The sequence below is a fragment of the Mesorhizobium sp. SARCC-RB16n genome (assembly GCF_008520305.1).
Lineage (GTDB): Bacteria > Pseudomonadota > Alphaproteobacteria > Rhizobiales > Rhizobiaceae > Mesorhizobium.
This window is the reverse complement of sequence record NZ_ML703256.1, coordinates 1-57,671: the sequence shown is the minus strand read 5'-3', so window position 1 is coordinate 57,671 and position 57,671 is coordinate 1. Positions and strand designations below refer to the sequence as shown.

Genomic DNA, 57,671 nt, shown 5'->3' with positions numbered 1-57,671 from the left:
TGACGATGGCGGTTTTTTGCTCGGTCATGGCTGATGTCCTCCGGCAGCGCCGCCCGACTGATTTTCAGGATTTCGCTCGGGAGAAGGCATCGCAAATGATGGCAGCGATGGCAAGCGGGGCGCGCGATTCCGAAAGGCCACGGGGCTGACAAAAAGGGCGGTCATTGGCGACCGCCCTGATCTGAACCGGGCTTGGGAGGAGGAAAAGCCGATCCGACTGTGTAGAATGATGCGCTTCCTGAGTTAACGAATGGTTAACGCCTCCAGGCCCGCCTGTGCCAATCCGGCTACCACTGCGGATTGGGTGACGTACCCCTGGCGGCGGGAACTTTCGCCGCCGAGACCGTCGCCTCGACGTGGTCGACTAGCGCATCCGGCAGGCCAAGCCGCCCGGCAAGCAGGTCGAGATAACCGCGTTCGGCGCGCGTGTCGGGGTCGATGGTGAGACGTGACGCCGTATAGAGCTCGAGCTTCTGCGCGTCGGTCCTGGCGCCGGTCACCAGCGTTTCGAGGTCGAGTGGGCGCTCCAGCTCCGCCATCAGGAATTTTTCGGCGTTGCCGCCGATCCCGGCGAGACTGAGCTTTCCGGCGATCTTCTGGCGTTCCTCGTCGTCGACATGCCCGTCGGCCTTGGCCGCCGAGATCATCGCCCGCACCAGGGTCAGCGTGAACTCATCCTCGCCTTGCGGCGCCTGCGACGGATGGAAGGCGGTGTCCTTCGGTGGCGGCAGCAACTCCGGCTCGCCGGCGGCAGGCGCCTGTTCCGGTGCGTTGCCGGCCTTGTAGTTCTGATAGGCCTTGTAGGCGAGGCCACCGATGGCGGCCAACCCTCCGAGCTTCACCGCGGCACCCGTCACCTGCCGGCCAGCACCGGTCCCAAGCAGTACGGCGGCCAGCGCACCGGCGGCCAGCGGATTGTCCTTGGCCATCTGCACCGCTTGCCCGGCCTTGTCGCGGACCGTGCCGCTGGTGCCGGGAACTTGCGAGCCGAGCAGATCGTCGAGAAGCTTCTTGGGATCGAACATCAATGCCTCCAGGATTTGCCCGGCCGAACGGGCAGGTTTCCAACGCCGAAGACGTAGGTCCCGAAGCCTGACATTGCAATGACAGGCCGCCGCCGCTTTGCCCGGCGGTTCGATCAGGATCCGATGTGCGGTCCTCTGCCCCTGGCTTGCGCGAGCTCGACCTGCCGCTGACGCTCTGCGTAGCGCTTGCGGTCTTCATCGGAGCGGGCGTCGAAGCAGTGCGGGCACGAAACCCCGGCGGCATATTTCGGCGACACCAAGTCGCTCTCCGTCAGCGGATGGCGGCACGCGCGGCACAATTCCGCCTCGCCCTCTGCGAGGCCGTGCGACACCGAAACCCGCTCGTCGAAGACGAAGCACTCGCCCTGCCAGAGGCTCCGCTCCGCGGGAACCTCTTCGAGGTATTTGAGGATACCGCCCCTGAGGTGGAACACGTCCTCGAAGCCGAGCGACTTCACATAGGCGGTCGCCTTTTCGCAGCGGATGCCGCCGGTGCAGAACATCGCCACCTTGCGGCCTTCGAGCTCCGCCCGATGCGCTTCCACCCAGGCCGGAAATTCGCGGAAGCTCGCCGTCGCCGGATCGACCGCGCCTTTGAAGGTGCCGATCGAGACTTCATAAGTGTTGCGCGTATCGATGACGATCGTATCGGGTTGTGAGATCAGCGCATTCCAGTCGGCAGGCTCCACATAGGTGCCCGCGCTTGTCGCCGGATCGATAGTCTCGACGCCCATGGTGACGATCTCGCGCTTCAGCCGCACCTTCATGCGGTGAAACGGCATGGTCGCGGCACTGCTGTACTTGACCTCGAGACCCGACAGGCCGTCGACCGTTTCGATGTGTTCTATCAGCGCGGCGATCGCTTCCTCGCTGCCGGCGACGGTGCCGTTGATGCCCTCATGCGCCAGGAGCAGCGTGCCCTTGATGCCGTGCCCGCAGCAGAAGGCCGCAAGCGGCGCGCGCAACGCCCCGAAAGCGTCGAGTCGGGCAAAACGGTAGAGCGCGGCGACGCGGACTGGCTGGGATGGCGCGGGCAGTGTTGTCATTGCCAGAGTAACTAGACGCTCGCAGAAGCCGATTCAAGCGAAACGGGTTCGGGCCGCCTGTCATGGCCTTGTCGGGAAAGAACCTCTAAGCTTGGCGGCAACGCGTGACATCGCGCCGCGACCGGTTTCGTGGACAGGGTAATACCCGTCTGCTAATCGGTTGAATTCCCTTCGATGCAGCCCGACAAGGAGAGACAGATGCCCAGCAAGACCGAGAAACTCCTGTCGCTGCTCAACGGCCAGCCAGTCATTCCGGTGTTGAAGATCGCCAACGTCGCCGATGCGGTGCCGCTGGCCCGTGCTCTGGCGCGCGGCGGTTTGCCGGCGATCGAGATTACGCTCAGGACAGCGGATGCGCTCGAAGCGATCCGTCGCGTAGCGGGCGAGGTCGAGGAGGCCATCGTCGGCGCTGGCACCATTCTGGATGCCAGCCAGTTCGACGAGGCAGCCGATGCCGGCTCGCGCTTCATCGTCAGCCCCGGCATCACCCGCGAGCTTCTGGCTGCCGCCGCCGACAGCCAGGTTCCGTTGCTGCCCGGTGCCATCACGCCTGGCGAGATCATGGCCGCGCGCGAAGCCGGCCTGCGCTTCCTGAAATTCTTCCCGGCCGAACAGTCCGGCGGCATCGCGTCGCTCAAGGCTTTTGCCTCGCCGCTGGCGGACGTCAAGTTCTGCCCGACCGGCGGCATCACCGGCAAGAACGCGGCCGATTATCTCAGCCTGTCCAATGTCGTCTGCGTCGGCGGCTCGTGGGTGGCGCCCGACGACATGGTCAAGGCTGGCAAATGGGACGAGATTGAAGCTCTCGCACGCGCGGCGAGCAAACTCGCGAAATAACGCCCTTCCGGACGACACGAAAAAACCGGCCGACTCACGTCGACCGGGCCTCTTTGACTGGCTAATGCATGTCGCCCGGAAGTGTCCCTGGTTCAGGGATAACGACATGCATAAAATCAGAAGCTTACAGGAGGTCGGGCGAATCCTATTCGCCGCGACATGCTATAGAGTAGTTCCAGGAAAAGTGCGTAGCGGTTTTCCGTCCGGAATTGCGTGAAAACAAAGAGTTAGAGCGGTTCAGCGATTCTATCAAACGCTAAACCGCTCCAGGGTACGCTCAGTTGCAGACCTTGACCGTCTCCGTCGCCTTGCGATGGTGTCGCCAGTGCGTCACTACCCTTGTCCGGCAGTGCTTCTTCATGTGCATATGATTGTCTTTCTTGACGACAACGGTCTCTGCCTGTGTGGGAGCAATGGCCGCCGCAGCGGTTGCAAGTGCAATGACCGATGCCAGTAGAATGTTCTTCATGGATATCCCCGGGTTTGAACGTACCCCCCACTAACCCGGGAATCAGCAAGCCGTTCCGCATTCACGAGAAGTTCAGCCGCGCGTGATCCCGCAGAGTCAAGGCGCCGCGCGCGCCCTGCCTTGGACGGCAAAAAGCCGCGCCGGCCGCCCGGCGCGGCTTCAGCAATATTCCGGCCTGTTCGTTACTTCGTCTGGAAGCGTGCAACCGACAGAAACTTGACGGCATTGCCGGTAAAGCGATTGGCGTCGGCCACCTGATTGTCCTGCTGGAAGCCGGCCGTATAGACCTCGCTCGGCGGGGTATGCACGATGTTGTAGGCGTAGCCCGGTGCGGTCGTCGCGCTCGAAACGGCAGCGACGTTCTCGCCGCCGGTCAGCGCCCAGCGGGCGGCCTGCGGCGCCGCTGCAACCACCACGGCCCTGGGGCCGGGCTTCTGATCGCGGGCGGTGGCTCTCGCTTCCTTGCGGGTCGTCTTCACGCCGGCCCCGATCGCGGCGGCCGGATCGGTACCGGCAGGGCGGGCGGCAACAGCCTGGCGCGGCGACGCCGCATCGACACCAGACGGATCGTTGAAGGCCGAACGCCGCTCTTCGGACAACGAGGCCAGCTGATATTCGTCGGCGGTGCCGACCTTGGCATTGGCTTCGTCGAGCACGGCCTTGATGGCGTCCGGCTTGGCTGGCTCGGGACGCGCTGTTGGCAGCACGGAGAACGCATCCGTCGCGGTCTTGCCCTGGTCAGCCGTTTCGGCCAGCGCCATCAGCACATCCTTGTTGGGCGGCGGTGCGAGATCCGCCGGCAGCGTCCGCTCGGGGCGCCATGTCGGCAGGGGGATGTTGTTGACGGCAACCTGCGCCGGATCGGCCGCAGCGGCTTCCGCGATGGCTGCCGGATCGGCCTTGCCGAAAGGCATGTTCGCCGGCGCCTGCGCGGTCGCCACTGCCTTTTCGGTGGTGGCCGTCGCATCCGCCATGGCGAACGGAACATGCTCAGGCTGTGCGCCGATGTCGGCCTTCGGCCGCGGCGCGAAATCGGGCAGCGGGATTTCCTTGGCCGGCAGCGCCGCGATAATCGTCTCCGGCGTGTTCTTCTCCGGTTCCGGAGCCTGCTCGTCGGCAACTTGCGGAATGTCGGCGCGCTGGGCATTCTCGGGGGCCACGATGGCGATGCCAGGCAGGTTGCTGCTCTTGGCGGCCGCGGCCGGCTTCAGATTTCTAGCCTTGGGAGCAGGTGCGGCCGAAGCGGTCTCCACGTCGGCGCTGTCGTCGGCCTCGTCAGCGCCACCGCCGCCGAACAAGGCAGAGAGGAACCCGCCCGATTTCTTGCCGCTGCCACCGGCGCTGGCCATTTCGATATTCGGCGTGCCGGAACCCTTGCGCGACTGGTAGGAGGCCAGCGCCTGTTCATAGCCGGGCAGTGGCCGGCCATCGCTCGGCACATGCAGCGTCTTGCCATTGGGGAACAGGCTGACCAGTTCCTGGCGGCTGATGCCCGGCCAGTGGCGCACATTGCCGACATCCATGTGGACGAATGGCGAACCGGAGGTCGGGTAATAGCCGACGCCGCCGCCCTGCATCTTGAGGCCGATATTGCGCAGCTTCTTCAGCGGCACGCCGGGAATATAGAAATCCATAGCCTTGCCAAGCATATGCTGGCTCTTCTCGGCGACACCCCGGCTGCGGCTGCGCAGCATCGAATTGGTCGACGGCGAACGGTAGCCGCAGACGACCTGGATATAGTCGGTCGCGCCGCTTTCGCGATACGCCTCCCAGACGAGGTCCAGCAGACGCGGGTCCATCTTGGTCGGCTCGTTGCGGCGCCAGTCGCGCAGGATGATGTTGATCTTCCTCAGGCCCTCGGGAATATAGCGGCCATTGCGCTTGTAGACGATCTCCGCCTTCTCGTGCGTGTGGAGGTGGTAGAGCTTCAGCGAACGAACTTCGGCTTGGGCGCCCGTGGCGGCCGCGGCCACAAAACCAAATGCGACAATCACCGCCGCCAACCATCTCGGCCAGACGCTCAAATGATAGTGCCGCCCGTTTGTGAGTCGTTCGATTCTGTTCAAATCAAAAGGCCTTGCAGGCTGCCGTTTGTCCCCGGATTTGCCCAAACGGACGTGTCGTTATCACATCCGAATATCGATCCTAATGGTTAATCATCGCTTATTGAAGCCAAAATGCGGTAACACCGTGGCGATATCCCGTCAAAAATCGTCCCCAAGGTTTCTTGGTAAACCGCTGGTTTAGATCAGGATTCCGGCTTTGGCCGAACACGATCTGTTACCGCCGGCCTCAATGCGTGAACGATACCTCGTCGAGCGCCGCCTCCGACCCGCCATAATCCGGGGAAGGCACTCTGTCGGCCCATATAATGACGAGGGAAACTGGTCCCGGCCTTGCGGTTCAGGAAGCAAGCCTGTCGACGCGGCCGGTTTCCGGGTCGATGCCGTATTCCTTGAGCTTGCGGTAAAGCGTCGAGCGGCCGATGCCGAGCCTGCGGGCGACCTCGCTCATCTGGCCATTGTAGTGATCGATGGCGAGCTTGATCATTTCGAGTTCGACGTCGGCCAGCGCACGCACATTGCCGCGCTCGTCGAGTGCCCGCAGCGTTCCAAAGCGGGGCTGGAGCTCGGCCGGCTGCACAGCCGCTGGAGCGGTCTCGTCGGGCACAAAGTCCTCATCGCGCGGCGCCAGCGGGGGCGCGGCGCCGCTTGCTTCGAACGTGTCGTCCGCCTCAAGATTGACAGTGCCTTCCACCTGCGCCCGGATCTGCGGAAAATCATCGGCGGTCAACACATCGCCTTCGCACAGCACCGAGGCGCGGAAGACGGCGTTTTCGAGCTGCCGGATATTCCCGGGCCAGTCATAGGCCTGCAGCACCGCAAGCGCCGCCGCCGAAATGCCCTTCAGCCGATGGCGCGGGTCGGCCGGCGCCACCTTTTCCATGAAGTGCGTGACCAGATGAGGGATGTCGTCGCGGCGGTCGCGCAGCGGCGGCACGAAGATCGGATAGACATTCAGCCGGTAGAACAGATCCTCGCGGAACTTGCCGTCCTTGACCTGCTGCAGGAGGTTGCGGTGCGTCGCCGAAATCAGCCGGATGTCGACCTTCACGGTCGAGCGGCCGCCAACCGGATCGACCTCGCCCTCCTGGACGGCGCGCAGCAGCTTGACCTGCACGTCGAGCGGCAGATCGCCGATCTCGTCGAGGAACAGCGTGCCGGAATGCGCCTCGACGAATTTGCCGGTGTGCTTGTCGGTGGCGCCGGTGAACGAGCCTTTCTCGTGGCCGAACAGGATGGATTCCACCAGATTGTCGGGGATGGCGCCGCAATTGACCGTGACGAACGGTTTCGAGCGGCGGTCGCCGCTGCCCTGGATGGCACGCGCCACCAACTCCTTGCCGACGCCGGACTCACCCTCGATCAGGATCGGGATGTGGGAGGCCGCCGCTTTCTGGCCGAGGCGTATCACCCTGTCCATGGCCGGACTGTGAGTAATCATGTCCCTGAAGGTCAGCAGCCCGCCGCGTTTGCGCGACGTGCGTTTGACCTCGCCTTCGACCGCCTCGACCTTGAGCGCATTGGAGATCGAGGCCTGCAGCCTGTCGGGCGAAGCCGGCTTGACGACGAAATCGAAGGCGCCGTGGCGCATCGCCGAAACCACGGTTTCGATGCCGCCCTGCGCGGTCTGCACGATGACCGGCACGCTGATGTCGCGCTCGCGCATCGCCTTCAGCACGCCGATACCGTCGAGACCGGGCATGACCAGGTCGAGAATCACAACCGAGACGTCACGGGCGCCAGGCCCGTCGAGAACTTCGAGACCGGCAGCACCGCCATCGGCGACGATTGCGGTATGGCCGAACCGCGTCACCGCCGCCTCGAGCAGCCGGCGCTGCACGGGATCGTCATCGACTATGAGTATGGAACCTGTCATGACTGTCTTGGCTTGCCCGCGCCCGAAATCCCCATGGATCATCTTGGCACAGGGTTCTAAATAAGGTTTCAAAAAACCCGGTGAACGAATTCCTTAGGATTTGACCGGCTTCTCCATTCCCGTTGATTCTGGCTCCCTGATTCCGGCTACTTGATTCAAAGCCGGTCACTTGATTCAAAAAGCTGGCCACTCGTTTCAAAGAAGGCCACTCGTTTCAAAGAAGGTATGTCGATGCGCATGATGTTTGATCGGCGGATTGCGGCGCCAGCGTCCGGTCAAGGCGCGGCCGGGCTTGGCGATCTGCCGGAATGGAATCTCGCCGACCTTTATGCCGGCATGGAGGCGCCGGAACTGAAGCGTGACATTGCCAAGGCGGCCGCCGATGCCATCGCATTCGAGTCCCGCTGGAAAGGCACGCTCGCCGCCGAGGCCGGGCGTGGCAGCGCCGGCAGGCTGGGCGAGGCGCTTGCCGCGTACGAGGCGCTCGAGGAACTGATCGGCCGCATCGTCTCCTATGCCGGCCTCGTCTACGCCGGCAACACCGCCGATCCGCAGCGCGCCAAACTCTATGGCGATATCCAGGAGAAGATGACCGACGCCAGCGCGCATCTGCTGTTCTTCGCGCTCGAGCTGAACCTTATCGACGATGCGGCGATCGAAGGCGCGCTGACCAGCGACCCCGCCTTTGAGCATTACCGCCCGTGGGTGCTCGATCTGCGCATGGACAAGCCCTATCAGCTCGAGGACCGCGTCGAGCAGCTTTTCCACGAGAAGTCGATCACCGGGCGCGGCGCCTGGAATCGCCTGTTCGACGAGACGATGACCGATCTTCGTTTCGATATCGACGGCGAGGAACTGACGCTGGAGCCGGCCCTCAACCGCCTGCAGGATGCCAATGGCGAGGTCCGCCGGCGCGCCTCAGAGGCGCTGGCCACGACCTTCCGCAAGAACCTGCGCACCTTCACGCTGATCACCAACACGCTTGCCAAGGACAAGGAAATTTCCGACCGCTGGCGCGGCTTCGAGGACATCGCCGATTCACGCCATCTCGCCAACCGCGTCGAGCGCGGCGTGGTCGATGCGCTCGCCACCGCCGTGCGCGAGGCCTATCCGCGCCTGTCGCACCGCTACTACCAGATGAAGGCGCGCTGGCTCGGCATGGAGGTGATGAACCACTGGGACCGCAACGCGCCGCTGCCGGAGACGCCGCAGGCGGTGATCGGCTGGGACGAGGCCAGGAACACCGTGCTGTCGGCCTATCACCGCTTCTCGCCCGAGATGGCCGACATCGCGCGCACCTTCTTCGACCGCAACTGGATCGACGCGCCGGTGCGCCCAGGCAAGTCGCCGGGTGCCTTCGCCCACCCGACCGTGCCATCGGCTCACCCCTATGTGCTGCTCAACTACATGGGCAAGCCGCGCGACGTGATGACGCTGGCGCATGAACTCGGGCACGGCGTGCATCAGGTGCTGGCCGCCGGCCAGGGCGCGCTGATGGCCTCGACGCCGCTGACGCTGGCGGAGACGGCATCCGTCTTCGGCGAGATGCTGACCTTCCGCTCGCTGCTCGAGCAGACCACCGACCGGCGCGAGCGCAAGGCCATGCTCGCCCAGAAGGTCGAGGATATGATCAACACGGTGGTGCGCCAGATCGCCTTCTACGAGTTCGAGCGCAAGGTACATGCCGAGCGCCGCAATGGCGAACTGACATCCGACAGGCTCGGGCAGTTCTGGCTGGAGGTTCAGGCCGAAAGCCTGGGTCCGGCGATCAAGTTGCGCGAGGGCTACGAGGTGTTCTGGACCTACATCCCTCATTTCATCCACTCGCCCTTCTACGTCTATGCCTATGCGTTCGGCGACTGCCTGGTGAACTCGCTCTATGCGGTCTACCAGAATGCCGAGCGCGGCTTTCAGGACAAATATTTCGAGATGCTGCGTGCCGGCGGCACCAAGCATCATTCGCAGCTTCTGGCGCCTTTCGGCCTCGACGCCACCGATCCCGCCTTCTGGCAGATCGGGCTCGGCGTGATCAGCGGCCTGATCGACGAACTGGAAACACTCGACGATTGAGACGCCTCTTGCCCGGCAAGAACAGTTTAGCCGGAATGCATCTGTCGGCTCGACTATTCTTGTCCTAAATATTTGTTCTTGAAGAACTCTCCACGGACTTTTTCCCATAGCTTTCCGTAAGCTCTATGGTAGCTTTCGCTTCAAGCTCAGCCGGAGCGCATGCGGATCGGCGAGGGAAATCTCTGCCGGCCGTGCGCTCAGGCGAACGCGACAACTGCCGTTGGCCATGGGCAAGCAAAGCCGATCGCCGACAGCTCGAACCGAAGCCGGCTGTTCTGCGAACCCGCGGGACCATCATCGAGTAGTCCGTCGCCGAAGGTCATGACCCACGGCAGACGGATCTGACTGGAGAGAGAGACAAATGGGCACTTTTTTCTACATGCTCCTGGCGTTCCTTGTGGGTGTGTTGGTTGGCTGGTTCATCTGGGGTCGCCTGCGCGGTGAGCTCGACAGCCTGCGCGGCGACCTCGATCGCACCCGCAGCGAGCGCGACCGGCTGCGCGCCGACAGCGACCGCCTGACGGGCGAACTGAACGCATGCGGCAAGACGCGCTCCGATCTCGAGCGCCAGCTGCGCGAGGCACAGGTTTCCACCGGAGCCGGCGCGGCAAAGACCAGCAGTCAACCACCGGCAGCCCTGATGTCGACGCCGGCAACGGCCAAATCCACTCCGGCAGCGGCCAAGGCTGCGCCTGCCAAACCAGCGGTGGCAAAGCCGCCGGCTGCAGCGAAACCCGCCGCGGCCAAGGCCACGGTTCCAGCCAAACCCGCGGCGAGCAAACCCGCAGTCGCCGGCTCGGCGACCAAGAGCGCGGCCGCTCCCAGGGCGGCAGCGACCAAGACAGCCGCACCGGCAGCAGCCAAGCCGGCGTCGGCCAAGCCCGACAATCTGCGCCGACTGATCGGCATCGGTCCGGTCAACGAAAAGCTTCTCAAGGGACAAGGTGTGACCAGCTTCGCCCAGATCGCCGCCTGGACGGCCGCCGACATCGAGCGGATCGAACACGCCCTGCAATTCGGCGGCCGGGTCGAACGCGAGCGCTGGGTCGAACAGGCCAAGCTGCTCGCCGCCGGCAACGAGGCGGAGTTCGCCAAGCAGTTTCCGACGGCTGGAACCTCCAGCAACACCTGATCTGCCGAGGAAAGGATCACAACCGGCGGCGTCACGGCGCCGCCGGTTTGTTTTGCCGGCAAGGTCGAACCCATAGGTCGGCTTTGAGGGACAGGGTGCCGTTCTCTCGATTGCACGCGCCCGGCCCCCCATATAGAGCGATCGTCGGCTACATCGATCCCGGTTCCCATGTCCCTGCCCGCCGCAATTTTCCGCAACGACGAAAGCGCGCGCCAGCTCGCCTTCAAGCGGCCGGCCGATGTTATCGTTGCGCATCAGGCCAAGGACTTCCCGGCTGCCCTGGAAGCAGCGCAGGCCGCGCACGACGCCGGCAAATGGCTGGCCGGCTATTTCTCCTACGAGGCCGGTTACCTGCTCGAGCCGAAACTTGTTCCCCTGCTGCCGGGCCGGCGCCGCGCCCCGCTGGTCTGCCTCGGGGTCTTCGATGCCCCGGATGAAGAGGCGGTGCTGCCGCGAGGCGCACCGACCAACGGCCCGATCTTCGACGCAAGGGCGGCCTGGTCGTTCGAGGACTACCAGAAGCGCTTCTCGCGGTTGCACCGGCACATCAGGCAGGGCGATTGCTATCAGGGCAACCTGACCTTTCCAGTGCACGCGCAATGGTCCGGCGACCCGCTCGCCGCCTTCGACGCGCTGACCGAACGCCAGCCGGTGAAATACGGCGCGCTGGTCTCGCTCGGCGACCCGATCGTTCTGTCGCGCTCGCCCGAACTGTTCTTCGAGATCGATGCAGCGGGGATGATCGAGACGCATCCGATGAAGGGTACCGCGCCGCGTGGCGCGACCAAGGACGAGGACGAGCGGCAGAAGAATTTCCTGCGCAACGACGAGAAGAACCAGGCCGAGAACCGGATGATCGTCGACCTCCTGCGCAACGACATATCGCTGATCAGCGAGGTCGGCACGCTGGAAGTGCCGGAACTGTTCCGCATCGAGACCTACCCGACCGTGCACCAGATGGTGAGCGACGTCCGGGCCAGGCTGCTGCCCGGCCTCTCGATACGCCAGGTCTTCGCGGCGCTGTTTCCCTGCGGCTCAATCACCGGCGCGCCGAAGATACGCGCCATGGAGATCCTGCACGATCTGGAGGGCACGCCGCGCGACGTCTATTGCGGCGCCATCGGCTGGATCGCCCCCGGTGGCACGATGCGCTTTTCGGTGGCGATCCGTACCATCTCGCTCTTCGCCAACGGCGAGGCCGTCTACAATGTCGGCGGCGGCATCGTCTTCGATTCGGTCGCGGAAGAGGAGTACCAGGAGTGTCTGCTCAAAGCCCGCTTCGCGACGGGGACACCGCCGGTTTCGAACTGATCGAGACCATGCGCTGGGAACCCGCCTCGGGCTTCCTGCGCCTCGATCGCCATCTTGCGCGCCTTTATGGCTCGGCGGTGGAACTGGGCTTCGTTTATGATCCGCAAAAGGTCGGCGAGGCGCTGAGCGGCGCGGTCGACCGATCGCCCATCGCCATGCGCACGCGGCTCGCTCTGTCGCGCAATGGTGAGGCCAATGCCTCGGCGCAGCCTTATGAACCGCTTGCCGCCGACAAGGTGTGGGCGCTGCGGCTGGCACGGACGAGGCTCGATTCGAGCAATATGCTGCTGCGCCACAAGACCAGCCGGCGGCAGCTCTACACCCATGCCCGCTCCGAATATCTCGTCACCCAGGCCGACGAGGTGCTGCTGGCCAATGAGCGCGGCGAGATCTGCGAAGGCACGATCACCAATGTCTTCGCCGATTTCGGCGACGGCATCCTGGCGACGCCTCGGCTCGATTGCGGCCTGCTGCCTGGCGTATTGCGCGGCGCGCTTCTGGATGAAGGCCGCGCCAGTGAAGCCATCTACAGCTTGGAGGACCTGAAATCCGCCAAGGCGCTGTTCGTCGGCAATTCGCTGCGCGGGCTGATCCCGGCAAGACTGATCTGAGGCATGACGTCCCTACCCGCCCATACACCCTATGACGGCTCCTCGAAACTCTTCACCATCGGGCTGAAGCCGCTCGATCCCGCGAACTGGATCGAGGTCGACAGTCACCTCCTGTCCTATCTCGCCGAGAAGCGCCGGCTCTATGCCGAGATTCCGGACAAGGTCTTCGTCGAGGAAGACAGCACACGCGAGGCCCAGCGCGAAGTGCTCGATCTGCTCGAAGCGCATCTGCCGGTGGCATTCCCCGAAGCCTATCGACGCACCAGTAACAGGGTCGAGGTAATTGGTGCCACCAGCGGCGGCGACTTTGCGAACGTGCCGCTTGTCAGAGCCTCGCTGCTTGTCCAGGAAGACCTGATCCTGATGCGCCGGGACGAAGACGGCTGGCGTCTGGCCGCGGGTTCGCTGTGCTTTCCTTCGTCCTGGTCGCTCACCGAAAAGTTCGGCAAGCCACTGCAGCAGATCCACGCGCCTGTGCCGGGCTTTGGTCCGGGCACAAGACCGGCCGATCTCATCAACCGGATGTTCGATGGCCTGCAGGGCCAGGCGGTCGAGCGTTACAACTGGTCGATCCAATCAGGCGATGCGCTCTATCACCCGCTGTCCAATGTCGAGCGCATCGACCGCGCCACCAGCCGGCCGACGCGTTTCCCCGACGGTGATGTCCAGGCGCACGCCTTCATCCGTGTCGAGCGTCAGACGCTACGCAAACTGCCCGCCTCGCGCGACATCCTGTTCACCATCCGCATCCATCTCGACCCACTCGCCGTGCTGGCGCGGCATCCGGACCGGGCGACACTGGCGGCGTCCTTCGCCGCCCAGCTCGACGCGCTCGATATCGCCCAGCTCGACTACAAGGGCCTGACATCGGATCGCGATCGCCTGATCGCTGTCCTTAACCACATGGCCAAGGACGCGTAGTCGCGGGTTGGCGCTTTTCGCTGGTTTATGACAATGATCTGTGATGTAGCGCATGGCCGTTGGGCGAAACTGCCCGGCTTTTGCTCGTAGTTGCCCGGCTTTTGCACGCAGTTGCCCGGCTTTTGCACGTAGTTGAAGGAGTGCTCGATAAAATGGCGAATGAAAACTGGCCCGTTTACGGTGAGATCACCGGCCCCGTGGTGATGATCGGCTTTGGCTCGATCGGACGCGGAACGCTGCCGCTCATCGAACGCCATTTCAAGTTCGACAAGTCGCGCATGACGGTCCTCGACCCGCGCGATACCGATCGCAAGCTGCTCGACGAGCGCGGCATCGCCTTCCTCCAGGAAGCGGTGACCGAGAAGAACTACAAGAAGCTTTTGACGCCGCTTCTGACCAATGGCGGCGGCCAGGGCTTCTGCGTCAACCTGTCGGTCGATACCGGCTCGGTGGACCTGATGCGGCTCTGCCGCAAGCTCGGCGTGCTCTACATCGACACCGTCGTCGAGCCGTGGCTTGGCTTCTATTTCGACGCCAAGGCCGACAATGCCAGCCGCACCAACTATGCGCTGCGCGAAGCGCTGATCAAGGAAAAGCACGACAAGCCGGGCGGCGCGACGGCGATCTCTACCTGCGGTGCCAATCCCGGCATGGTGTCGTGGTTCGTCAAGCAGGCGCTGGTCAATTTGGCCACCGATCTTGGCATGGAATTCTCCGAGCCCGCGCAGGACGACCGTGAGGGCTGGGGCAAACTCATGAAGAAGGCCGGCGTCAAGGGCATCCACATCGCCGAGCGCGACACCCAGCGCACCAAGAAGCCCAAGCCGATGGATGTGTTCTGGAACACCTGGTCGGTCGAGGGCTTCATCTCCGAGGGATTGCAGCCAGCCGAGCTCGGCTGGGGCACGCATGAGACCTGGATGCCCAAGAACGGCAAGAAGCACAAGCACGGTTCCAAGGCCGCGATCTACCTGGAGCAACCGGGCGCCAACACCCGCGTGCGCTCCTGGTGCCCGACGCCGGGCGCGCAGTACGGCCTGCTGGTGACGCACAACGAGGCGATCTCGATCGCCGATTTCTTCACCGTGCGCTCCAAGAAGGGCAAGGTTCAATACCGCCCCACATGCCACTACGCCTACCATCCCTGCAACGATGCGATGCTGTCGCTCGACGAGATGTTCGGGGCCGCCGGCAAGCCGCAGCCGGTGCACCACGTGCTCGACGAAAACGAGCTGGTCGACGGCGTCGACGAACTCGGCGTCCTGCTCTACGGCCACGACAAGAATGCCTACTGGTACGGTTCCCAGCTGTCGCTCGCCGAGGCGCGCAAACTGGCCCCCTATCAGAACGCCACCGGCATGCAGGTCACCTCGGCGGTTCTGGCCGGCATGGTATGGGCGCTGGAAAATCCGGCCGCCGGCATCGTCGAGGCCGACGAGATGGACTACAAGCGCTGCCTGGACGTGCAGTCGCCCTATCTCGGACCGGTCAAGGGCTACTATACCGACTGGACGCCGCTCGACAGACGCCCGGGTCTCTTCCCGGAGGACCTCGACCGCAGCGACCCGTGGCAATTCCGCAACATCCTCGTCCGATAGCGGCTCGCTGAACATACGCCATTGCCTTGCAATCGCCCGGAAATCGGGCGATTGAAGGGATGCGGCCTGGTGTGGCGATGTGCGTTCCCGTAGGGCGCATAAAGCATACCCCAGCACTTTGGACGTTCGCGTCGCGCTTTCCAGAAATCGGCCGATTTTTGGACCGACGCGTTTGGAGAGGATTTCATATGACTATTGCGCGCAAAGTTCTTTCGATGGGCATGGCGGGCGCGGTTGCCTCGATGCTCGCTGCCTGTGCCACCAGCGGTCCCGGAGAGCCGCCGATGGCAGCAGCGCCGAAAGGCGTCGAGGGCTCCTGGATCGATGCCAAGGGCACCGGCCTGTCGACCTTCAACGGCGGTAAGTTCACGACCGTTGCCACCGACACCGGCCAAAAGCTGGCTGATGGCAGCTACACGATGACCGGCGCCACTTCGGTGCAGATCAACGGCACCTCGCTGATCCGCCAGACCGGTGTCAGCTTCAACTGCCTGCTGGTGTCCACCAGCCAGCTCAACTGCACCAGTTCGGGCGGCCAGAACTTCGTCCTGACGCGGCGCGTCTGAGCCAGCGGACGTTCGCATTACAAAGGACGGCGGCCGCCCGGGCGCCGTCCTTTTTTACGCCGGCAAATACCCCGGGTTTGCGCCAGCAAATACCCCGGGTTTTGCTGCAGCAAATACCCCAGGTTTTGCCCGGCAAATACCCCCGGGTTTGTGCTCGGCATTTCCGCTTGCGTCAGCCGGAACGCGATGGGAACATGATCAAAACGCTGGCTGTTATATCCCAGTCAAGCAAGGGCGTTAGACGCCTCTGATCAGCCTATCGGGAGACGAAGATGAAGAAGCTTGCCGCCATTGCCGCCCTTTCCGCGTCGACGCTTGGCCTTTCGGCCGGTGCATCCTTTGCCGACTACACACTGAACATCCTGCACATCAATGACTGGCACAGCCGTATCGAAGGCAACAACAAATATGAGTCGACCTGCTCGGCCGAGGAGGAGACCAAGGGCGAATGCATTGGCGGCGCCGGCCGGTTGATCACCGCCATCGCCCAGGAGCGCAAGAAGCTGGAAGGGCAGAACGTGTTGCTGCTCAGCGCCGGCGACAATTTCCAGGGTTCGCTGTTCTACACGACATACAAGGGCAAGGTCGAAGGCGAGTTCCTCAACGACATGAAGTTCGACGCCATGGCGCTCGGCAACCATGAATTCGACGATGGCGAAGCCGCCCTTGCGCCATTCCTCGACATGATCAAATTCCCCGTGCTCGGCGCCAACGTCAAGGCCAACGCGCAGTCCAAGCTGGGCGACCGCGTCAAGCCGTCGATCGTGGTCGAGGTCGGCGGCCAGAAGATCGGTATCATCGGCGCCGTCACCAACGACACGCCCGAACTCGCCTCGCCCGGCCCCAACATCACCATCGAGGACGACGTCAAGTCGATCACGGCGGAGGTCGAGAAGTTGAAGGCGCAGGGGATCAACAAGATCATCGCCGTGACCCATATCGGCTATAACAGGGAACGCAACATCATTGCCAAGATTCCCGGCATCGATGTCGTGGTCGGCGGCCACAGCCACACGCTTCTGTCCAACACCGATCCGAAGGCGGCTGGCCCCTACCCAACGATGGTCGACAACCCCGGCGGCTACAAGGTGCCGGTGGTGCAGGCGGCGTCCTATTCGAAATATCTCGGCGAGTTCAAGGTGGTGTTCGACGACAATGGCGTCGTCAAATCGGCGAGCGGCGATCCGATCTATCTCGACAAGTCGATCACACCCGATCCCGCCGTGCTCGCCCGCATCAAGGAACTCGGCGGACCCATCGAGGCCCTAAAGAACAGGGAAGTGGCCGAGACCACCGACGTAATCGATGGGAGCCGCGAAAGCTGCCGTGCCAAGGAATGCGCGATGGGCAACCTCGTCTCCGACGCCATCCTCGACCGCGTCAAGGGACAGGGCGTCGAGATCGCCATCTCCAACGGCGGCGGCCTGCGCGCCTCGATCGACAAGGGCACCGTCACCATGGGCGAGGTGCTGACGGTGCTGCCGTTCCAGAACACGCTGGCGACCTTCCAGATTTCCGGCAAGGACCTGGTCGCCGGCCTCGAAGGCGGGCTCAGCCAGATTGAGGACGGCGCGGGACGTTTTCCGCAGGTCGCGGGCCTCAAATATTCCTTCGACAAATCGGTCGCGCCCAATGCCGGCCGCGTCAAGTCGGTGGAAGTGATGGAGAACGGCGCCTGGACGCCGATCAATCCCGACAAGGATTATCTGGTCGCCACCAACAACTATGTCCGCCAGGGCGGCGACGGCTACAAGGTCTTCGCCGAAAAGGCCAGGAACGCCTATGATTACGGCCCCGGCCTCGAACAGGTCGTCGCCGACTATCTCGGCGCTCACCGGCCCTATACGCCCAAGCTCGACGGCCGCATCACGGAGATCGCCGCGACGACAGCGGCAGCTTCCGCCGCCGAGCCAGCCAAGCCGGCTGAACCGGCAAAGCCCGCCGATGCTGCACCGGCGATGCCTGAACTGCCCGCCAACTCAGGCGATATCGCCAACACGCCGCCAGCCATTTCGACGGAAAACGCGCCACCACCACCGGCCTCGCCGAAACCCGCCGAACCGGCAAAGCCTGCCGAGACCGCCCCCGCGCCGGCCGCTCCCGCCCCGTCGGCACCCGCGCCCGCCGAGCCGGCAAAGCCCGCTGAAGCCGCACCGGCCACCGGCAGCCATGTCATCGTCACCGGCGATACTTACTGGGATCTGGCGAAGAAAGCCTATGGCGATGCGACCAAGTGGAAACTCATCTATGAGGCGAACAAGGGTCAAAGGCCGCATCGGCTTGTGCCGGGCGCGACATTGACCATCCCGGCGAAGTAATTCGTCCAGTTCCGCGACATGCCCGCCCGGGAAACCGGGCGGGTTCTGTATTATAGCCTAATGCATGTCGCCCGGAAGTGTCCTCGGTTCCGGGACAACGATATGCATAAAATCAAAAGCTTACAGCAGGTCGGGCGAATCCTATTCGCCGCGACATGCTGTAAGGTGCGGCCAGACGCGGCATTGAAAGCTCCTGCAGGATGGTTAGGTTCACATCTCCGGAGACCCATATGACGCTTCCCACCCTTGTCGATCCCAAAGCCGCGAAAGCCGCTGGCCCACGACCGGACGGCCATCCGTCGGTCAAGACCGGCAAGGTGGGCGTCATGCTGGTCAATCTTGGAACCCCGGACGGCACCGAGTTCAGGCCAATGTGGCGCTATCTCAGGGAGTTCCTGTCTGATCCGCGCGTCATCGAGCTCAACAAAGCCATCTGGTATCCCATCCTCTACGGCCTGGTGCTGACCAGGCGGCCGAAGAAATCGGGCGCCAACTACGCCAGGATATGGAACCGCGAAAAGAACGAGTCGCCCTTGCGCACCTACACCCGCGCCCAGGGCGAAAAGCTTGGCACTGCACTGGCTGACCTGCCCGATGTCGTCGTCGACTGGGCGATGCGTTACGGCAATCCCTCCACCGCCAGCGTCGCCGAAAGGCTGGTCGCGAAAGGCTGCGACCGCATTCTGAGCTTTCCGCTCTATCCGCAATATTCAGCGACCACCACGGCCACCGCCAACGACCAGCTATTTCGCGCCTTGATGAAGATGCGGGCGGCACCTGCCGTTCGCAGCGTGCCGCCCTATTACGATGAGCCTGTCTACATCGAGGCGCTGGCCAGTTCGATCGAACGGCATCTGGCGACCCTCGATTTCGAGCCCGAGGTGGTCATTGCCTCCTATCACGGCATCCCAAAACCCTATTTTGAGAAGGGCGATCCCTACCATTGCCATTGCCTGAAGACGACGCGGCTGCTGCGCGGCAGGCTCGGCTGGGGGCAGAACAAGCTGATCACCACCTTCCAGTCGCGCTTCGGGGCGCAGGAATGGCTGCAGCCCTACACAGACAAAACGGTGGAGAAACTGGCCAAGGACGGGGTCAAGTCCATCGCCATCGTCAATCCCGGCTTTTCCGTCGACTGCATCGAGACGCTGGACGAGATCGGCCGAGAAGCAGCCGAGACCTTCCATCATGCCGGTGGCGAGAACTTCGCCCATATCCCTTGCCTCAACGACAGCGCCGAAGGCATGGCGGTGATCGAGGCGATGGTGCGGCGCGAACTGTTGGGCTGGGCCTGACACCGGAACAACGCAAGCTCCGGGGCGTTGAGCAGCCTCCGGAGAACTCGATGCCCCGCAAACTCGACCTCAGGACCGGCCAGCCAGTCTGGTCCGCCTATCGCGCGCCTGCGGTGCCGACGGGCAGTCTGACCCGGGACGTCAGGACCGATGTGCTGATCGTCGGCATGGGCATCAGTGGCGCCATGATGGCGGAGGCGCTGACAGCGGACGGCCACTCCGTGATCTGCATCGACCGGCGCGGACCGCTGAGAGGATCGACAGCGGCAACCACCGCGCTGGTGCAGTTTGAAATCGACCAGCCGCTTTCGCTTCTGTCGGGGATGATCGGCACGGCCCAGGCACGGCAAGCCTGGCGACGCTCGCGGCTGGCCATTTCCAACCTTGCCGCCCGCATCGATGAACTCGGCATCAGCTGCGGCATGAGCCGCACCGCGTCGCTTTATCTGGCCGGCACCGTGCTCGGCCCGTCGGAATTGCGTGAGGAAGCCGAGGCGCGGCGCCAAGCTGGTATCGCCGCGACCTATCTAACCCCTCAGCCGCTCGCCGAGGCGTTCGGCATCGATCGCGGTGGCGCCATCCTAAGTCATGGCAACATCGCGCTCGACCCGCGCAAGCTGACGGCCGGATTGCTTCTCAAGGCCCTGGAGCGCAAGGCACGTCTCTACGCACCCGTCGAAGCGACTGCGATCAAGGACGGCGCCGACGACGTGATTGTGGCAACCAGGGAAGACCCCACCATCACGGCACGGCATGTTGTCCTGGCCACCGGTTACGAGCTGGTCGATATCGTGCCGGCGGCCGCTCACCAGATCATCTCGACCTGGGCAATCGCGACGCGCTCACAACCACGAAAGCTATGGCCGGGTGCGGCGTTCATCTGGGAGGCGTCGGATCCCTACCTCTATGTCAGGGCGACCGCCGACGGCCGGGTCATCTGCGGCGGCGAGGACGAGGACTTCGTCGACGAGACGCAGCGCGATGACCTTATCCCCGACAAGGCCAGGCGCATCGCGGAAAAACTGGGCCTGATATTTCCGCATCTCGACACCAGCCCCGAATTTGCTTGGACCGGCTCCTTCGGCACCACGACAACTGGCCTCCCCTACATCGGCGCCATTCCCAGGCATCCGCGCATCCATGCCGTGATGGGTTATGGCGGCAATGGCATCACCTTCTCGCGCACCGCTGCCGAGATCGTTCCGGCCTCGATCGCCGGGCTTGAAGACACGGATGCAAGCCTGTTTGCCTTTAACCGCTGAGTGTATACCCGCAAACAATCCCTCATCACCTGATTGTAACGTTGCTGAAACACACTTAAGTCTTTGGTGAAGTCGGCTGCGCGGGAATGGCTCGCGCGGCCTGCCTCTGAGGGAGAGCCAAATGGATTTCAGTGGTTTCGATATTGCGGTCGTTGTTCTGGTCGCGCTTGTCGTGCTGGTGCTGTTCAAGGGCATCAAGACAATTCCGCAGGGATACAACTATACCGTCGAACGCTTTGGTCGTTACACCAAGACACTGAGTCCCGGCCTCAACCTCATTACGCCGTTCGTAGACCGTATCGGCGCCAAGATGAACATGATGGAACAGGTGCTCGACGTTCCGAGCCAGGAGATCATCACCCGCGACAACGCCATCGTCGGTGTCGATGGCATCGCTTTCTACCAGATCCTCAATGCGGCACAGGCCGCCTACCAGGTTGCCGGCCTGCAGAATGCCATCCTCAACCTGACGATGACCAACATCCGTACCGTCATGGGTTCGATGGACCTCGATGAATTGCTGTCCAACCGCGACGCCATCAACGAGCGCCTGCTGCGTGTCGTCGACGAGGCGGCACACCCATGGGGCATCAAGATCACCCGCGTCGAGATCAAGGACATCAACCCGCCGGCCAACCTCATCGAATCGATGGGCCGCCAGATGACCGCCGAGCGCAACAAGCGCGCGCAGATCCTGGCCGCCGAGGGCCTCAAGCAGTCGCAGATCCTCGAAGCCGAGGGCCGCAAGGAAGCCGCCTTCCGCGACGCCGAGGCGCGCGAACGCTCCGCCGAAGCCGAAGCCCGCGCCACCCAGGTGGTGTCGGAAGCGATTTCCAAGGGCGACGTGCAGGCACTGAACTACTTCGTCGCCCAGAAATACACCGAGGCCCTGACCAGGATCGGTTCGGCCACCAACAGCAAGGTCGTGCTGATGCCGCTGGAAGCCTCGTCGCTGATCGGCACGCTTGGCGGCATCGGCGAAATCGCCAAGGAAGTCTTCCGCAGCGAAGGCACGACCGGCGCGCAGCGGCAGGCGGCCCGCCCGCCGGTGGTCCGCCCGAGCGAGAATTGAGATCGTAGGAGGGTTACTCCCATGCTCGATCGCATCGTTTCTGAACTAGGCCCGTGGAACTGGATGGTTCTGGGCTTCGTGCTGCTGGTGGTTGAGGTCATTGCGCCGGGTTTCTTCATGCTTTGGATCGGCATCGCCGCCCTGATCGTCGGCGCGGTATCGCTGCTGGTCTGGGATGCCTCCATCTGGACATGGCAGGTCCAGGTGCTCCTGTTCCTCGTGCTGTCGCTGGTTTCAGCCTTTGCCGGCAAGAAACTCATGGGCGGGCGCGACCAGCCGACCGACCAGCCGCTGCTCAATCGCCGTGGTGCGCAGATGATCGGCAGGATGGCGACGCTCGCCGAACCGATCCGTGACGGCCGTGGCCGCATCAAGCTCGGCGACACGCTATGGCGCGTCTCCGGTCCGGATCTGCCGGCAGGCACCCAGGTGCGCGTCACCGCCGCGGCGGACACCGATCTGGAATTGACGGTGGAGCAGGTTTGAATGGCGCCGACGCGCAGGTGTGCTGAGATTCAGGTCAGGCCGTGCCGAAAATGGTTGATACCGAGAACCGGAGCGGAGCGTACTTTTCGTACGTGAGCACCGGAAGCACAGGTATCAGCCATTTGCAGGGCGGCCTCACCTGAATCTCAGCACACCTCAGGCTGCGCCGATGCGCAGCAGGTCGTGGAAGTGCACCACGCCCAGAGGCCTGTTGTTCTTGGTTACCACCAGCGCACCAATATTGTGCTCGTTGAGCAGCGCGATTGCCGTGCCGGCAAGCGTCTGCGGGTCGACCGTCTTGGGCGTGCGGGTCATCACCTCGTCGACGATGACGTCGGCCAGGTGGCGGTCCAGGTTGCGCGCCACGTCACCATCGGTGATGATCCCGGCCAATTCGCCATTCCCGTCGACGATCAGGACGCAGCCGACCTTCTTCTGCGAAAGCGTCATCACCGCTTCCGGCATCTTGGTGCCGAGGAGCGCCAGCGGCATCTGGTCACCGACCCGCATGATCTCGGAGACCATGGTCAGGTTGGCGCCGAGCTGGCCGCCGGGATGGAAGGTGCGGAAATGGTCCGGCGTGAAGCCGCGCGCCTCGAGCAGCGCGATCGCCAGCGCGTCGCCGACGACCAGCTGCAGCAGCGTCGACGTCGTCGGCGCCAGGCCATGCGGGCAGGCCTCGGGCGTGCGCGGCAAAAGCAGCACGACGTCGGCCGCGCGCGCCAGCGCCGATGTCTCCCCAGCGGTTATGGCGATAAGCGGAATGGAGAAGCGCCTGGAATAGGCGATGATACCCTTAAGCTCGAGGCTTTCGCCCGACCACGACATGGCGATGATGGCATCGTCCTTGGCAATCATGCCGAGATCGCCGTGATTGGCCTCGACGGGATGGACGAAAAAGGCCGGAGTACCGGTCGAGGCCAGCGTCGCCGCGATCTTCGAACCGATATGGCCGCTTTTGCCGACACCGGTGACGATCAGCCGGCCTTCGATCTTCGAGATCATCTCGACGGCCTGGGCAAAGGGTACCGCCAGTCCGTTCTCAAGCGCCTCGGCAAGGGCCGCAATACCGGCCTGTTCGGTTACCACCGTTCTTAGCGCCGATTCGATCGACGCTTGCCTGTCCAAGGGCTTCTTTTCCAGGGATTTCGCACGCATGGATGATGCGATTAGCGCTTTGCCGCTCGCCTGTCCAACGGAAATGGCCCCGCACCCATTGCCCAAACCCCGTGCGATCGATTGGACAACGACAAGCGCACGAACAGGAAGCTCAACGACGGCCGTAAGATCCCCTTTGGAAATCGGCGTTCGGGGCCCATGGCGCGCGCCGCCTCAACCCTCCGTTAACCATCCCCATTTACGGTTCGGTAAGTATGGCGCTCGTGCGCCGCGCGAGCAGTGGTGGCGATGTCCGGGGTCCAGCCAGAAAAATTGAGAGGACGACGGGGCAAGGCGGTCTGCGCGTTGCTGCTGGCGACCAGCATCCTTGCCTTGCTGCGCGCTGCACAACTTCATGCCCAGGAAACGGAACTGCGCGGTGAAGTGTCCGAATCGGCGATCCTGTCCGACCAACAGCGCAAGGCGAGAAGCCTGGTTCTTGCCCAGCAAGCGGCTGCCAACGCTGCCGCGCAGGACAACGCGCCGGCACGCACCTATCTGCCGGCCAGCGCCGGCGCCGTGCCTGACGATACGGACGCCGCGAACTCGAGCACCAGCGTCTTCGACCCGCCCCAGGCCAGCGACGATGCCTCCGCCGACACGCCCGCGCCGCCCAAGCCGCGCCGAACTTCGACCGCCAGGCAGAACGCGGCCGACAAGGCAAAGGACAAGGCCGCCGACAAGTCGAAGAAAAAAAAGAGCACCACGGCGGCTACGGATCCAACCACCACCTCCACGACAGCAGCCACGGCGACGACGGACGACACCGACAGCACCGCGGCGGACCAGGAAGCCGCCAACCGCCGTGCACTTACCATCGACAGTGTGGACAGGCAGAAACTCGACGCCGGCGCCGAGCGCACCGCCGCGATCGAGGGCCAGAACAAGAAACCAGAGGACGATCCGTTCGCCGCTACCGGCGTCAAATGGGGCACCTTCGTCATCCGGCCGACGATCGAACAGGGGCTGACGGCCACCACGAATGGCGATTCGAGCAGTGCCGGCACATCGGCGTTGCTGTCCGAGACGGCGCTGCGCTTTACCGCCGCATCCGACTGGCGCGAAAACTCCGCGACCATCGACGGCTACGGCATTTTTCGCGAAACCGTATCGGGCTACCCGGTTCACGATGCGCAGGGCCGCATCGAAGGCCAGCTCAACGTCGATCTCGACAAGGAACTGCGCGCCATCGCCAAGCTCGGCTACGAAGCCGTGCCGGAATCCGCGTCTTCGCCGGATGCCATTGCCGGCGTAAGCACCCAGCCGCTGCGGCAGACGATCGACGGCAGCATCGGCGTCGAGAAGGCCATCGGCAAGATGCGATACACATTGACCGGCGCCGTCTCGCATGACTTCTACGGTGACGCCAAGCTCTCGGACGGCACCTCGCTGTCGCAGAAAGATCAAGACAACACGCTCTACACCGCAACCTTGCGCACCGGTTACGAGATCTCCCCGGCGCTCACGCCCTTCACCGAAATCGAGGTCGGCCGCCGGGCTTACGACCAGCGCATCGACAATGAAGGCTTCGAGCGCTCCTCGACGCGCCTCGGCGCCCGCGCCGGCCTTCAACTCGACATGGGTGAGAAGCTGTCGGGTGAATTCTCGGCCGGCTGGCTCAGGGAGGCGATCGACGACAAAAGCCTGGAAGCGATTTCGGGTGCCACCGTCAACGCCGACCTCAAATGGTCGCCGCAGCGCGGCACCACGATCGGCCTGACCGGCAAGACCACGGTCGAGACAACGACCACATCAGGTGAAAGCGGCGATATCCTCTACTCCGGACGCCTGACGGCCGAACGCCTGATCCGTGCCAATCTCACCGCGAATGCGGCTCTCGGCCTGGATTGGCGCGACTATGTCGGCATCGACGGCCATGACAGGATATTGAGCGCCGAGGCCGGCCTGACCTGGTGGCTGAACCGCTATGCGGGCCTCACCACCCGGGTCAGAACCGAAAAACTGACCAGCAACCTGCCCGGCCGCGACTACACCGCCAACAGCATCTATCTCGGCGTGAAAGTGCAGCGCTGAAGGCGTGCGCACCAAATACCCTAAAATGCTGCCCCGCGGCGCTCGGAGGGCTTCATCTCGTCGAGCAGCGTGCGGATGACGCCGGCCATGTTCTGGTTCATGTCGTTGCGCCACAGCGCGAAGGCGACATTGGCCTCGACAAAACCTTCCGGCGAACCGCAATCGAAGGTGCGGCCCTTATAGTGGTAGCCGTAGAAGGCCTGCTGCTTCTCCAGCTTCAGCATCGCGTCGGTGAGCTGAATCTCGTTGCCGGCACCCTTCTCCTGACCTTCCAGAATCCCAAAGATCTCGGGCTGCAGAATATAGCGGCCATTGATGTAGAGATTGGACGGCGCCGTGCCGGTCTTCGGCTTTTCCACCATTTCGGTGATGCGGAAGCCGTGATGCGTGTCTTCGCCGCGACCGACGATGCCGTATTTGTGGGCCTCCGCCGGGTCGCATTCCTGCACGGCAATGATGTTGTTGCCGGTTTCCTCATAGAGTTCGACCATCGCCTTCGTGCAGCTCTTTTCCGACTGCATGATCATGTCGGGCAACAGCAGGGCGAAAGGCTCGTCGCCGACCAGTTCGCGCGCGCACCAGACGGCATGGCCGAGCCCCATAGGCACCTGCTGGCGGGTGAAACTGGTCTGCCCCGGCAACGGCTGCAGCCGTTGCAGCCGGGCAAGCTGCTCGTCCTTGCCGCGCTGTGCCAGCGTGTCATAGAGCTCGAACTGGATATCGAAATGATCCTCGATGACCGCCTTGTTGCGGCCGGTGACGAAGATGAAATGCTCGATGCCCGCCTCGCGCGCCTCATCGACGACATACTGGATGACCGGCCTGTCGACGACGGTCAGCATCTCCTTGGGAACCGCCTTGGTGGCCGGGAGAAACCGCGTGCCGAGACCGGCGACCGGAAAAACTGCCTTGCGAACTCTCTTCATACTTTCAATTATCCGTTTGCTGGCCAGCTCCGCAATCCCCGTCTCGCGACATTTTCACGCCGGAATCGAAGATTACTGGAGCGGCTGAGGGAAACTTCCACCGGTTAAAGCGTCGAGGTGTCTTTTCGTTCCAAGCGCCACCTATGGTAAACCAATTCCTAACCCGGTTCGGCGATGAATGGTCTTTCCTGAGACAGAGAAGGAGGAAAAGATGTCCGTTCGCAATGCCGCAAAACGTTTTACCAGCGCCATGACGGCAGCCAGCCTCTCGCTCGCTTTGCTCATCCCCACCGGGCCGGCTTTCGCCGACGCCGGGTTCCGGCAATGGGTCGCCGGCTTCCGCGCCACCGCCGTGGCGGGCGGCGTTTCCGGCGCCGTGTACGACCAGGCCTTCCGGGGCATCAACGAGCCCGATCCGGTGGTGCTGGAAAAGGCGCGCACTCAGCCCGAGTTCACCGCCCCCGCCTGGGATTATTTCGACAACCGCGTCCACGACCAGTCCGTCGCCGCCGGGCAGCAGATGGCGAAGAAGTGGAAGCCTTGGCTGGATAGGATCGAGGCAAGGTTCGGCGTCGACCGCTACGTGCTGTTGGCCATCTGGTCGATGGAATCGAACTATGGCGAGATCCTCAAGCGTGACGACATCATGCGCAATGTCATCCGTTCGCTGGCGACACTTGCCTATGGCGATTCGAAGCGCTCGAAATATGCCCGCACGCAACTCGTCGCTGCGCTGAAGATCCTGCAGACCGGCGACATCGACGAAAGCCACCTGATGGGCTCCTGGGCGGGTGCCATGGGCCAGACCCAGTTCATCCCGACCAGCTACCAGCATTATGCCGTCGACATGGACGGCAATGGCAAGCGCGACATCTGGAACTCCATTCCCGATGCGCTGGCAACATCAGCCAACCTGCTCAAGAAGAATGGCTGGCAGGCCGGCAAGACCTGGGGCTACGAAGTCACGTTGCCGGCCGGCAAATTGCCGGGCGGATCGAAGACGCTGGCGCAATGGCAGGCGCTCGGCGTCGTCAGGGCCAGCGGCAAGCCGTTCAAGAATCTCACCGACAAGGCGACGCTGAAAGTGCCGGATGGCCGTGGTGGACCGGCCTTCCTGATGATCAGGAATTTCTCGGTCATCAAGGCCTACAACAATGCCGACAAATACGCGCTCGCCGTCGGTCTGCTTGCCGATGAGATCGCCGGCGGCAACGGCCTGGTCCAGGACTGGAAGCGGCCTTTCACCAAGCTCAGCTTCGAGGAACGGCAGGAGCTGCAGAAGCGGCTTTCCCAGCATGGCCTTTATGATGGCAAATTCGACGGCAAGATCGGCGACGGCTCGAAAACGGCCATCATGGCCTATCAGGCAAAGGTCGGCTTGACCCAGGATGGCTATCCGAGCTTGGAAGTGCTGAAATGGCTCAGGCAGAAATAGAGCCTGACGGAGTTGAGTAGGGAGGGAGCGATTGGTTTGGCCTGCGCGCATCGGGACGTTCGTTCGTCGCATGCCGGTGCTGATCCTGGCCTTCGCGGTGCTCGCCATTGCCGTGGCCGGCGCCGTCCATGCCCCAGCCATGGCGCAGGAGCAGCCGCAGCAGAGCCGGGGCTGGTCGTTGCGCGACCTTCTGTTTCCACACCGCAGCGAGCGCATCGAGCCGCCGCAGGACATTCAGCAGGCGAGGCCTAAGCCGAAGAAAAAACCTCGTGCGCCTCGCCCGCCGGCGGAGCCGGCAACGCCCGTGGTCGAAAAGGCGCCGGACGCCCGCACCGTCCTAGTAGTCGGCGATTTCATGGCGGCGGGCCTCGCCGAGGGTCTGGACGAGGCTTTCGCCGAGAATGGCGGTGTCAGGATCGTTGTCCGCAGCAATGGCTCGTCAGGCTTCGTGCGCGATGATTTCTACAACTGGCCCGAACAGATCAAACCGCTGATCGAAACCGAAAAACCCGCCGTCGTGGTCATCATGCTTGGGTCGAACGACCGCCAGCAGATGAAGGTCGGCGACGTGCGCGAGCAGCCACGCTCGGAAAACTGGACCAAGGAATACGAGCGCCGTACCGATGAGTTCGGGAAGGCAATCGCCACCGCCAAGGTGCCTTTCCTGTGGGTCGGCATGCCCGCCTTCCGGGTGCCGAAGATGACCTCCGACATGCTGGCCTTCAACGATATCTACCACAAGGCGGCCGAAAGCCACGGCGGCGAATTCGTCGATGTCTGGGACGGCTTCGTCGACGAGAACGGTGCCTTCATCACCAACGGCCCCGACATGAACGGCCAGCCCGTGCGGCTGCGCGCCGATGACGGCATCAACGTGTCCAAGGCCGGCAAGCGCAAGCTCGCCTTCTATACCGAAAAGCCGCTGCTGAAGATCCTTGGACTGGCCGCGCCGGGAAGCGTGGCGCCGGCAGTCGCGCCGGCGGGCGCACCCGTCGAAGCACCGGCTCCGGCGGCCGCGCCCATCGTCATCGATCGCACCCAACCCATGCTGCTCAGCGATCCCGCGCTCGACGGCGGCACAGAATTGCTCGGCGCCGCACCGCCGCCGAAGGCCAATCCAGCTCTTCCCGGGGAAAGGCTGGTGATCGAGGGCAAAGCGCCGGAGGCTTCGCCTGGGCGCGCCGATGATTTCTCCTGGCCGCCGAAGGCAAGTCCGGCAGCCACGGCGGCCGCCGATACCACGACGGCGATCAGCCCTTAACGCGGCAGGACGGTCGTCCCCATCAGCGCCTCGTCGATCGAGCGTGCCGCCTGGCGGCCTTCGCGGATCGCCCAGACGACCAGCGACTGGCCGCGGCGCACATCGCCCGCAGCGTAGAGCCGGTCGACGCTGGTCCTGTAGTCGCGGTCGTTGGCCTCGACATTCCGGGAACGACGGCTGTCGGTGGTGATCTTCATCTCACCCTCCAGCTCCGCCGCAACGCCCGCCATCGCCGGGCCGGCAAAGCCGATGGCGATGAAGGCGAGATCGGCGCGGATGACGAATTCCGTGCCGGGGATCGGCTTGCGCTTCTCGTCGACCTCGCAGCACTTCACGCCCGTAAGCTGGCCTTCCTCGCCGATGAATTCGAGCGTCGCCACCTGGAATTCACGTTCGGCGCCCTCGGCCTGCGAGGACGAGGTGCGCATCTTGGTCGCCCAGTAGGGCCAGACGGAGAGCTTGTCTTCCTTCTCGGGCGGCTGCGGGCGGATATCGAGCTGGGTGACGCGCACCGCGCCCTGGCGGAAGGCGGTGCCGACGCAGTCGGAGGCGGTATCGCCGCCGCCGACGACGACGACATGCTGGCCCCCTGCGATGATCGGGTGCGACGGCCACGCCACGGACTGGATCGGTTCGCCGCCGACGCGGCGGTTCTGCTGCACCAGATAGGGCATTGCGTCATGCACGCCGCCGAGATCATCGCCGGGAATGCCGGCAGCGCGCGGCGTTTCCGAACCGCCGCAATAGAGCACGGCATCATGTTCGGCGAGGAGTTCCGCGACGGGCTTGTCGACGCCGACATTGACGCCGCAATGGAAGGTGACGCCCTCGCCCTGCATCTGTTCGATGCGCCGGTCGATATAGTGCTTCTCGATCTTGAAGTCGGGAATGCCGTAGCGCATCAGCCCGCCGGGGCGGCTCTCGCGCTCATAGACATGCACGTCGTGGCCGGCGCGGCCAAGCTGCTGGGCGGCCGCCATGCCGGCCGGGCCGGAGCCGATGATGGCGACCCGCTTGCCGGTCTTCTTCTCCGGCGGATAGGGCCTGATATGGCCGGTCTCGTACGCCTTGTCGGCGATCGCCTGCTCCACCGTCTTGATGGCGACCGGGATGTCCTCGAGGTTCAGCGTGCAGGCTTCCTCGCAGGGCGCCGGACAGATGCGGCCGGTGAACTCCGGGAAGTTGTTGGTCGAGTGCAGATTGCGGATCGCGTTGTCCCAGTCCCTGTTGTAGACGAGGTCGTTCCAATCCGGGATCTGGTTGTGGATCGGGCAGCCGGTCGGCCCGTGGCAGAACGGAATGCCGCAATCCATGCAGCGCGCGGCCTGTTTCTCGACCTCCTTGTCCGACATCGGCAGCGTGAACTCGCGAAAGTGCCGGATGCGGTCGGAGGCAGGCTGGTACTTATGCACCTGCCGGTCGATTTCGAGAAAGCCTGTTACCTTGCCCATAGTCCAGTTCCTGCTGTCCAGATGGTACGGTTTTCGCCGCACCCGTTAACCTCTTGAGGCAGCCATGGCAACCTTGCGCCCGAGGTCAAACTGTCGATGAAGGGGGCCGGGAAGCCTGGACTCCCCGGCAATTCTCAAAATCTATTCGGCCGCGACGCCCATGCGCATTCTTTCCATCTCGATCAGCGCGCGGCGGTACTCGACCGGCATGATCTTGCGGAATTTCGGCCGGAAAATAGCCCAGTCGTCGAGGATCTCGCGGCCGCGCACCGAACCCGTATAGTGGACGTGGTTCGAGATCAGCTGGTAGAGCCGTTCCTCGTCATGGCTGGTCATGTCGCCCGACACGTCGACGCGGCCCTTGTGGTCGAGATCGCCGCCATGGTGCAGCAGCTTTTCCATCAGGTCGTCTTCTTCCGGAACCGGCTCCAGCTCGACCATGGCCATGTTGCAGCGCTCGGCGAAATCGCCGGCCTCGTCCAGCACGTAGGCGACACCGCCCGACATGCCGGCGGCGAAGTTGCGGCCGGTCTTGCCGATGACGACGACGACGCCGCCGGTCATGTATTCGCAGCCATGGTCGCCGACGCCTTCAACGACGGCCGCGACGCCCGAATTGCGCACCGCGAAGCGCTCGCCGGCGACACCGGCGAAATAGGCCTCGCCCTCGGTGGCGCCATAGAGCACCGTATTGCCGACGATGATGGAGTCGGCTGCGACGATCCTGGCCTCTTGTGGCGGCCGGATGACGATGCGTCCGCCCGACAGGCCCTTGCCGACATAGTCGTTGCCGGCGCCGACGAGCTCGAACGAGATGCCGCGCGCCAGGAAGGCGCCGAAGGACTGGCCGGCGGTTCCGGTGAGCTTGACCTGGATCGTGTCCTCACGCAGGCCCTTGTGCTTGAAGCGCTTGGCCACCTCACCCGACAGCATGGCGCCCGTCGAACGGTCGACATTGCGGATGTCGACCTCGATCTTGACCGGCTGCTTCGCCTCCAGCGCGGGCTTGGCCAGCTCGATCAGCTTGCGGTCGAGCACATCGTCGATCGGGTGCTTCTGCCGTTCGGTCCAGTGCACCGCTTCATGCGGCGCATCGGGCTTGTAGAACATCTTCGAGAAGTCGAGCCCGCGCGCCTTCCAGTGCTGGATCACGTCGCGCTTTTCCAGAAGGTCGGCGTCGCCGATGATCTGGTCGATATGGGTAAAGCCCATCTCGGCCAGCAGCGCCCTCACCTCTTCCGCCACATAGAAGAAGAAGTTGATGACGTGCTCGGGCGTGCCCTTGAAACGCTTGCGCAGTACCGGGTCCTGGGTCGCGACGCCGACCGGGCAGGTGTTCAAGTGGCACTTGCGCATCATGATGCAGCCGGCCGCGATCAGCGGCGCGGTCGAGAAGCCGAACTCGTCGGCGCCGAGCAGCGCGCCGATGATGACGTCGCGCCCGGTACGCAGGCCGCCGTCGACCTGCAGCGCGACGCGCGAACGCAAGCCGTTCAGCACAAGCGTCTGGTGCGTCTCGGCAAGGCCCATTTCCCACGGGCTGCCGGCATGCTTGAGCGAGGTCAGCGGCGAGGCGCCGGTGCCGCCATCATAGCCCGAGATGGTGATGTGGTCGGCGCGCGCCTTGGCAACGCCCGCCGCAACCGTGCCGACACCAACCTCCGACACCAGCTTGACCGACACGTCGGCCGCCGGATTGACGTTCTTCAGGTCGTAGATCAGCTGTGCCAGATCCTCGATCGAATAGATGTCGTGGTGCGGCGGCGGCGAGATCAGGCCGACGCCCGGCGTCGAATGCCGAACCTTGGCGATAGTGGCGTCGACCTTGTGGCCGGGCAGCTGGCCGCCCTCGCCGGGCTTGGCGCCCTGCGCCACCTTGATCTGCATGACATCGGAATTGACGAGATACTCGGCCGTCACGCCGAACCGTCCCGAGGCGACCTGCTTGATCGCGGAACGTTCCGGGTTCTTGCCGCCGCCGGGCAGCGGCAGGTAACGGTCTGCCTCTTCGCCGCCCTCACCGGTGTTCGACTTGCCGCCGATCTGGTTCATGGCACGCGCCAGCGTGGTGTGTGCTTCCCTGGAGATCGAACCGAACGACATCGCCCCGGTCGAGAAGCGCTTGACGATGTCGGCCGCCGGCATGACGTCGTCGAGCGCGACCTTCTTGCGCCCGCTCTCGTCCGCCAGCTTGATCTTGAACAGGCCGCGTATGGTCTGGGCGCGGGCCGTCTCGCTGTCGATCTGCGCCGAATAGTCCTTGAACGTCTCCCACGATCCCTGGCGCACGGCGTGCTGCAATGTGGCGACCGCGTCGGGCGACCACATATGCGCCTCGCCGCGCATGCGGAATAGATATTCGCCGCCGACCTCCAGGCTGTTGCGCAGCACCGGATCGCTGCCGAAACCGTCCGTATGACGGCTGACGGTCTCGCCTGCGACCTCATCCAGTCCGACGCCTTCGATCAGCGTCGCTGTGCCGGTGAAGTACTGCTGCACGAAATCCGACTTCAGCCCGATGGCATCGAAGATCTGCGCGCCGCAATAAGACTGATAGGTCGAGATGCCCATCTTGGACATCACCTTGAGGATACCCTTGCCGATCGACTTGATATAGCGCGACACCACTTCATAGGCGTCGACCTCTTCCGGCAGTTCGCCGCGCTTGTGCATGTCGAGCAGCGTGTCGAAGGCGAGATAGGGATTGATCGCCTCCGCGCCGTAGCCGGCAAGGCAGCAGAAATGATGCACCTCGCGCGGCTCGCCGGACTCGACGACCAGACCGACCGCGGTGCGCAGCCCCTTGCGGATCAGGTGGTGGTGCACGGCGGCCGTCGCCAACAGTGCCGGGATGGCGATGCGGTCCGGTCCGAGCTGGCGATCGGAAAGGATGATGATGTTGTAGCCGCCGGCGACCGCCGCTTCCGCGCGCTCGCACAGACGGTCGATGGCCCCCTGCATGCCGGCAGCACCCTCGATCGACCCATAGGTGATGTCGATGGTCTTGGTGTCGAAACGGTCCTCGGTGTGGCCGATGGAGCGGATCTTCTCGAGGTCGCCATTGGTCAGGATCGGCTGGCGCACCTCAAGCCGCTTGCGGCGCGAATTGCCGACCAGGTCGAAGATGTTCGGCCGCGGTCCGATGAAGGACACCAGGCTCATCACCAGTTCCTCGCGGATCGGGTCGATCGGCGGGTTGGTGACCTGGGCGAAATTCTGCTTGAAATAGGTGTAGAGCAGCTTCGACTTGTCCGACATCGCCGAGATCGGCGTGTCGGTGCCCATCGAGCCCACCGCTTCCTGGCCAGTGGTCGCCATCGGCGACATCAACAGCTTGGTGTCTTCCTGGGTGTAGCCGAACGCCTGCTGGCGATCGAGCAGGCTGACATCCTTGCGCAGCGCGCGCGGCTCGACCGGCTTCAAATCCTCCAGGATGAGCTGCGTATTGCCAAGCCAGGTCTTGTAGGGGTGCTTGGTCGCGATCTCCGACTTGATCTCCTCGTCGGGAACGATGCGGCCCTTCGCCAGGTCGATCAGCAGCATGCGGCCGGGCTGTAGCCGCCACTTCTGGACGATCTTCTCCTCCGGCACCGGCAGCACGCCGGCCTCCGAAGCCATGATGACGCGGTCATCATCGGTGACGATGTAGCGTGCTGGGCGCAATCCGTTGCGGTCGAGCGTGGCGCCGATCTGGCGTCCGTCGGTGAAGGCGACCGCCGCCGGCCCGTCCCACGGCTCCATCAACGCCGCATGGTACTCGTAGAAAGCCTTGCGATCGGCATCCATGAGCTTGTTGCCGGCCCAGGCTTCCGGGATCAGCATCATCATGGCGTGGCTGAGGCTGTAGCCGCCCTGGAACAGGAATTCGAGCGCGTTGTCGAAGCACGCAGTGTCGGACTGGCCGTCATAGGAAATCGGCCAGAGCTTCGAGATGTTGTTGCCGAACAGTTCGGAATCGACCGAAGCCTGCCTGGCGGCCATCCAGTTGTTGTTGCCGCGCACGGTGTTGATCTCGCCATTGTGGGCGACCATGCGATAGGGATGCGCCAGCTTCCACGACGGGAAGGTGTTGGTCGAGAAGCGCTGGTGAACGAGGATCAGCGCGGTCTCGAAGCGCGGATCGGTCAGGTCCTTGTAGTAGGCACCGACCTGATAGGCCAGGAACATGCCCTTGTAGACGATGGTGCGTGCCGACAGCGACACGCAATAGGCGCCGATGTCCTTGTTGTCGTTCTCGGCGTAGATGCGGCCCGATATGACCTTGCGCAGCAGATAGAGCCTGGCCTCGTATTCCTCGTCGTCGGTGATATCGGCCGTGCGGCCGATGAAGACCTGGCGGTGGAACGGCTCGGACGCAACGATGTCAGGCGCCTTCGACAGCGACGAATTGTCGACCGGCACGTCACGGAATCCCAGCAGCGGCAGCCCCTCGGACTGCGCCGATTCGGCGATGACCTCTTCGATATGGGCACGAAGGATGGCATCCTGCGGCATGAACCAGTGTCCGACGCCATACTGACCTACCGGTGGCAGTTCGATACCCTGGGCCGCCATCTCCTCACGGAAAAAAAGATCCGGAAGCTGCACCAGCACGCCGGCGCCATCGCCGACCAGCGGATCGGCGCCGACGGCGCCGCGATGCGTCAGGTTTTCGAGCACGGCAAGCCCGTCCTTGACGATCTGATGCGACTTCACGCCCTTCATGTTGACGATGAAGCCGACGCCGCAGGCGTCATGCTCGTTGCGCGGATCGTAGAGGCCCTGGGCGGTCAGGCCGCCGGCGGTCGCGCGATTTTTGGTGGAGGTATTTTTGACGGCGGCCGCTTTCGTCTGCGCGGCCTGGCCGTTCGTCGCAGAGAGCGTCAATTCCGTCATCGTCCTATCCTCCGTTCCGCGCCACTTGGCATTGGTCAGCCTGGGGGCGCTGGTTTGCCTTGGCGAGCACTTGAGCTCGCCCTTCATTCTTGCGGCACGTCTTGCGAAATCGCCGAACCAAGCGGGGCGCCGCTGGTTCACATTTGGTATCGTACAGGCCAGAGCTGGTCCGTCTACCTGTCGCTCGCGGCAAAAGCCGGAGTGGCCCAAACGATACGCCAATCCAGCCTGTTTTGTGCGACAAAATAAGACAGCACTACTGTCCTAAATTTTTATGACAGAAATCCAGGACCCACACAAGACCGATTCACAAAAAACTTGGCCGCGCCGCGACACAAAATTTCGTGAAGCGGCTGCAAAACGTAAGCTTCGGTCTCTGGAGGCGTCGCGAGTCCGACACTGGCTTTACCCGTTTTCTTGTGTCTGGCTCTTGCGGGCGGGTCATGAAACCGGTCAAGGTCCCGGCGATTTTCCCAGCACAGGCAGACGCATGTTCTTCGCTTCCGACAATTGGGCAGGCGCCCACCCAAGCATTGCAGCCGGCCTCTCGGCCCATACCGCCGGCTTTTCGACCGCCTATGGCGACGGGGCCCTCGACCAGGCCGTCTATCACCGCTTCAGCGAGATCTTCGAACGCGAGGTGGCCGTGTTCTTCGTGGCGACCGGCACCGCCGCCAATTCGCTGTCGCTGACGACCTATAACAAGCCCGGCGGCATTTCCTTCGCCCACCGCGAATCGCATGTCATCGAGGACGAATGCGGCGCGCCGGAATATTTTTCCGGCGGCTCGCGGCTTCACGCCGTCGACGGCCCGCTGGGCAAGATCGAGCCACACAATCTGGACAGGGCGATCGGCCGTTTCGCCGGCGAAGTGGTTCATTGGGGCCGGCCGATGGCCATCTCGATCACGCAGTCGACCGAGGTCGGCACAATCTATGGTCTGGACGACATTGCGGCGATTGCAGCGATCGCCAAACACCATTCCGTGCCGCTGCACATGGACGGCGCTCGCTTTGCCAACGCGCTGGTCGCGCTCGACACCACGCCGGCCGAAATGACCTGGAAACGCGGTGTCGACATCCTGTCCTTCGGCGGCACCAAGAACGGCTGCTGGTGCGCCGAGGCGATCGTGCTGTTCGACCTCGACCGCGCCAAGGAATTGGCCTTTCTGCGCAAGCGTGCGGCACAGTTGTTTTCGAAGTCGCGCTTCGTCGCGGCGCAGTTCGAAGCCTATTTCAAGGACGGGCTTTGGCTCGACACAGCGCGCCATGCCAACGCCATGGCCGCGCGCCTGGCGGCGGCGATCGAGGATTCGGCCACGGCCAAGCTTGCCTGGCTGCCGCAGGCCAACGAAGTCTTCGCGGTGATCAAGAAAATGGAAGCCGAAAAACTGCAGGCGGCGGGCGCGGCCTTCTACGACTGGCACAGGCCGCACGGTTTCGACGGCCATATCGGCGAGGATGAACTGCTCTATCGCTTCGTCACCAGTTTTGCGACGACCTCCGAGGAAGTCGACCGCTTTGGCCAGTTGATCGCCGAATAATCGGCCTTCGCGACAACAAAAAAGCGGCGCCTTTCGGCGCCGCTTCCGTCTCGGGACGAGACTTAGACATTACGCGGCGGCCTGTTAGGCTGCCGTCTTGGCCTCGATCTGCTTGGCCGTGGCCGGAGCCGAGGTGATCGCGATCTTGCGCGGCTTCAGCTCTTCGGGAATGTTGCGCTTGAGGTCGACGAAGAGCAGGCCGTTCTTCAGCGCAGCGCCGACGACTTCAACGTGATCGGCAAGCTGGAAGCGGCGCTCGAAGGCCCTGGAGGCAATGCCGCGATAGAGCAGCTCGGAGCCCTCGCCGGTGCCCTCGTCCTTGCGCTCACCCTTCACGGTCAGCACGTTGCGGTGGGCTTCGATGGAGATCTCGTCATCCGAGAAGCCGGCAACCGCCATCGAGATGCGGTAGGAATCCTCGCCGGTGCGCTCGATGTTGTAGGGCGGATAGGTTTGCGCGCCATCGGGCTGCGCGAGCGAATCGAGCATCGTGAAGAGACGGTCGAAGCCGACGGTCGAACGATAGAGCGGGGAAAAATCAACATGACGCATGAGGTGTTCTCCTGTTGAGCAACATGGTTTGCGTATGGTCGGTCCGAAACCCGTGATCGGCGTTTCCGGAGACCAGCGGCCCCGACATTGGCGGCCGCAACCCACATCTGGGGAGCCCCCGAAAGCATTTCAAGTTTCGTTTGACGGCAAAAAAGGATGAAGCGGCCAGCCTTTGATGAACGGCAGATGAACCGGTGCTTTGGCGCCCGTTCAGACAGCCGCCGCTAAAGTGGCTCTCAAGATCAAGGATTGGCGGCGCCGGATTTGCACAGGTGCCGCAACGAGGCCGAACCGGGTGTTAACGTCCCTTCCTCCCGGATCGACAGGGGCCGGAAGCGTGCTCAAAGCCGCTTCCGGCCTTCCCCCGTTGCAGTCGTCGACAACCTGGAATTCCTTTGCTTTTGGCGCATTGGCGTCTATCACCTTGGCAGGGCCAGCCATCTCGGGCAGGCACGTGAAGACGCCGAGCACAAAGCGCCGAATGACGGACATTTTCCAGGACACTCCGCTTTTCCACCAAACCGAGGGCAATCCGCGACCGGAAAACGCCACCGGCGGCTTTTTCACCACGCGCGACCGCAAGAAGATACGTTATGGCCTGTTCGCAGCGGTGGCGCGTCCAATGCGGGGCACCGTGGTGCTGCTCGGCGGCCGCAACGAGTGCATCGAGAAATATTTCGAGACCATCCGCGACCTTGCCGCGCGGGGCTTCGGTGTCGCCACCCTCGACTGGCGCGGCCAGGGCGATTCCGACCGGCTGATCCGCGATCGCCAGCGCGGCTACGTCAGGTCGTTCCGCGACTATACGGCTGACCTGGAGCAGTTCTTCGAGGAGATCGTGCTGCCGGATTGCCGCGGACCGTACTACATCCTCGCCCATTCCGCCGGGGCCGTGATCGCGCTGCTTGCCGCGCCGTCGATGGTGAACCGCGTGCGGCGCATGGTGCTGATCGCGCCCTTCCTGACGCTGCCCGACCTGCCGGTCTCGATAGGAACGGTCCGCCGGATCTGTTCGTTTTTCTGCGCCCTGGGGCTCGGCCGGCTCTATGCCGCCTGGGGTCCACGGCCGAGACACACGCTGCCCTTCGAAGCCAACAAGGTGACGTCGGATCCGCAACGCTATCGCCGCAACACGCGTATCTATGAAGAGCATCCGCAACTGGCGCTTGGCGGCCCGACGATCCGCTGGCTGCAGGCGGCGGCGAAGGCGTCGGAAGCCATCAGCGACCCCGCCTTCATGGCCCGCATCCAAGTGCCTCTGCTGATCATCGCCGCCGGCGCCGACCAGGTTGTCTCGACCAAGGCAGTGGAAACATACGCGAGAAATCTGAGACTTGGTTCGCTGTTGATGATCGACGGCGCCAAACACGAAATCCTGCAGGAAGCCGACCTCTACCGCGAACAATTCCTCGCCGCCTTCGACGCCTTCGTCCCCGGGTCCGACGATCCGACGGCCTGATGGGCACCGTGGCCCTTCCAGGGTCAGGCTAATGCATGTCGCCCGGAAGTGTCCTCGGTTCCGGGACAACGACATGCATAAAATCAAAAGCTTACAGCAGGTCGGGCGAATCCTGTTCGCCGCGACATGCTGTAGCGTCAACAAAGAAGCCGATCAGCCGCGCAGGGCGGCCATGGCGGCGGCATGGAGCTCCGGTGTCGCGGCCGCCAGCACATCGCCGCCATTCTCCGCCGGCCCGCCGTCGAACGTGGTGACGACACCGCCGGCTTTCTCGATGATCGGGATCAGCGCCACGATGTCGTAGGGCTTCAATCCGGGATCGGCGACGATGTCGACGCTCCCCGAGGCGATCATGGCGAAGGCATAGCAATCGGCGCCATAGCGGGCGAGCTGGATCTGCTTCTCGAATGCGTCGTAGCGCGTGCGCGCCTCGCCCTTGAACAGAGCTGGCGTGGTGGTGAACAGCGTCGCCTCGTCGAGTTTTGTCGTCTTGCGGGTCAACAGTTTTCGAGGGCCGCCCGGTCCCTCGTAGTGCGAACCGGACTCATTGGCGTAGAACAGCTCGCCGGTGAAGGGCTGCGCCATCATGCCGGCGACCGCCTCACCATCGACCGTCAGCCCAACCAGCGTCCCCCACACCGGCAGGCCGGAGATGAAGGCGCGTGTGCCGTCGATCGGGTCGATCACCCAGACATGCCGGCTGGAGATGTTCTCGCTGCCGTGCTCTTCGCCCAGGATGCCATGGTCGGGATACTCGGCCGATATCAGCGCCCGGATGGCGCGCTCGGCCTCGCGGTCGGCCTCGGTGACCGGGTCGAAACTGCCCTTTTCCTTGTTGGCGACCGCACCCTGGGCGCGAAAGCGCGGCAAGGTCTCCGCCGCTGCTGCCTGCGCGATGCGGCGCATGAAATCGATGCTGATGTCCAACTGATTCTCCCGCATTGCGGCATGCCCATGCCGAGCACTGCCGCGACTTTCCCGCCAAGACAAGCTTGTTTATCGATTTATCTGCCCGGGCAACTGTTGCCGGAATGTCACGACATCGCCATCCAAACGCAATTTCCACATCACTATGAATTAAAAAAGCCTGAAGGTCGCTTGACATTTGTGCAGCGCACAATACCCTCACCCTCGGACAGGTTTTTTTCTGTCCATGCCCTCCTTGGGCGTTTCCTCCCTAGACTTCGACCGTATCGTGCAAACGATGCGGTCTTTTTTTACACCCGTTGCACCCCAATGCATGTCGCCCGAAGGTGCTTGGTGGGTTTGGGGACACCGACATGCGTGAAAACAAGACGCGGTTCATTCCGCGGCCAGCGGCAGGTCGATGAAATGATGATCCGGCATCGCCATCAGGTCAGCTGAAAATCGCGTCAGATCGTCGGCCAGCGCATCGAAGCCGGCGGCTTTCTCGAATGTCCGCTCATTCATGTAGAGCCCGCGATTGACCTCGATCTGCAGCGCATGCAGATGACGCGCCGGGCGGCCATAGTGTTCCGTGATGAAACCGCCGGCATAAGGCTTGTTGTGAGCGACGGCATAGCCCATCGCGGTCAGCAGGCCGATCGCGGTTTCGGTCAAGGCCGCGGTGGCCGAGATGCCGAAACGGTCGCCGATGATGAAATCCGGCCGCAGACCGTTGTCGCCGACGCGGATGCTCGCCGGCATCGAATGGCAGTCGATCAGCACGGCAAAGCCGAAACGTGCGTGCGTCCTGGTCAAAAGCCGCTTCAGCGTTTCGTGGTAGGGCTTGTAGACCGCCTCGATGCGGGCAACCGCCTCGGCGAGCGGCAAGCGGCCCGCATAGATGTCGAGCCCCTCCCCCACCAACTTCGGCACGGTACCGAGCCCGCCAGCGACACGCGCGGAGCGGATGTTGCAGAAGGACGGCACCGGCTCGGCGAACATGCGCGGGTCGAGTTCCCAAGGCTCGCGGTTGACGTCGAGATAGGCACGCGGGAAATTCGCCGCCAGCATTGGCGCGCCCAATGCCACGGCGCCGCCGAACAGTTCGTCGACATAGCAATCCTCAGAGCGGCGGATGGCGTTGCGGTCGAGCCTTGCCATGGCAAGGAAGCGTTCCGGATAGTAGCGGCCGCTATGCGGCGAGTTGAAGAGGAAAGGGACGCGCTGCTCGGCGCCCGACCGGATTTCGAAGGGTGGAAAGACCGAAAAATCCTCGGCTGCCGTCTTCAATTTGAACGAACCCGAAAACAACAGTGCATCATGGCATGAAACTGACACCTTGCTGCCCGCATGTCCAGCATTTCAGCGGTCGTGCCGCCGGGCAAATGTGGGCCAAGCGCGTCCGCGTTCACTTGATGTTTACTCTCACCTCCTCATATACAGGATGGTTAACGGGCTTGCCCCACGGCAGTCTCGGGCGGGTGATTCGGACGGGATATCATGGCACGCATTCTTCTGGCGGAAGACGACGACGATATGCGTCGGTTCCTCGTCAAGGCGCTGGAGCGCGCCGGCTACCAGGTCAGCGATTTCGACAACGGCGCCAGCGCCTATGAGCGGCTGCGCGAGGAGCCGTTCTCGCTGCTTCTGACCGACATCGTCATGCCGGAGATGGACGGCATCGAGTTGGCGCGGCGCGCCACCGAGATCGACCCCGACCTCAAGGTCATGTTCATCACTGGTTTTGCCGCCGTGGCACTGAACCCAGATTCCAAGGCGCCGAAAGACGCCAAGGTGCTGTCCAAGCCCTTCCACCTGCGCGATCTCGTCAACGAGGTCGAGAAGATGCTGCAGGCGGCCTGAGCCGCCTTCCACAGGCCGCCGGCGTCACTCCACAGCCGCGGCGACACGACGTGCTTTTCCTCTTTTCCTGCTATTGACGCGCCGGACCAAAAATGGTGTATGCGCGGCTTCGGATGGGCGTGTAGCTCAGCGGGAGAGCACTGCATTGACATTGCAGGGGTCACAGGTTCAATCCCTGTCACGCCCACCATCCGTACCTCATTGAAATAACTAGTTTTTCGGACATATTCGCTTCCTGAAAGACCCTTGGTTCGGTTGCTAGTCACAAACTGGTCACAGCAAAGGGTTCGTCATGGCTACGATTCGGAGGTCTCGGCGCGTGTCGGATTCGATCGTCATCCATCGGAGCGCTCGCGCTACCGATGCAATCAGCGAGTTTTGCGAAGGGGCAAGCCACAACACTCGAGTTGGCCGGCCACGGCCAAACCGGTGTACCACTCAGACGCCAGCGATGGCGCACAGGTTCTTCATCCTGGCGACGGCAAGTTCTGGATCGGCCAGCAAGCCTGCCTGGTCGGCGAGGCGAAAGACATCGGCATAATGGGGGATGCCGCGCGCCGACTGCATGCCGCCGACCATCGCGAAATGGTCCTGATAGCCGTTCAGCCAGGCCATGAAGACAATGCCGGCCTTGTAGTATTCGGTCGGCGCCTCGAAGATTTTGCGCGACAGCGGCACGGTCGGCGCCATCAGCGCGTCATAGCCGGCACGATCGCCGTCAGCCAGCTTCGCCAGCGCGGCATTGGCAACCGGTGCGATCGCGTCGAAAATGCCGAGCAGAGCGTGCGAGTGCCTCTTGCCGTCGCCGGCGATCAGTTCGGGGTAGTTGAAGTCGTCGCCGGTGAACATCACGACGCCATCCGGCAGCCGGTTCCTGAGCGCCACCTCCTTGCCGGCATCGAGCAGCGATATCTTGATGCCTTCGACCTTGCCGGCATGGCGCTCGATGATGGCGACCACCGTATCGAGCGCGGTCTCGAAGTCGTCGCTGCCCCAATAGCCCCTCAACGCCGGGTCGAACATATTGCCCAGCCAGTGCAGGATGACCTTGCCCGATGCCTGGCCCAATATGCGGTCGTAAACCAGGGCGTAGTCGTCCGGGCCCCTGGCCACGGCGGCCAGCGCGCGGCTGGCCATCATGATCGCCTTGCCACCCTGCCCTTCGATGAAAGCGAACTGGTCTTCATAGGCGGCGATCACCTCGTCCAGTGTCCTGGCCGACGCCGGCGCCAGATGGTCGGTTCCGGCGCCTGAGGCGAGATCGGCGCCAGCGACGGTCCGCGCCTCCGCGATTGAACGGCGGATCAATTCCTGCGCATTTTTCCAGTCGAAACCCATGCCGCGCTGCGACGTGTCCATCGCCTCGGCGATGCGGAAGCCGAGCCGCCACAGATGATGACGGAACGCCATCGTTCTGTCCCAGTCGACAACCGGCCGCGACCATGGATCGGTCATTCCCAGGGGATCGGCAACGACATGGGCGGCGGCATAGGCGATGCGCGGGAACCGCGCGCCGATTACCGGCTGGACCGGCTTTCCGACAAGCGCGTAACGGGTGCTGCGGCCACCCCCAGCTGGCAAGGCAATGTCCATCGATCTCTCCCTATCGCAGCGCTTATTAAATGGAACGTTCCAATAAATCAAGAACCTTTAGGATTCGAACTGAGCCTGCCAACCAATGCTGCGTTGCAACACGGAACCCTTCAGTGGCGCGATTTCTGACCGCATCGTCTGACTGAGAAAAAATCCCGGTTGACTCATCCAGGATGCGGGGATTAGAACGTTCCAATAAATTGAGTGAGAAAACCGGGGAGGATATCTGGATGGCCAGCCGGGCCAAGGCGACGATCTTCGACATTGCCCGCGAAGCAGGCGTGTCCAAATCGACGGTGTCGCTCGTGCTCCAGGGCAGCGGGCTGATCCGCCCCGAAACCGCAGTCAAGGTACGCAAGGCGATCGAGGATGTCGGCTATGTCTACAACCGCGGCGCCGCCAATCTGCGCAAGGCTCATTCCAACGTGATCGGCATGGTCATCAACGATCTCACCAATCCGTTCTTCGCCGAACTGGCGGTGGGCATGGAGCGTGTCTTCCAGTCGGCCGGCATCGTGCCGTTCATCGCCAATACGGCGGAGAACCCGGTGCGTCAGGAAGAAGTGCTGAAATCACTGATGGAGCAAGGCGTCGCCGGCCTTATCGTCTCGCCGGCGCGCGGCACCACCCCGGGTGCCTTCCGGCGGCTGGAGATAGCGGGCGTGCCGGTCGTCTTCGCCATGCGCCGCTTGCCGGAAAGCCGCATCCCGGTGATCACGCCCGACAATCATCGTGGCGCCTACCTCGCCACCGCTCATCTCATCGGCAAGGGGCACCGCCGCCTGGCCTTCTTCGGCGGCTCGTCCGACCTCGTCGTCTATCATGAGCGCCTGGGTGGCTTTCGCGAAGCCTGCGAAACGCTCGGCATCGACGCCCGCGACGCGCTCATCATCGAGGGCGAGACCAACCGCAAGGGCGGCATGGCCTGCCTGGAAACGTCGCTCGCAATGGCCGAGCCGCCAACCGCGGCGCTCTGTTTCAACGATGCCGTTGCCTTTGGCGTCATGCTGGCGCTGCGCAAGCGCGGACTTGAGCCGGGTGCGGATTTCGCCGTCGTCGGCTTCGACGACGTCGTCGAGGCCGAACATTATATGCCGCCGCTGACCAGCGTCGCGGTGGACTCCGCCGGTCTCGGCGAACGCGCGGCCCATGTCATGATCAAGATGATCCAGTCGCGCACCACGCGCGCGGAGGACCATATCGGCGCGGTCAATCTCGTGGTCAGGGAAAGCTGCGGTCCGGATCGCCGCACCAGAGCCCGGGCCATGGGAACGGGAGGCGCGGCATGAGCGTCAAATGGGGGCTGATCGGCGCCAGTACGATCGCCCGGCAATTCATGATTGACGCCATTCGCGCGCAAGAGGGTGGCGAGATATCATCGGTGATGAGTTCCAGCCCGGAACGGGCCGCGGCCTATGCAAGGGAAAATGGAATTCCGGCCGCCGTATCAAATCTCGATGCCTTGCTCGGGTCCGACATCGACGCCGTCTACATCTCGACCACAAACGAACTGCACCTCGAACAGGCGCTCGCCGCGATCGAAGCGGGAAAACATGTGCTGTGCGAAAAGCCGTTGGCGCTGACCAGCGCCGACGCGCGCCGGATGGTCGTTGCGGCGAAGGCCGCGGGCATCGTGCTCGGCACCAATCACCATCTGCGCAACGCCGGCGCGCACCGGGCGATGCGCGAGGCGATTGCCGCCGGTCGCATAGGCCAGCCCATTGCCGCGCGCGTCTTCCATTCCGTCTACCTGCCCGAAAACCTGCAGGGCTGGCGCATCGCCAAGCCCGAGGCAGGCGGCGGCGTGGTGCTCGACATCACCGTGCACGATGCCGACACGCTGCGCTTCGTGCTTGGCGACGATCCGGTCGAGGTTTCCGCTTTCACGCAATCCGCCGGCATGGCCGGCCACGGCCTGGAAGACGGCGCCATGTGCATCTGGCGCTTCGATTCGGGCCTCATCGCGCAATCGCATGAGGGATTCACCACCAGATTTGCCGACACCGGTTTCGAGGTGCACGGCTCCCAGGGATCGCTGATCGCCCGCAATGTCATGACGCAAAAGCCGGTCGGCTCGGTCCTTCTGCGCACCGCCAGCGGCGAAGAAGAGCTGAGCTTCGACCGCGAGAACCTCTACGTCAGGTCGGTGGGCCGGTTCCACGCTGCGATCCGTGGCGATGGCCAGCCTTCCGCCACCGGAGAAGACGGCATCTGGTCGCTGGCCGCGGCCGAGGCGGCATTGCAATCGGCGGCCTCCGGCAAGGCCGTCAAGATCGACCCGAAACTCGGGAGCATGAATTGAGCAAAATCGTTTCATCGGCGCAGGCGGCGAGCCTGATCAAGGACGGCATGATCGTCTCGGTGTCCTCGTCGAGCGGCCTCGGCTGTCCGGACGCGGTGCTCGCCGCCATCGGCGAACGCTTCGACAGCGAGGGCCATCCCAAGGACATCACCACGCTGCATCCCATCGCCGCCGGCGACATGTATGGCATCAAGGGCATCGATCATCTGGCCAAGCCGGGCCTGTTGAAGCGCACGCTGTGCGGCTCCTATCCGTCAGGTCCCTCCTCCGCCGAGCCGCCGCAAATCTGGAAGATGATCGGCGACAATTCCGTTGCCGCCTATAATGTGCCGTCCGGCATCCTGTTCGACATGCACCGCGAGGCCGCGGCCAAGCGGCCGGGCGTGCTGACCAAGGTCGGCCTCGACACTTTCGCCGACCCGCGCCATCAGGGCTGCGCCATGAACGCCGCCGCTGGCGAGCCGATCGTGTCGGTGCAGCAATTCGATGGCGAGGAATGGCTCTATTTCCGAGCCATCGTGCCCCAGGTTTCGATCATTCGCGCCACCACGGCGGACGAGCGCGGCAACCTGACCTATGAGCATGAGGGCGCTTATCTCGGCGGCCTGGAACAGGCGCTCGCCGCCCGCAACAATGGCGGCATCGTCATCGCGCAGGTCAAGCGCGTCGTCGAGAACGGCACGCTGAAGCCGCATGATGTGCGCGTGCCGGGCGTGCTGGTCGATCATATCGTCGTCGCGCCGGGCCAGTTGCAGACGACGCTGACGCCTTACGACCCGGCGATTTCGGGTGAAATCTTCCGGCCGCTGTCGACCTTCCGCAACGCCGAAATGAACGTGCAGAAGGTGATCGCACGCCGCGTCGCCATGGAGCTGCGCGACGGCATGGCCGTCAACATCGGCTTCGGCATCTCGGCCAACGTGCCGCGCATCCTTCTGGAAGAAGGCCAGCACGGCAAGGTCACCTGGGTGATCGAACAGGGTGCTGTCGGCGGCGTGCCGCTGCTCGACTTCAAGTTCGGCTGCGCCTCCAACGCCGAGGCGATCATGCCCTCGCCGCACCAGTTCATCTATTTCCAGGCCGGCGGCTTCGACGCTTCGCTGCTCTCCTTCCTGCAGATCGACCGCCACGGCTCGGTCAACGTCTCGAAGCTTTCGGCGCGGCCGCATGTCACCGCCGGCGCCGGCGGCTTCGTCGACATCACGTCGCGAGCAAAGAAGATCGTCTTTTCCGGCTTCTTCAATGCAGGGGCCAAGCTGTCGCTCGCCAATGGCGGCATCCGCATCGACGCGGAAGGCAAGGTCAAGAAAGTCGTCGAGGAGGTCGAGCATATCTCCTTCTCCGGCAAGCGCGCCGTCGCGCAGGGACAGGACATCACCTATGTCACCGAGCGCTGCGTTATGAAGCTGACGCCCGATGGGCTGATGGTGACGGAACTGGCGCCGGGCATCGACCTCGAGCGCGATGTGCTTGGTCAAGCCGAGATCCCGCTTAATGTAGCCAACGACCTCAAGGTGACGCCGGCCGCGCTCTACCAGGATCGGCCGATCGGCCTGTCGCTCAATGGCGGCGCCTCGCTCGGAGGCGCGCATGGCTGAGCGCCTCGTCACCTTCGAGCAGGATGGCGCAATCGGGGTCGTCACCTTGCGCCGGCCCGAAAAGTTCAACGCACTCGACATCCCGATGCTGCGCGCGCTGGAAGCGGCGCTCGATGAGGCGGAAAGCGCCGAAAGTGTGCGCGTCGTGCTTATATGCGGCGAAGGCAAGGGCTTTTGCGCTGGCGGCGATGTCGAGGCCTGGGGCGGTATGAGCGCCGCCGATTTCCAGGTCCAGTGGGTGCGCTACGGCCACCGCGTCTTCGACCGGCTGGCGCGGCTCAGGCAACCGACCATCGCCGTGCTGTCGGGCCACGCGCTGGGCGGCGGGCTGGAACTGGCCATCGCTTGTGATTTCCGCGTCGCAGAGGCGCAAATCAAGCTTGGCTTCCCCGAAACCTCGATCGGCGTCGTCCCCGGCTGGTCCGGCACGCAGCGCGCCGTACGCCGCTTCGGCGCACAGACGGTGCGTCGCATGGCACTGGGCGGAGAAATCCTGCTTGCGGCCGACGCGCTTGCGCTTGGCGTTGTCGATCGTGTCGTCGAGACCGGCAAGGCGTCTGCCGAAGCCGAGGCCTGGGCCGAAAAGATCGCAGAACGCGGCCCGCTGGCAACCGAGGCCGCCAAGCTGATGATCGCCGTTGCAGAAGGCGAGGAAAGCGCTGCCGCGACCGAAGCCTTGGCCAGCGGCTTCATAGCGCTGACGGGCGATCTCAAGGCCGGCGTCGGCTCTTTCAAGACCAAGCAGAAACCCGTGTTTTCGCGTTCCTAGGACAGAGTGGAAATCACATGAATGCACCTCTCAAGATTTCCATGCCTGCCGAGGCCTCCGCCGCGCCCAAGGCATACAAACTTCTGATTGACGGCAAGCATGTCGATGCCCGCGACGGCCGCATGCTGGAACGCAAGAGCCCCGGCCACGGCTTCACCGTTTCGCGCTATGCGCAGGCAGGTGCTGGCGAAGTGGAAGCCGCGATGCAAGCGGCGCACAGGGCTTTCGAGACCGGTCCCTGGCCGCGCATGAAAGCGGCCGAGCGCGCCGCGATCCTGCTCAAGGCTGCCGACTTGATCGAAACCCGGCTGGAAGAGATCGCCCGGCTCGATGCGCTGGAATCCGGCAAGCCGATCGCCCAGGCGCGCGGCGAGATCGGCGGGGCAGTCGACATCTGGCGCTATGCCGCTTCGCTCGCCCGCACGTTGCACGGTGAAAGCTACGCCAATCTCGGCGATGCCATGCTGGGTGTCGTGCTGCGCGAGCCGATCGGCGTCGTCTCGATCATCACGCCGTGGAATTTCCCGTTCCTCATCGTCAGCCAGAAACTGCCCTTCGCGCTGGCCGCCGGCTGCACGGCGGTGGTCAAGCCGAGCGAGATGACCTCGGCCTCGACCTTCGTGCTTGGCGACATCCTGCTCGAAGCCGGCGTTCCCGCTGGCGTCGTCAACATCCTCGCCGGGCTGGGCGCCGATGTCGGCGCGCCAATGGTCAGCCATCCGCTGGTCGAGATGGTTTCGTTCACCGGCTCCACCCGTGTCGGCAAGATGACCATGGCGGCGGCTTCGAATTCCCTGAAGAAGGTCTCGATGGAACTCGGCGGCAAGAACGGCCAGATCGTCTTCCCCGATGCCGATCTCGAGGCGGCCGCCGATGCAGCGGTGTTCGGCGGCTTCTTCAATGCCGGCGAATGCTGCAATGCCGGCAGCCGGCTGATCGTGCACGAGGCGATCGCCGATGACTTCCTTGCCGCCGTGAAGGCGTTGACCGCCAGAGTACCCGTAGGCGATCCGCTCGATATCAGGACCAAGGTCGGTGCGATGATTTCGTCCGACCATCTGGCCAAGGTGACCGACTACGTGACGGCAGCCGCGAGTGATGGCGGCAGCATCTACAGCGGCGGCGGCCAGCTCCCTTCCAATGCCGGCCAATATCTTGATCCGACGATCTTACGCGACGTCACCGAAAACATGGCCGTCGCCCGCGAGGAAGTATTCGGGCCGGTGCTGTCGGTGCTGACTTTTGAAACGATTGAAAAGGCGTTGCACATCGCCAACAACACGCCCTATGGTCTGTCGGCGGGCGTGTGGAGCGCCAGCATCGACACCTGTATGTCGGTGGCGCGAGGCGTGCGTTCGGGGACGGTCTGGGTGAACACGTTCATGGAAGGTTATCCAGAACTGCCATTCGGCGGCTACAAGCAGTCGGGCCTGGGCCGCGAACTCGGCAAGCGCGCCGTCGAGGACTATACCGAGGAAAAGACAATCCAGTTTCATCGAGGCCAGCGCACCGGTTGGTGGGTCGGCTGAGTTGGGAAACCCCGGCGGCCATCCGCCGGTCATGTGAGTTGCAACAAGGGAGGAAGTACATGTTGCGCAAACTGCTTATCGGAACGGCTCTTGCGACAAGCTTTGCGTTCTCGGCCCACGCCGCGGACGTCAAGGAAGTGCAGATGCTGCATTGGTGGACGTCGGGCGGCGAAGCGGCCGCCCTCAACGTGCTCAAGCAGGATCTGGCCAAGGAAGGCTATGCCTGGAAGGACGTGCCGGTGGCCGGCGGCGGCGGCGATGCCGCGATGACCGCGCTGAAGGCGATGGTCGCGGCCGGCAACTATCCGACCGCCTCGCAGATGCTTGGCTACACCGTGCTCGACTATGCCGCGGCCGGTGTCATGGGCGACCTCACCGAGACGGCAAAGAAGGAAGGCTGGGACAAATCGGTTCCGGCCGCCCTGCAGAAGTTCTCCGTCTATGACGGCAAGTGGGTTGCCGCTCCGGTCAACGTCCACTCCGTCAACTGGCTGTGGATCAACAAGGCGGTGATGGACAAGATCGGCGGCACTGAGCCGAAGACCTTCGACGACTTCGTGGCATTGCTCGACAAGGCCAAGGCTGCCGGTGTCACCCCGCTCGCGCTTGGTGGCCAGAACTGGCAGGAAGCCACCATGTTCGATTCCGTCGTGCTGTCGACCGGCGGGCCGGAATTCTACAAGAAGGCGATGAACGACCTCGACGACGCGTCGCTCAAGTCCGACACGATGAAGAAGTCGTTCGACAACCTGGCCAAGCTGGTCACCTATGTCGACCCGAACTTCTCGGGTCGCGACTGGAACCTCGCCACCGCCATGGTCATCAAGGGCGATGCGCTGGTGCAGGTCATGGGCGACTGGGCCAAGGGCGAATTCCACGCCGCCAACAAGACCCCGGGCACCGATTTCCTCTGCTATCGCTTCCCGGGTACCGATGGCTCGGTGATCTACAACTCCGACATGTTCGGCATGTTCAACGTCCCGGACGACCGCAAGGCCGCCCAGATCGCTCTGGCCACCGCTACCCTGTCGAAGAGCTTCCAGTCGGCCTTCAACGTCGTCAAGGGTTCGGTTCCGGCCCGGACCGACGTGCCTGACACCGACTTCGACGCTTGCGGCAAGAAGGGTATCGCCGACCTGAAGAAGGCCAATGAAGGCGGAACGCTGTTCGGCTCGCTCGCCCAGGGCTACGGCGCGCCTCCGGCCGTCGCCAATGCCTACAAGGACGTCGTCTCCAAGTTCGTCCACGGTCAGATCAAGACCTCGGACGAGGCCGTGACCGAATTGGTCAAGGCGATCGACGACGCCAAGTAAGCGTTAAGCATGAAAACACCTTCCCCGCTCCGGCGGGGAAGGTCCCCGGTCCGTGAGGCCGGTCGGCCGGACGCCGACGGGAGGAACCCCATGAGCACAGTTGCGACAAGCCAGATCAAGCTGACGCCGGAGCATGCCCGCCCGCGCGCCTCGGTGCGCTCGCGCCTGCAGGAAGCCTTGCCCAAGATCGTGCTGGCGCCGAGCTTCGCCATCACCGTCGTCTTCGTCTACGGCTTCATCCTGTGGACGATCTATCTGTCCTTCACCAATTCCAAGACCTTCCCGTCCTACGCCATAACAGGCGGCCGCGCTTACCAGCGGCTGTGGAACTGGACCTTCGACACCGATCCGCCATCGAGCTGGTACACGTCGATCACCAATATGGGCATTTTCGGCTTTCTCTATATCGCCATCTGCCTGGCGCTCGGCCTGTTCCTGGCCATCCTGCTCGACCAGAAGATTCGCGGTGAAGGTGTGCTGCGCCCGATCTATCTCTACCCGATGGCGCTGTCCTTCATCGTTACCGGCGTCGCCTGGAAGTGGTTTCTCGACCCTGGCCTCGGCCTCGAACAAACCTTGCATCAATGGGGCTGGACGAGCTTCCATTTCGACTGGATCAAGAACAAGGATTTCGTCATCTACACGGTGGTCATCGCCGGCGTCTGGCAGGCCTCCGGCTTCATCATGGCGATGTTCCTGGCTGGCCTGCGCGGCATTGACGGCGAGATCATGAAGGCGGCGCAGATCGACGGCGCCACCACCTTCCAGCTCTACCGCCGCATCGTCATTCCACTGCTGCGGCCGATCTTCCTGTCGGCCTTCATCGTGCTCGCGCACCTTGCCATCAAATCCTACGACCTGGTCGTGGCGCTGACCAGCGGTGGCCCCGGCGGTTCGGCATGGCTGCCCTCTAATTTCATGTATGAGTACACCTTCAAGCGCAACGAAATGGCCGTCGGTTCGGCAAGTGCCGTGATCATGCTGATGACCATCGTCGCCATCATCGTGCCCTATCTCTATTCGGAACTCAGGGAGAAGTCGCGATGAGCGCCGTGACCACTCCCGCCCGCCAGGCCAGCGGCGGCGTCAACGTCAAGATCGTCAACCGCATCGTCATCTACGGGCTTCTGGCGCTGTTCGCGCTGTTCTATCTGATGCCGCTTTTCGTCATGCTGGTGACCTCGTTCAAGACCATGGACGAGATCCAGAACGGCAACATGCTTTCGCTGCCCAAGGCGCCGACCTTCGAGCCCTGGCTGAAAGCCTGGGGCGAAACCTGCGTCGGCCTCACCTGCGCCGGCATCAAGGGTTATTTCTGGAACTCCATCAAGATGGTGGTTCCCGCCGTGCTGATCTCGACCATGCTCGGCGCGCTCAATGGCTACGTGCTGACCAAATGGCGTTTTCGCGGCGCGACGCTGGTGTTTGGGCTGATGCTGTTTGCCTGCTTCATTCCATTCCAGTCGGTGCTACTGCCGATGGCGACGATCCTGGGCAGCCTCGGCCGGTTCGGCGTGACGCTGCAGAACACGGTCGGAACCAGCTTCGGCCTCGGCAATTCGACGGTCAACCTGGTCTTCGTCCATGTCGTCTACGGCATCGGCTTCACCACGCTGTTCTTCCGCAACTATTACGAGGCATTCCCGACGGAACTGGTCAAGGCCGCGCAGGTGGACGGCGCTTCCTTCTTCCAGATCTTCCGGCGCATCATGCTGCCGAACTCGATGCCGATCTTCGTCGTCACCGTTATCTACCAGTTCACCAACATCTGGAACGACTTCCTGTTCGCCTCCGCCTATGCCGGCACCGGTGACGCGATGCCGATGACGGTGGCGCTCAACAACGTCGTCAACACCTCGACCGGCGTCGTCGAATACAACGTCAACATGGCGGCGGCGATGATCGCCGCACTTCCCACCCTTCTCGTCTATGTGCTCGCCGGCCGCTATTTCGTGCGCGGTCTGATGGCCGGCGCCGTCAAAGGATAATCCAATGGCTTTTCTGGAAATTGACGGTCTGAGGAAGCGTTTCGGCCAGGTCGAGATCTTGAAGGGGATCGACCTTGACCTGGAAAAGGGCGGCTTCCTGGTGCTGGTCGGTCCGTCCGGCTGCGGCAAGTCGACCTTGCTCAACACCATCGCCGGCCTGGAGACGATCACTTCGGGCGAAATCCGTGTCGATGGCCGCGCCATCAACGATCTGCACCCGTCGAAGCGCGATATCGCCATGGTGTTCCAGAGCTATGCGCTCTACCCAAACATGACGGTCGCCGGAAACATCTCCTTCGGCATGGAGATGCGCGGCGTGCCGGCCGATGAGCGCCAGAAGGCGATCGACAAGGTCGCCAAGGTGCTGCAGATCGGCCACCTGCTGCAGCGCAAGCCGAGCCAACTCTCCGGCGGCCAGCGTCAGCGCGTCGCCATGGGCCGGGCGCTGGTGCGCGACCCCAAGCTGTTCCTGTTCGACGAGCCGCTGTCCAACCTCGACGCCAAGCTGCGCGTCGACATGCGCATCGAGATCAAGCGCCTGCATGCCACCACGGGCACAACGATCGTCTACGTCACCCACGACCAGATCGAGGCGATGACGCTGGCGACCAAGATCGCCGTCATGCGTGACGGTGAGGTGCAGCAATTCGGTACGCCGGCAGAGATTTACAACAACCCCGCCAATGTCTTCGTCGCCGACTTCATGGGCTCGCCGGCGATGAACCTGATCCCGGCGACCATCGGCGGCAATGGCGGCGATCTTGCCGTCGTGCTGGATCGCGAGGCGCGTCAGCCGATCACCTTGCCGATGGCCAATGCGCCGGCCGGATTGTCGGCGTTCAAGGGCAAGCCTGTCATCTTCGGCGTTCGCCCGGAGGCGCTCACCGATCCGGAAGGCGCCGAACGCAACGCCTCGCAAATCGCCACCGCCGATTGCCATATCGAGGTTGTGGAGCCGGCCGGCTCCGACACTTTCGCCGTCACCAATCTCGGCGGCAAGGGCGTGGTGGCGCGGCTGCGTGCCGATGCCAACATCCAGCCGGGCACCAACACACCGCTGGCCTTCAACCTGACCAAGGCGGTGTTCTTCGATCCGGCGACCGAGAGCCGTATTCGCTGATGCGTGTCGCCCAAAAGTGGATCCGGTTTTGGGGCAACGACATGCATCAAAACAAAAGACCTGAAGCGCGTCGCATGTGTCAATTCAAACGCGGCGCGCTTTAGGCGATGGCAAACCCCGACATCGTCATCATCGGCTCCGGCATCGGCGGCGCCACGATCGCCGCCGGCCTGGCCGGCAGCGGCGCCTCCATCCTGATGCTGGAGCGCGGCGAGCCGTTGTCGGTAACGCCGCACGCGCGCGACACACGCGCCATCTTCGTTGACGGCCATTACCGGCCGAAGGAGATGTGGCGCGAGGCCGGCGGCGCGTCCTTCAACCCCGGCAACTATTATTACGTCGGCGGCAACTCCAAATTCTTCGGCGCGGTGTTGATCCGCTACCGCAAAGAAGACTTTTCCGACATGGAACACTTTGGCGGCGTCTCGCCGGCATGGCCGTTCTCCTATGACGAATTCGAGCCTTGGTATTCGAAAGCAGAGCAGCTTTTCCGCGTGCGCGGCGCGCTCGGCGAGGATCCGACCGAGCCTTTTCATTCGGTTCCCTACGCCTTCAAGCCGGTGCCCGACGAGGCGCCGATCGCGCGTGCCCGCGCCGAGCTCAAGGGGCTCGGCCTGCATCCGGCCTCGCTGCCGCTCGGCGTCGACATCGACACCTGGCTCAGGGAGGGCAGGACCGGCTGGGATGCCTTCCCGAACACTGGTCAGGGCAAGATGGACGCCCAGACGGCACCGCTGGCGGCGGCCCTGACCGATCCGAACATCAAGCTCGAAACCGGCGCCTATGTCGAATATCTCGAGACTGCGCCGGACGGCAAAACCATTTCGGCCGTTCACTATCGCCAGAACGGCGAGCTGAAAAAGCTGTCGCCGAAACTGGTCATCCTCTCCGCCGGTGCGGTCAATTCCGCCGTCATCCTGTTGCGCTCGCCTTCACCTGACGGCAAGGGCCTGGCCAACCGCTCCGACCAGGTTGGCCGCAACTTCATGAACCACAATTCGAGCGCCATGCTGGCGATCGATCCGCGCCGCAGGAACGATGCCGTCTACCAGAAGACGCTGATGCTGAACGACTATTATCTCACGGACGGCAAGGGCGGCAAACCGCTCGGCAATGTCCAGCTTCTCGGCAAGATCGACGGCAACATGCTCAAGGCCAATGTGAAACGGGTGCCGAAATTCGTGCTCGACTTCATGGCCGGCCACGCCGTCGACTGGTACCTGATGTGCGAGGACCTGCCCGATCCCGAAAGCCGCATCATGGTCGACGGCAAGGACATCGTCATGCAATGGCGGCGCTCCAACATGCAGTCGCTCGACGGGCTGACCAAGGTGATGCGCGAGAATTTTCGTGCCTGCGGTTATCCCCTCGTGCTGTCGCGCCCTTTCGACAAGCGCACGCCCTCGCATCAATGCGGCACGGTGAAGATGGGCGACGATCCGGCAACGTCGCCGCTCGATCCGTTCTGCCGTGCCTTCGACCACCGGAACCTTTTCGTCGTCGATGCTAGTTTCCTGCCGAACTCGGCCGCCGTTAACCCGGCGCTGTCGATCGCCGCCCAGGCGCTGCGGGTGGCGGACCACATCCGCAAGACAGAGCTTGCCGCATGACCCGTCCCGCAGCCATCGTCACCGGCGGCGCGCGCGGCATTGGGCTTGCCTGCGCCGAGGCGCTGGCCGATACCGGCTTCGACATCCTGGTCGCCGATCTTGCCGATAGCCCCGCCAAACGGCTGATAGAAAACATTATAGAGCGTGGCGCGGCCTTCGCTTACCATCCTTGCGACATCGCCGATCTTTCCGCTCACACCACACTTGTCGACGCTGCCCTGCGGGCCTTCGGCCGCATCGACTGCCTGGTCAACAATGCCGGTGTCGGCGCCGTGGTGCGTGGCGACCTGCTGGACCTCAAACCCGACAATTTCGACCGCGCGCTTGGCATCAACCTGCGTGGCACCGTCTTCCTCAGCCAGGCCGTCGCCAAGGCGATGCTCCGCCAGCCCGGCGATCATCCAAAGTCGATCATCACCATCACCTCGGTCAGCGCCGAGATGGCCTCTCCGGAACGCTCCGAATATTGCATGTCGAAAGCCGGGCTTTCCATGTGGGTGAAGAACCTGGCGCTCAGGCTCGCTCCGGAAAACATCGGCGTGTTCGAGCTCCGGCCGGGCATCATCCGCACCGACATGACGGCAGGCGTGAGCGCCAAATACGACGCTTTGATCGAAGGCGGCTTGGTGCCGGCGAAACGCTGGGGCGAAGCCTCCGACATCGGCGCCATGGTGGCAGCGCTCGCTGCCGGCAGACTGGGCTTTTCGACCGGCTCGATCATCAATGTCGACGGCGCGCTTTCCGTGCCCCGGCTATGAACGGATGAGATAATGACCGACTACATCATTGTGGGCGCCGGCCCGGCCGGCTGCGTGTTGGCCAACCGGCTTAGCGAGGATCCCTCCACTTCCGTGCTGCTGCTCGAAGCCGGCGGCAAGGACTGGCACCCCTATATCCATATGCCTGCGGGCTTTGCAAAGATGACCAAGGGCATTGCCTCCTGGGGCTGGTCGACGGTGCCGCAGAAACACATGAAGGACCGCGCCTTCTGGTACACGCAGGCCAAGGTGGTCGGAGGAGGTTCCTCCATCAATGCCCAGATCTACACACGCGGCAATGCCCGCGACTATGATACCTGGGAGAAGGAAGAGGGTCTTGCGGGCTGGGGCTATCGCGACGTGCTGCCCTATTTCAAACGCGCCGAGAACAACCAGCGCTACGCCAACGATTTCCACGGCGACCAGGGCCCGCTCGGCGTCTCCAACCCGATCTCGCCGCTGCCGATCTGCGAAGCCTATTTCCGCGCCGGCCAGGAGATGGGCATTCCTTTCAACCCGGATTTCAACGGCGCCAGTCAGGAAGGCGTTGGCTACTACCAGCTTACCCAGAAGGACGCCCGGCGCTCGTCAGCGTCCGTCGCCTATCTCAGGCCGATCCGCGCCCGCAAGAACCTCACGGTCCGGACCGATGTGCTGGTAACCCGCATTGTCGTCGAGAACGGCCGCGCCATCGGCGTCGAGGTGGTCGACAGGCCGGGCGGCGAGAAGAAGACCCTGCGCGCCGACCGCGAGGTGATCGTCTCCTCCGGCGCGATCGGCTCGCCGAAGCTTCTGATGCAGTCGGGCATCGGCCCGGCCGACCATCTGAAATCGGTCGGCGTCAAGCCCGTGCACGATCTGCCCGGCGTCGGCTCCAACATGCAGGACCATCTCGACCTGTTCGTCATCGCCGAATGCACCGGCGACCACACCTACGACAATTACGCCAAGCTGCACCGCACGGCCTGGGCCGGCCTGCAATACCTGCTGCTGAAGAAAGGACCGGTCGCCTCCAGCCTGTTCGAGACCGGCGGCTTCTGGTACGCCGACCCGACCGCCGCCTCGCCCGACATCCAGTTCCATCTGGGTCTCGGCTCCGGCATCGAAGCCGGCGTCGAGAAGCTGAAAAACCCGGGCGTCACCTTGAACTCGGCCTTCCTGCGGCCGCGCTCTCGCGGCACGGTGCGGCTGAAAAGCGCCGATCCCACCGACCATCCGCTGATCGACCCCAACTACTGGTCCGATCCCTATGACCGCGCCATGTCGCTGAAGGGGCTGCGGCTGGCCCGAGAGATCATGCGGCAGAAGGCACTTGCCCCCTATGTGCTGCGCGAGGTGCTGCCCGGTCCGTCGCTCGCCAGCGACGAAGATCTGATCGACTTTGCGTGCCGCACGTCCAAGACCGACCACCACCCGGTCGGCACCTGCCGCATGGGCCATGACGAGATGGCGGTGGTGACCCCCGACCTCAGGCTGCGCGGTATGGAAGGCTTGCGCGTCTGCGACGCATCGGTGATGCCGCGTGTGCCTTCTTCGAACACCAACGCACCAACCATCATGGTCGGCGAAAAGGGCGCTGATCTGATCCTTGGCCGCGAGCCGCTGGCTCCGGCGGTGTTTTCCGGCAATCGCGCTGCTTAGATGTTTGATCCCAGGGTTTGATGGTGCAT

At 63.5% G+C, this 57,671-nt stretch carries 45 protein-coding genes and 1 tRNA gene (1 of these 46 running past the window's edge); 32 read left to right on the top strand and 14 right to left on the bottom strand.

Translation table 11 applies throughout. From position 1 onward, the window contains the following. The 3 genes from C7I87_RS03700 to C7I87_RS03690 form a co-directional block, all read right to left on the bottom strand. On the bottom strand, nt 1-28 hold the start of the coding sequence (locus tag C7I87_RS03700) for an SDR family oxidoreductase (protein WP_149902929.1). It extends 728 nt beyond the left edge of the window; the window shows 28 of its 756 coding nt (coding positions 1-28); the start codon lies at nt 26-28; the stop codon falls past the left edge of the window. 259 nt (nt 29-287) lie between these two features. Then, nucleotides 288-1,025, bottom strand: a complete 738-nt coding sequence (locus C7I87_RS03695; protein WP_149902928.1) for a tellurite resistance TerB family protein — start codon at nt 1,023-1,025, stop codon at nt 288-290. 113 nt (nt 1,026-1,138) lie between these two features. Further along, nucleotides 1,139-2,071, bottom strand: coding sequence for an oxygen-dependent tRNA uridine(34) hydroxylase TrhO (locus C7I87_RS03690; RefSeq protein WP_149902927.1), 933 nt, complete (start codon nt 2,069-2,071; stop codon nt 1,139-1,141). A 198-nt stretch (nt 2,072-2,269) separates the two neighbouring features. On the opposite strand from C7I87_RS03690, the gene C7I87_RS03685 reads away from it, so the two are divergent. Continuing rightward, the gene (locus tag C7I87_RS03685; RefSeq protein ID WP_149902926.1) at nt 2,270-2,908 is read left to right on the top strand and encodes a 2-dehydro-3-deoxy-phosphogluconate aldolase; all 639 of its coding nucleotides are present in this window, start codon (nt 2,270-2,272) and stop codon (nt 2,906-2,908) included. Between the two features lie 277 nt (nt 2,909-3,185). On the opposite strand, the gene C7I87_RS03680 is transcribed toward C7I87_RS03685, so the two are convergent. The 3 genes from C7I87_RS03680 to C7I87_RS03670 form a co-directional block, all read right to left on the bottom strand. Continuing rightward, nucleotides 3,186-3,377 carry a hypothetical protein gene (locus C7I87_RS03680; protein WP_149902925.1) on the bottom strand — a complete coding sequence of 64 codons (192 nt, stop codon included), beginning with the start codon at nt 3,375-3,377 and terminating at the stop codon, nt 3,186-3,188. A gap of 182 nt (nt 3,378-3,559) precedes the next feature. Further along, nucleotides 3,560-5,371 carry a peptidoglycan L,D-endopeptidase MepK gene (locus tag C7I87_RS03675; protein ID WP_246696178.1) on the bottom strand — a complete coding sequence of 604 codons (1,812 nt, stop codon included), beginning with the start codon at nt 5,369-5,371 and terminating at the stop codon, nt 3,560-3,562. 409 nt (nt 5,372-5,780) lie between these two features. Continuing rightward, a complete protein-coding gene (locus C7I87_RS03670) occupies nt 5,781-7,316 on the bottom strand; it encodes a sigma-54-dependent transcriptional regulator (RefSeq protein ID WP_149902923.1) in 1,536 nt (511 codons plus the stop codon). Nucleotides 7,317-7,547: 231 nt separating this feature from the next. Between C7I87_RS03670 and C7I87_RS03665 the strand changes: the two genes are divergently transcribed. From C7I87_RS03665 to C7I87_RS03610, 12 genes are all read left to right on the top strand, one after another. Next, on the top strand, nt 7,548-9,386 hold the full coding sequence (locus C7I87_RS03665) for a M3 family oligoendopeptidase (protein ID WP_188393718.1): 1,839 nt from the start codon (nt 7,548-7,550) through the stop codon (nt 9,384-9,386). Nucleotides 9,387-9,747: 361 nt separating this feature from the next. Further along, nucleotides 9,748-10,518, top strand: coding sequence for a proton-conducting membrane transporter (locus C7I87_RS03660; protein ID WP_149902922.1), 771 nt, complete (start codon nt 9,748-9,750; stop codon nt 10,516-10,518). Nucleotides 10,519-10,674: 156 nt separating this feature from the next. Beyond that, a complete protein-coding gene (locus C7I87_RS03655) occupies nt 10,675-11,829 on the top strand; it encodes an aminodeoxychorismate synthase component I (RefSeq protein WP_373424637.1) in 1,155 nt (384 codons plus the stop codon). Next, the gene (locus tag C7I87_RS03650) at nt 11,778-12,440 is read left to right on the top strand and encodes an aminotransferase class IV family protein (RefSeq protein WP_149902920.1); all 663 of its coding nucleotides are present in this window, start codon (nt 11,778-11,780) and stop codon (nt 12,438-12,440) included. The genes C7I87_RS03655 and C7I87_RS03650 overlap by 52 nt, the downstream gene beginning before the upstream one ends. 3 nt (nt 12,441-12,443) lie before the next feature. Beyond that, a complete protein-coding gene (locus C7I87_RS03645; protein ID WP_149902919.1) occupies nt 12,444-13,361 on the top strand; it encodes a heme-dependent oxidative N-demethylase family protein in 918 nt (305 codons plus the stop codon). Between the two features lie 152 nt (nt 13,362-13,513). Continuing rightward, nucleotides 13,514-14,959 carry a homospermidine synthase gene (locus tag C7I87_RS03640; protein ID WP_149902918.1) on the top strand — a complete coding sequence of 482 codons (1,446 nt, stop codon included), beginning with the start codon at nt 13,514-13,516 and terminating at the stop codon, nt 14,957-14,959. Between the two features lie 188 nt (nt 14,960-15,147). Then, nucleotides 15,148-15,525, top strand: coding sequence for an outer membrane lipoprotein Omp10 (locus C7I87_RS03635; RefSeq protein WP_149902917.1), 378 nt, complete (start codon nt 15,148-15,150; stop codon nt 15,523-15,525). Between the two features lie 272 nt (nt 15,526-15,797). Further along, nucleotides 15,798-17,843 (top strand): bifunctional metallophosphatase/5'-nucleotidase, encoded by a 2,046-nt coding sequence (locus tag C7I87_RS03630; RefSeq protein WP_149902916.1) that lies wholly within the window; start codon nt 15,798-15,800, stop codon nt 17,841-17,843. 230 nt (nt 17,844-18,073) lie between these two features. Then, nucleotides 18,074-19,138 carry a ferrochelatase gene (gene hemH, locus C7I87_RS03625; protein WP_149902915.1) on the top strand — a complete coding sequence of 355 codons (1,065 nt, stop codon included), beginning with the start codon at nt 18,074-18,076 and terminating at the stop codon, nt 19,136-19,138. Between the two features lie 50 nt (nt 19,139-19,188). Further along, entirely contained in the window at nt 19,189-20,400 is a 1,212-nt protein-coding gene (locus C7I87_RS03620) for an NAD(P)/FAD-dependent oxidoreductase (protein WP_149902914.1), read from the top strand. A gap of 121 nt (nt 20,401-20,521) precedes the next feature. Beyond that, the gene (locus C7I87_RS03615; RefSeq protein ID WP_127278883.1) at nt 20,522-21,472 is read left to right on the top strand and encodes an SPFH domain-containing protein; all 951 of its coding nucleotides are present in this window, start codon (nt 20,522-20,524) and stop codon (nt 21,470-21,472) included. 21 nt (nt 21,473-21,493) lie between these two features. Further along, the gene (locus C7I87_RS03610) at nt 21,494-21,958 is read left to right on the top strand and encodes an NfeD family protein (RefSeq protein WP_149902913.1); all 465 of its coding nucleotides are present in this window, start codon (nt 21,494-21,496) and stop codon (nt 21,956-21,958) included. Nucleotides 21,959-22,114: 156 nt separating this feature from the next. Here the strand turns inward: C7I87_RS03610 and C7I87_RS03605 are convergent, their stop codons facing one another. Then, on the bottom strand, nt 22,115-23,116 hold the full coding sequence (locus tag C7I87_RS03605) for a KpsF/GutQ family sugar-phosphate isomerase (protein WP_149902912.1): 1,002 nt from the start codon (nt 23,114-23,116) through the stop codon (nt 22,115-22,117). A gap of 249 nt (nt 23,117-23,365) precedes the next feature. On the opposite strand from C7I87_RS03605, the gene C7I87_RS03600 reads away from it, so the two are divergent. Next, nucleotides 23,366-25,150 (top strand): outer membrane beta-barrel protein, encoded by a 1,785-nt coding sequence (locus C7I87_RS03600; RefSeq protein ID WP_188393717.1) that lies wholly within the window; start codon nt 23,366-23,368, stop codon nt 25,148-25,150. Between the two features lie 20 nt (nt 25,151-25,170). Here C7I87_RS03600 and galU read toward each other — a convergent pair whose 3' ends face one another. Further along, nucleotides 25,171-26,076 carry a UTP--glucose-1-phosphate uridylyltransferase GalU gene (gene galU, locus C7I87_RS03595; protein ID WP_149902911.1) on the bottom strand — a complete coding sequence of 302 codons (906 nt, stop codon included), beginning with the start codon at nt 26,074-26,076 and terminating at the stop codon, nt 25,171-25,173. 211 nt (nt 26,077-26,287) lie between these two features. Here galU and C7I87_RS03590 point away from each other — a divergent pair, with 211 nt between their 5' ends. Both C7I87_RS03590 and C7I87_RS03585 read left to right on the top strand, forming a co-directional pair. After that, nucleotides 26,288-27,511: a lytic murein transglycosylase gene (locus C7I87_RS03590; RefSeq protein WP_149902910.1), complete on the top strand. Its 1,224-nt coding sequence runs from the start codon at nt 26,288-26,290 to the stop codon at nt 27,509-27,511. Nucleotides 27,512-27,542: 31 nt separating this feature from the next. Further along, nucleotides 27,543-28,772 (top strand): SGNH/GDSL hydrolase family protein, encoded by a 1,230-nt coding sequence (locus tag C7I87_RS03585; protein WP_149902909.1) that lies wholly within the window; start codon nt 27,543-27,545, stop codon nt 28,770-28,772. Here the strand turns inward: C7I87_RS03585 and C7I87_RS03580 are convergent. Then, entirely contained in the window at nt 28,769-30,223 is a 1,455-nt protein-coding gene (locus C7I87_RS03580; RefSeq protein ID WP_149902908.1) for a glutamate synthase subunit beta, read from the bottom strand. The genes C7I87_RS03585 and C7I87_RS03580 overlap by 4 nt on opposite strands. 141 nt (nt 30,224-30,364) lie before the next feature. Beyond that, nucleotides 30,365-35,098, bottom strand: coding sequence for a glutamate synthase large subunit (gltB, locus tag C7I87_RS03575; RefSeq protein WP_149902907.1), 4,734 nt, complete (start codon nt 35,096-35,098; stop codon nt 30,365-30,367). A 490-nt stretch (nt 35,099-35,588) separates the two neighbouring features. Here gltB and C7I87_RS03570 point away from each other — a divergent pair, with 490 nt between their 5' ends. Then, nucleotides 35,589-36,641 (top strand): threonine aldolase family protein, encoded by a 1,053-nt coding sequence (locus tag C7I87_RS03570; RefSeq protein ID WP_149902906.1) that lies wholly within the window; start codon nt 35,589-35,591, stop codon nt 36,639-36,641. Between the two features lie 84 nt (nt 36,642-36,725). Here C7I87_RS03570 and C7I87_RS03565 read toward each other — a convergent pair whose 3' ends face one another. Then, on the bottom strand, nt 36,726-37,193 hold the full coding sequence (locus C7I87_RS03565; protein ID WP_149902905.1) for an Hsp20 family protein: 468 nt from the start codon (nt 37,191-37,193) through the stop codon (nt 36,726-36,728). A 481-nt stretch (nt 37,194-37,674) separates the two neighbouring features. Between C7I87_RS03565 and C7I87_RS03560 the strand changes: the two genes are divergently transcribed. Continuing rightward, a complete protein-coding gene (locus tag C7I87_RS03560) occupies nt 37,675-38,652 on the top strand; it encodes an alpha/beta fold hydrolase (protein ID WP_149902904.1) in 978 nt (325 codons plus the stop codon). Between the two features lie 153 nt (nt 38,653-38,805). Here the strand turns inward: C7I87_RS03560 and hisN are convergent, their stop codons facing one another. After that, nucleotides 38,806-39,579, bottom strand: a complete 774-nt coding sequence (gene hisN, locus C7I87_RS03555) for a histidinol-phosphatase (RefSeq protein WP_149902903.1) — start codon at nt 39,577-39,579, stop codon at nt 38,806-38,808. A 375-nt stretch (nt 39,580-39,954) separates the two neighbouring features. Continuing rightward, a complete protein-coding gene (locus C7I87_RS03550) occupies nt 39,955-40,896 on the bottom strand; it encodes an N-formylglutamate amidohydrolase (RefSeq protein WP_149902902.1) in 942 nt (313 codons plus the stop codon). Between the two features lie 162 nt (nt 40,897-41,058). Between C7I87_RS03550 and cpdR the strand changes: the two genes are divergently transcribed. Then, entirely contained in the window at nt 41,059-41,421 is a 363-nt protein-coding gene (gene cpdR, locus C7I87_RS03545; protein ID WP_006199474.1) for a cell cycle two-component system response regulator CpdR, read from the top strand. A gap of 115 nt (nt 41,422-41,536) precedes the next feature. After that, a tRNA-Val gene (locus tag C7I87_RS03540) sits at nt 41,537-41,611 on the top strand. Nucleotides 41,612-41,859: 248 nt separating this feature from the next. Here C7I87_RS03540 and C7I87_RS03535 read toward each other — a convergent pair. After that, nucleotides 41,860-43,014, bottom strand: coding sequence for a dihydrodipicolinate synthase family protein (locus C7I87_RS03535; protein WP_149902901.1), 1,155 nt, complete (start codon nt 43,012-43,014; stop codon nt 41,860-41,862). 230 nt (nt 43,015-43,244) lie between these two features. Between C7I87_RS03535 and C7I87_RS03530 the strand changes: the two genes are divergently transcribed. From C7I87_RS03530 to C7I87_RS03475, 12 genes are all read left to right on the top strand, one after another. Further along, nucleotides 43,245-44,303 (top strand): LacI family DNA-binding transcriptional regulator, encoded by a 1,059-nt coding sequence (locus C7I87_RS03530; RefSeq protein ID WP_149902900.1) that lies wholly within the window; start codon nt 43,245-43,247, stop codon nt 44,301-44,303. Then, the gene (locus tag C7I87_RS03525) at nt 44,300-45,316 is read left to right on the top strand and encodes a Gfo/Idh/MocA family protein (RefSeq protein ID WP_149902899.1); all 1,017 of its coding nucleotides are present in this window, start codon (nt 44,300-44,302) and stop codon (nt 45,314-45,316) included. The genes C7I87_RS03530 and C7I87_RS03525 overlap by 4 nt, the downstream gene beginning before the upstream one ends. Next, a complete protein-coding gene (locus tag C7I87_RS03520) occupies nt 45,313-46,914 on the top strand; it encodes an acyl CoA:acetate/3-ketoacid CoA transferase (protein WP_149902898.1) in 1,602 nt (533 codons plus the stop codon). Before C7I87_RS03525 ends, C7I87_RS03520 begins: the two co-directional genes overlap by 4 nt. Then, entirely contained in the window at nt 46,907-47,683 is a 777-nt protein-coding gene (locus tag C7I87_RS03515) for an enoyl-CoA hydratase/isomerase family protein (RefSeq protein ID WP_149902897.1), read from the top strand. The genes C7I87_RS03520 and C7I87_RS03515 overlap by 8 nt, the downstream gene beginning before the upstream one ends. Before the next feature lie 17 nt (nt 47,684-47,700). Beyond that, the gene (locus C7I87_RS03510; protein ID WP_149902896.1) at nt 47,701-49,212 is read left to right on the top strand and encodes an aldehyde dehydrogenase family protein; all 1,512 of its coding nucleotides are present in this window, start codon (nt 47,701-47,703) and stop codon (nt 49,210-49,212) included. Nucleotides 49,213-49,271: 59 nt separating this feature from the next. Beyond that, nucleotides 49,272-50,525 carry an ABC transporter substrate-binding protein gene (locus tag C7I87_RS03505; protein WP_149902895.1) on the top strand — a complete coding sequence of 418 codons (1,254 nt, stop codon included), beginning with the start codon at nt 49,272-49,274 and terminating at the stop codon, nt 50,523-50,525. Nucleotides 50,526-50,615: 90 nt separating this feature from the next. Beyond that, nucleotides 50,616-51,572, top strand: coding sequence for a carbohydrate ABC transporter permease (locus C7I87_RS03500; RefSeq protein ID WP_149902894.1), 957 nt, complete (start codon nt 50,616-50,618; stop codon nt 51,570-51,572). Further along, a complete protein-coding gene (locus C7I87_RS03495) occupies nt 51,569-52,513 on the top strand; it encodes a carbohydrate ABC transporter permease (RefSeq protein ID WP_149902893.1) in 945 nt (314 codons plus the stop codon). The genes C7I87_RS03500 and C7I87_RS03495 overlap by 4 nt, the downstream gene beginning before the upstream one ends. Nucleotides 52,514-52,517: 4 nt before the next feature. After that, on the top strand, nt 52,518-53,633 hold the full coding sequence (locus C7I87_RS03490; protein ID WP_149902892.1) for an ABC transporter ATP-binding protein: 1,116 nt from the start codon (nt 52,518-52,520) through the stop codon (nt 53,631-53,633). A gap of 107 nt (nt 53,634-53,740) precedes the next feature. After that, complete coding sequence (locus C7I87_RS03485; protein ID WP_149902891.1) at nt 53,741-55,243, top strand: GMC oxidoreductase; 1,503 nt, start codon at nt 53,741-53,743, stop codon at nt 55,241-55,243. Then, nucleotides 55,240-56,001, top strand: a complete 762-nt coding sequence (locus C7I87_RS03480) for a 3-ketoacyl-ACP reductase (RefSeq protein ID WP_149902890.1) — start codon at nt 55,240-55,242, stop codon at nt 55,999-56,001. Before C7I87_RS03485 ends, C7I87_RS03480 begins: the two co-directional genes overlap by 4 nt. Before the next feature lie 12 nt (nt 56,002-56,013). Continuing rightward, entirely contained in the window at nt 56,014-57,642 is a 1,629-nt protein-coding gene (locus C7I87_RS03475; RefSeq protein WP_149902889.1) for a GMC family oxidoreductase, read from the top strand. Nucleotides 57,643-57,671 lie beyond the last annotated feature (29 nt).

Bases quoted from the DNA above. Each gene is read 5' to 3' on its own strand.
- C7I87_RS03695 (WP_149902928.1), bottom strand. From the start codon at position 1,025: ATGTTCGATCCCAAGAAGCTTCTCGACGATCTGCTCGGCTCGCAAGTT.
- C7I87_RS03690 (WP_149902927.1), bottom strand. From the start codon at position 2,071: ATGACAACACTGCCCGCGCCATCCCAGCCAGTCCGCGTCGCCGCGCTC.
- C7I87_RS03685 (WP_149902926.1), top strand. From the start codon at position 2,270: ATGCCCAGCAAGACCGAGAAACTCCTGTCGCTGCTCAACGGCCAGCCA.
- C7I87_RS03680 (WP_149902925.1), bottom strand. From the start codon at position 3,377: ATGAAGAACATTCTACTGGCATCGGTCATTGCACTTGCAACCGCTGCG.
- C7I87_RS03670 (WP_149902923.1), bottom strand. From the start codon at position 7,316: ATGACAGGTTCCATACTCATAGTCGATGACGATCCCGTGCAGCGCCGG.
- C7I87_RS03665 (WP_188393718.1), top strand. From the start codon at position 7,548: ATGCGCATGATGTTTGATCGGCGGATTGCGGCGCCAGCGTCCGGTCAA.
- C7I87_RS03660 (WP_149902922.1), top strand. From the start codon at position 9,748: ATGGGCACTTTTTTCTACATGCTCCTGGCGTTCCTTGTGGGTGTGTTG.
- C7I87_RS03645 (WP_149902919.1), top strand. From the start codon at position 12,444: ATGACGTCCCTACCCGCCCATACACCCTATGACGGCTCCTCGAAACTC.
- C7I87_RS03640 (WP_149902918.1), top strand. From the start codon at position 13,514: ATGGCGAATGAAAACTGGCCCGTTTACGGTGAGATCACCGGCCCCGTG.
- C7I87_RS03635 (WP_149902917.1), top strand. From the start codon at position 15,148: ATGACTATTGCGCGCAAAGTTCTTTCGATGGGCATGGCGGGCGCGGTT.
- C7I87_RS03630 (WP_149902916.1), top strand. From the start codon at position 15,798: ATGAAGAAGCTTGCCGCCATTGCCGCCCTTTCCGCGTCGACGCTTGGC.
- hemH (WP_149902915.1), top strand. From the start codon at position 18,074: ATGACGCTTCCCACCCTTGTCGATCCCAAAGCCGCGAAAGCCGCTGGC.
- C7I87_RS03620 (WP_149902914.1), top strand. From the start codon at position 19,189: ATGCCCCGCAAACTCGACCTCAGGACCGGCCAGCCAGTCTGGTCCGCC.
- C7I87_RS03615 (WP_127278883.1), top strand. From the start codon at position 20,522: ATGGATTTCAGTGGTTTCGATATTGCGGTCGTTGTTCTGGTCGCGCTT.
- C7I87_RS03610 (WP_149902913.1), top strand. From the start codon at position 21,494: ATGCTCGATCGCATCGTTTCTGAACTAGGCCCGTGGAACTGGATGGTT.
- C7I87_RS03605 (WP_149902912.1), bottom strand. From the start codon at position 23,116: ATGCGTGCGAAATCCCTGGAAAAGAAGCCCTTGGACAGGCAAGCGTCG.
- C7I87_RS03600 (WP_188393717.1), top strand. From the start codon at position 23,366: ATGTCCGGGGTCCAGCCAGAAAAATTGAGAGGACGACGGGGCAAGGCG.
- galU (WP_149902911.1), bottom strand. From the start codon at position 26,076: ATGAAGAGAGTTCGCAAGGCAGTTTTTCCGGTCGCCGGTCTCGGCACG.
- C7I87_RS03590 (WP_149902910.1), top strand. From the start codon at position 26,288: ATGTCCGTTCGCAATGCCGCAAAACGTTTTACCAGCGCCATGACGGCA.
- C7I87_RS03580 (WP_149902908.1), bottom strand. From the start codon at position 30,223: ATGGGCAAGGTAACAGGCTTTCTCGAAATCGACCGGCAGGTGCATAAG.
- gltB (WP_149902907.1), bottom strand. From the start codon at position 35,098: ATGACGGAATTGACGCTCTCTGCGACGAACGGCCAGGCCGCGCAGACG.
- C7I87_RS03570 (WP_149902906.1), top strand. From the start codon at position 35,589: ATGTTCTTCGCTTCCGACAATTGGGCAGGCGCCCACCCAAGCATTGCA.
- C7I87_RS03565 (WP_149902905.1), bottom strand. From the start codon at position 37,193: ATGCGTCATGTTGATTTTTCCCCGCTCTATCGTTCGACCGTCGGCTTC.
- C7I87_RS03560 (WP_149902904.1), top strand. From the start codon at position 37,675: ATGACGGACATTTTCCAGGACACTCCGCTTTTCCACCAAACCGAGGGC.
- cpdR (WP_006199474.1), top strand. From the start codon at position 41,059: ATGGCACGCATTCTTCTGGCGGAAGACGACGACGATATGCGTCGGTTC.
- C7I87_RS03535 (WP_149902901.1), bottom strand. From the start codon at position 43,014: ATGGACATTGCCTTGCCAGCTGGGGGTGGCCGCAGCACCCGTTACGCG.
- C7I87_RS03530 (WP_149902900.1), top strand. From the start codon at position 43,245: ATGGCCAGCCGGGCCAAGGCGACGATCTTCGACATTGCCCGCGAAGCA.
- C7I87_RS03525 (WP_149902899.1), top strand. From the start codon at position 44,300: ATGAGCGTCAAATGGGGGCTGATCGGCGCCAGTACGATCGCCCGGCAA.
- C7I87_RS03515 (WP_149902897.1), top strand. From the start codon at position 46,907: ATGGCTGAGCGCCTCGTCACCTTCGAGCAGGATGGCGCAATCGGGGTC.
- C7I87_RS03510 (WP_149902896.1), top strand. From the start codon at position 47,701: ATGAATGCACCTCTCAAGATTTCCATGCCTGCCGAGGCCTCCGCCGCG.
- C7I87_RS03505 (WP_149902895.1), top strand. From the start codon at position 49,272: ATGTTGCGCAAACTGCTTATCGGAACGGCTCTTGCGACAAGCTTTGCG.
- C7I87_RS03500 (WP_149902894.1), top strand. From the start codon at position 50,616: ATGAGCACAGTTGCGACAAGCCAGATCAAGCTGACGCCGGAGCATGCC.
- C7I87_RS03495 (WP_149902893.1), top strand. From the start codon at position 51,569: ATGAGCGCCGTGACCACTCCCGCCCGCCAGGCCAGCGGCGGCGTCAAC.
- C7I87_RS03490 (WP_149902892.1), top strand. From the start codon at position 52,518: ATGGCTTTTCTGGAAATTGACGGTCTGAGGAAGCGTTTCGGCCAGGTC.
- C7I87_RS03485 (WP_149902891.1), top strand. From the start codon at position 53,741: ATGGCAAACCCCGACATCGTCATCATCGGCTCCGGCATCGGCGGCGCC.
- C7I87_RS03480 (WP_149902890.1), top strand. From the start codon at position 55,240: ATGACCCGTCCCGCAGCCATCGTCACCGGCGGCGCGCGCGGCATTGGG.
- C7I87_RS03475 (WP_149902889.1), top strand. From the start codon at position 56,014: ATGACCGACTACATCATTGTGGGCGCCGGCCCGGCCGGCTGCGTGTTG.